Consider the following 50,304-nt stretch of genomic DNA (forward strand, 5'->3'; position numbering starts at 1 on the left):
AGAACGTGGTGAAGCCGGTGACGCTGGTGGAGACGCCGTCGGCCGCGGTGATGTCCGGCTTCGCGCGGACCTCACCACCGGTCGCGGACACGTTTCCCGGGGTGATCGGCGTGCCGTCGACCTGGTAGAACATCCGCCGCGGACCGTCCGAAGTGAACCGTTCGACCTTCGTGGCCGCGCCGAACGCGCCGGGGAACGGGCCCGCCGGGTTGGCCGGGTCGCCCGGTTCGAGGGCGCGGGGGAACGCCTTGGCCGCCGGTGCCGCCGCGACGCTGAACGCGTCCCGCGCGGCCGAGTGGCCGACGGTCACGCCGGGGCTGGTGTAGGCCTTGAGGCCGTCGGCCGAGTCGGAGAACCGGCCGCGCAGCGCGGACAGCGAAAGGTAGCGGCCTTCACCGGAGAACTTGACGATGGCCAGCCGGAGACCGGTCCCGCCGGCGGCGGGCGTGTCCACCCGCTCGTAGGCGTCCTGCGTGCCGGTCTGGTTGTCCTGGCTGAAGTCCACGACGTTGCCCGCCGCGTTCAGCAGGTACAGGTCGTAGTCGTTGTTCGAGGCGCCCAGCGGGTCCGACCAGAACAGCGTGACCGGGATCCGCGCCGAGGAGGCGTCCGAAATCGGCTCGAAGATCTGGTTGCCCGCGGCACCGGCGAAGTTGTGCGCGGTACCGGCGAATTTGCCGACGCCCTTGCCGGAGTCGACGAAGTCGCCTTCCCAGTGGCCGGAAGTGCCGTCGGTGACGTTGCCCTCGTTACCGGCCGAGGAGAAGTACAGCGCGCCGTCTGCGGTCACGTCGTTCACGGCCTGGGCGATGATCCAGTCCTGGAACGGCGATTCCTTGAAGTACAGGACGTCGTCGACGATGACGTCGCAGCCCGCGTCGAACCGCAGTTTGCGGATGTTGTCGGCGAAACTGGCGTCGGAGTTGAACGCGCTGGCGAAACCGAGCGACGCGTTCGGCGCGAGATCGTGGATGATCTCGAGCATCGCGGTGCCCTCGTCGCCGTCGCCCTCCTGGCCGGGGATCACGTCGACGCCCGCCGGGAGTTCGCCGCGTGCCTGCGAGGTCGCGAGCGAGTTGATACCGTCGGACAGCGCGCAGATCTTCGTGCCCACGCCGGTGACGCCGAACTGCTGGCGCGCGGTGTCGGCGTTGTGCGCGCGGTCGCCCTCACTGTTGACCGGTCCGGCGGCGATACCCGGCTGTCCCTTGGCGTCGACGGCCTTCTTCAGCTCGTCCGCGATCCGGGCGGCCTTCTCTTCCTTGCTTTCGCGCTTGCCCGCGGCGGCGGGTTCGGCGAGCTGGCGGGCGGTGAACGCCTCGTTGGCGGTCTCGACCTTCTTGACGTCGGCGCGGGCCGCGATCGCCGGGACCGCGTTCAGCGGAACTTCGGCGCGCACGCTGCCGTACCGTTCGGACACCGCGCGAATCCCCGCACCGGATCCACGCAGTCCCTTGAGGAGTTCTTCCGAAACCTGGCCCCGGATGTCCACGAGTACGGTGCCGGCCGCGGAGACATTCGCCCCAGACCCCAGTGCGGGAACCGCGGAAGCCGACATCCGCTGCGCGCGGAGTTTCTGTTCGACCAGCAGTCGGCTGTCCACTTTGGACTCGCCGGCGTTCTGGCTCTTCTTGATCGACTGCAACGCCTCGATCTGCCGGACGGTGTTCGCCGAGAACGCGTCCGGGGATCCGCTTTCCGCCGCCGCACCGGGCGGGCTCACCAGGCCGAGCGCGGTGACGAGGGCAGCGGTGCCCGTGGTCAGGATCGTTCTTCTTCTCCTGCTAGAACGGGTTGGACGCACGTGCGCCTCCGATTCCTAGGCGCGTGCCCCGACTCACGCTGACCGACGCCGGCGATCACCGGCTCGATCAAGCTAAGTACCGGGCGTGCACCGGCGGCAGGCGCCGTTCGGGTGACGTCTGATGGGTATTTTCCGGATTCGGCCGCAGGCCGTGGGCCGTTCAGGGTAATCGCGCGGCTACAGGACGAAGGAGTCCGACCAAGGCTGCGATGCACGGCCGGACAAGCCGTCCATAAGGGTCACCGCCTGCTTGTCCGTCAGGGACGCCACGAAGTCGACGACCGCCCGCCCGCGCGCCAGACCGCGGACGGCGTCGGCACCGGTGACCGGCTCCCCGGTCGCTCCGATGAGCAGTTCCGGCGACGTCCGCGCCAGTGCGGAGAATTCGGACTGGGCCAATTCCACCAGATCGTGCAACCGGCGCGGGAGCCGGTAGAACTCGTCGCGATCGAGCAGCCACGCGTCGAGCGCGTCGACCAGTGTGGTCACCAGGCTCGCCTGTCCTCGTTGGTGCAGCGCGAGTTCCGGGCGCAGCAGCACGAACCGCCGGTGCACGAATTTCAGCACCTGCACCTCGTGCCACTGGGCGGGACGCAGCGTCAGATGCCCCGTCCGGGTCGACGGCGAAGCCACCACCTGGACACCGTCGACGAGCCGCGCGGTCCATTTCGCGGAGAAGGCGGCGGTGGCCTGTTCGGCCTCGATGGACCCGTCGAACCCGGTGGCGAGCAGGCCGTCGACGAGTTCGGCGCGGACACGGGCGACGGCGCTGGTGAAGGCGTCGTCGTCGACGATCCAGCCGTCCTTGGCGTGCATCCGGCGGCGCAGCCGTTCCAGCGAACGGCCGGGCAGCCGCCGCTCCGCGGTCAACGTCGCGTCGTCCAGCGCGGCCAGTTCCAGCGCGTGGTCGACCCAGCCGGAGAACTCGGCGGCGACCGGCGCGTGCTGCAGGACCCCGATCCGGTGGAAGTCCTGGAGATCGTGGATGGCGTAGGCGATGTCGTCGGCGGTGTCCATCACGGACGCTTCGACGGTCTGCTGCCAGGGTTCGATCCGGCCGTCGAACGGGGCCCGCGCCTGGGTGAAGTCGTCGAGTTCGGTGCTGTAGGCGGAGAACTTGCTCGCGCCGGTGCCCGGGGCGTCGGCGGGCTCGGCCGCGCCGCGCGGCTGGACGGGCATCGACGTCGGATGCGGGTCGGGCACGTGCAGCCGCGCCCACGGGTACTTCAGCACCGCGGCGCGCACCGCCGTGGTGAGGTCGAGCCCGGAGGCGGACGGGCCGCGCACGTCGGTGGTGGTGATGATCCGGAACGACTGCGCGTTGCCTTCGAAGCCGTCGGCGAGGCCGAAGCGGTGGCGGGCGATCCGGTCCAGGGTCTGCTCGCCGAGGTGCCCGAACGGCGGATGCCCCAGATCGTGCGCGAGCGACGCGGCCTCGGCGACGTCCGGATCGCAGCCGCCCAGTTTCGCGGCGAGCTCGGCGGAATCGCTGCTCGCGTTGATCCGCTCGGCGATGGCGCGCGCGACCTGCGCGACCTTGAGGCTGTGCGTGAGCCGGTTGTGCAGCAGGCCGGAACCCCCGGCGCTGACCACCTGCGTCACCCCGCCGAGCCGGGCGAAGAACGGCGACGCGGCGATCCGGTCCCGGTCGATCCGGAACGGGCTCGTGGCGAGGTCGGTGAACCCGGCGCTCTCGCTCTCCGGATCGCGCCGCCACGTCCTCGGGTCCGTCTGTTCCATGCGTGACACCGTATCCGTCGCGGCGGCGTGGTGAGATACGCAGGTGACGGACGTGGTGATCGCGGGCGGCGGCCCGGCGGGGCGGGCGCTCGCGCGTGCCTGCGCCCGGCGTGGCCTGGAGACGGTCCTCGTCGACCCGGCGCCGGGCCGCCGCTGGCGGGCGACCTACGGGTTGTTCGCCGACGAACTGCCCGCGCTGCCCGGGAGCGCCGTCGCGTGCGCGCCCTCGACCACGCTCGCCTTCGGGACCAGGCGGCATGTCCTGGAGCGGCGCTACCTGGTGCTGGACAACGACGGCCTGCGCCGGTGGCTCGACGGTGGCTACGACGTCGTCGCCGGGACGGTGTCCGGCGTGGACCACGGCAAGCAGGGTTCGTCGGTGCGTCTCGAGGACGGACGAACCCTCGCGACCGGCCTGTACGTCGACGCGTCCGGTGTCCGGCCGCGAGGCGTCCGGTACGAACAGACGGCGTTCGGCGCCGTCCTCCCGGCCGAGGACACGCTGCGCCTGGTCGACGGCCCCGACACCGCCGTGTTCATGGATTGGCGGGAGACCGAGTCCGGATTCCTGTACGTCCTGCCGCTCGGCGACGGCACCGTCCTGGTCGAGGAGACCTCGCTGGCCCGCAGGCCGGGCCTGCCGCTCGACGTCCTGGCGGCGCGGCTGCGCGCCCGCCTCGGGGCCGTCGGGCTGTCGTCGCGGGGACGCGAGGAGCGCGTGCGGATCGTGCTCGACGTGCCGGTGCCGAGGCGCGGCCGGACCGTGCCGTTCGGGGCCGCCGGCGCGCTGGTGCATCCGGCGACCGGGTACAGCGTCGCGACGTCGATCCGGCTCGCGGATCCGGTGGCCGACGCCGTGGCCCTGGCTTGGGATCGAGGCCCCGCCGCGGCGGCGTCGGCCGCGCACCGCGCGCTGTGGTCGCCTCCGGCGCGCGCCGTGCACGGATTGCGACGGCATGGCCTGCGCGCGTTGTGCGGGATGCCGCCCGAACTGGTTCCGGTGTTCTTCGATCGGTTCTTCACGTTGCCCATCGCGCTCCAGCGAGCATTCACCAGCGGCCGCGAAGATGTTTCGGGTACCGCCGAAGCGATGTCGGCGCTTTTCCGGTTGTCACCATGGCCAGTAAGAAAACACCTGATCGGGTGGCGTGCGTTACGCCGTTCTAGGTAACCCAGGTGCCTTCACGATGAACATCAGTTGACACGTATTTCGTTTCGTGCCGCCACCCGCGAACATTCGCTTGTGACGTTGCAGATCGCTGTCCGCTTCGCTTACCAGCCGTTGTACAGCCTGCACACCGGTGGCGTCGTCGCGTTCGAAGCATTGGCCCGGCCAGGCCGCAGCACCGCCCACGAACTGCTCGCCGACGCCCGGCGCAGCGGCAGGCTGGCCGAGGTCGACGTCGGCCTCGCCGCCGAGGCCGTCCGGCAGCTGCGCGAACCGCAGGCCACCCTCCCCCTGCACCTGAACCTGTCCGCGCGGACGGTGGCGGCGCCGCCCTCGCAGTTCGACCCGCTGACCGACGCGCTCAGCCTGGTGGGCCGCCGGACCAGGGACGTCGTGCTGGAGATCGGGCCGCCGTTCACGCAGATCCCCGCCGACCTGCTGCTCACCGGGATGCGACGGCTCACCGAAGTCGGGTTCCGGCTCGCGCTCGACGGCCTCGGCCGCGGCGACCTCCCGCTCACGCTGCTCGCTTCGGCGCCCGTCGACCTGGTGAAACTGGACCGCAGCGTGCTGCGCGGCCTGCCGCACGACCCGGCCGCCGTCGCGGTGGTCGAGGCGGTACTCCACTTCGCGTCACGCACCGACAACCGCCTGGTCGCCACCGGCCTCGAAACCACCGAGCAACTGGAGTCCGCCCGGCGGCTCGGCGTGCGGATCGCGCAGGGCAACCTGCTCGCCCCGCCGGACGGCGACCACGCGCCGCTGCCCGCGCCGGACGCGCCAGGGCCGTTCATCCCCGGCACCGCCCGCGCCCGCCGCGTCGGCGACTTCCTCCGGCCCGCGACCACGCTGCCGGAAGACGCGACCTGCGACGACGTACGCGAGGTGCTGGCCGCCGCCGACGGGCCGAGCGGCATCGTCGGCATCGACGACCGGCACCGTCCACAGTGGTCGATCGACCGGACGCGGTTCCTGGTCGCGGTCACCGGGTTGTACGGCCACGCCCTGCACGCCAAACGGCCGGCGTCGCGGCTCGCCGACCGGCCGCACACGATCCACGCCGACGCGAGCGCGCTCGAATTCCTCGAACTGGTCACCGACGCGGACTGGGGCCGGACCGGCGACGACGTCGTGGTGGTCGACGACCGCGGCCGGTGTGTCGGCGTGGTGCTGGTGAACGAGGTCGTCCGCGGGGTCGCGGAGGCGAAGGTCGAGGAGGCGGTCTCGCTGAGCCCGCTGACCCGCCTGCCCGGCAGCGACGCCGTCGCCAGGGACGTCGACCGCCGGATCAACGCGCGGGAGCCGTTCGTCGCGGCCTGGCTGGACGTCGACTCGTTCAAGACGGTGAACGACACCGCCGGGTTCGCCGCGGGCGACGACCTGATCCGCGCGCTCGGCCGGACCCTCACCGATCTGGAGGCCCGGCTGCGGCGGATGCGCGTCAGCCACGTCGGCGGGGACGATTTCCTGATCGCCTGCGACGTCGACGAGATCGGCACGGTCGCCGCCGCGCTGCTGGACACGGCGTGGTCGGCCGACGGGCTGCCGGTGACGGTTTCGCTGGCGACCCTGGTGTGCGGGCACGGCGCGATCCGGTCCTACAAGGACGCGTCGCGGCTCTTGGCACCGCTGAAGAAACGCGCCAAGGAGGTCCCCGGGTCGAGCTGGGTGCTCGGGCGGCCGGGTTCGGACCGGGTCGAGGTCCTGCGCGGGATCACGACGCGCGGCCTCCCCTCGCAACGCGCCGCCGCCGGCTTCTGACCTCCCGCATTTCGTCCTCTGGATGCGGTAGTTGCGCGTGCAAGGACCGCATCCAGAGGACGAAATGCGGGAGTTTCAGAGCGCGTAGGCGGCGCGGTAGGCCGAGAAGCGTTCGTCGACCTCGCCGGCGGTGAGCCCGAAGTCCGCGAGGTCGTACCGGTGCACGGGTTTCCGTTCCCCGGACCGGCTTTCGGCGTGCACCACGGTCATCGCGTCCCGGGCGGCGTCGCTCAGCGGCAGCCCGAAATGCCGGTAGACGCCTTCGACCGTGCCGATCGGGTCGGCGACGAAATCTTCGTACCGGACATCGCAGAACTGCGCCGGATCGTGACGTTTCCTTGCCTCCAAAGACTTTTCCGCACCGCGCGCCCAGAGGTCCAGCTGGCTGCGGCCGATCACCTCGCCGCGGAAGACGTCGGACCAGCCCTCCGAAGCCTGCTCGTTCAGGCTGCACACCGACGCGACGATCGTGCTCGGCGCGCGATGGGTCTGGACGATCAGCGCGTCCGGATAGACCTCCAGCAGCGCGTCGAGCGCGAAGAGATGGCTCGGGTTCTTCAGCACCCAGCGGCGTCCGGCGTCCGGCAGGCCGATGAGCTGCAGGTTGCGCCGGTGCCGGTGATAGGCGTCGGTCCAGCTCTGGCCGTCCAGCCAGCGCGAGTACGAAGGCACGTGCGCGAGGCATTCGTAGGACATCGATTTCAGCGACTGCCGCAGGAGCTGCCAGCATTCCTCGACCTGGTCCGCGGACATGTGGTGCAGGCCCATGAACTCGGGATGCTCGACGTGGTGTTTCTCGTAACCCGCCTGGATCCCTTGGAAGACCGGGTTCTCCGCCCAGGTCTCGCGCGGCGGGCGCGGCTGCGGCACTTCGGTCAGCCAGACTTCCAGCCCCTGATGCGCCGGGTCCTCGGTGAGCAGCCGGTGCAGTGCCGTGGTCCCCGTGCGCGGCAGGCCGGTGACGAAGATCGGCCGCTCGATGGGAACTTCGGCGTATTCCGGATTCTGCTTCCACGAGGCCTCGCTCAACGACCTCGCCACCAGGGCGCCGCGCAGGAACGCGCGATGGATCTTGTTGCCGTACGGGGTCAAACCCGCCTCGCCGGCGTACGAATCCAGCAGCACGCGGAGGCCTTCGAGATGGTCCTCGCCGCCGAAGTCGTCCAGCCCGGTGAGTTTCGCCGCCGACGCGTGCAGATCCTCCACGGTGCCGACGTTTTCCCGACCTGGCAGCATGTTCTCCCTCTCAGTGGTGGTATTCGCCGGCGTTGACGTCGAGGCACTGACCGGTGACGCACCGGGCGAGCGACGAGGCCAGGAACACGACGGTGTCGGCGATCTCGTCCGGTTCCGGCAGGCGGCGCAGGTCGATCGTCTCCGCCGTCTCGGCGTACACCTGCTCCGGCGGCACCCCGCGTTCCTTGGCCAGATAAGCGAAGTACCACTTCAGCGAATCCGCCCAGATGTAACCCGGCGCCACGGAGTTGACCCGGATCCCGCGCGGCCCGAGCTCCGAGGCGAGGCTCTGGGCGAGCGCGAGCAGGCTCGCCTTCGCCATCTTGTACGCGCCGAACGTCCGCCGGGAATGCCGCAGCACGGCCGAATTGATCATCACCACCGAACCGCCGCTCTCGGCGAGCGCGGGCGTGAACAGACGGGTGAGCCGAAGCGCGGCGAGCACGTTGGTCTCGAAGCCCGTCCGCACGTCGGCGAGGTCGACGTCGGCGAGGTCCATGATCGGCGGGATGGCGAAAGCGTTGTTCACCAAGGCGTCCACCCGGCCGAACGCCGCCAGCGCGGCCTCGGTGAGGTTCGCGGCCGAAGCGTCGTCGGTGATGTCGGTGGGCACGGCGACCGCGCGGCGGCCGAGCGCGTCGACCTCCTTGGCGACCTCGGCGAGCCGGGATTCGGTGCGGGCGGCGAGGACGACGTCCGCCCCCGCCGCGGCACAGCGGACGGCGATCGACCGGCCGAGCCCCGGCCCGACTCCGGAGACCACGATCACCTTGTCCCGCAAGAGATCCGTCATCCCAGCATCCTCGCCGCGACAGCCTGCTGACGGGCCGAGATCCGGTCTGTCCACTCTTGCGGGGTCACGCGCGCCTCGTCGTAGAACGGCAACCGGTCGGCGAGTTCGCCGAACTTCACCACCTCGACCTCGGGACCGTCGGCCTTCTCCAGCGCGCGCGACAGGCGCTGCCACCGGATCTGGACGTACCCGCGGTCGTGCCCGGTGCGTTCGAGCCAGTTCGCCAGGCCGGGATCACGTTCGCTGATCACGAAGCGGATCTTGCCGTCCGGGTCGACCCGCGCCTGGTCGGCGGTGAGGCTCGTCTGGTGGTTGATGTAGTCCAGCGACAGATACCAGACGCTGCCGAGCTGGATGCCCTGATACGGCGCGTCCGATCGCGGCACCGTCACGATCATGACCTCTTCGTCGCCGAGCTCGTAATGCCCGGCCGACGAGTACTGCGTGGTCAGGCCGCCCGGCGTTGGCCGCGGCTCGGTCATCGTGTTCACCGGCAGGTTCAGGTAGAACCACTTCGGGAAGGCGAGGAAGGTGCGGAGCCTGCTCAGCAGGATCTTGCCGGTCACGCCGTAGCGTTTGGCCAGCCCGTCGCGGGTGAGCGGCGCGGGCGCGCCACCCGCGGTGTCGGCGCACTGGATCTGGATCGTGCCGCGGCGTTCGGTGGCCCAGTCGCTGTAGACCTCGCGCACCACGAGCATCGACGATCCCGGGCCGAGCACGAAATAGTTGGGGCCGGGGTCGGGTTTCGCCGGTCCGAAGCGGAGTTCGAAGGAGCCGTCCTCGGCGATCTCGATCTCGCGGTCGTCGAAGGCGGCGAGGCTGTCCGGCACCTCGACGGGCGAGTAGTCGCCGTTGAGGATCTGGAAACTGACGTCGGCCGTGCTCCCCCGCGTCCCGGTGACGACGTATTCGCGGTCCTCCCGGATGTTCGCGTTGAAGTACAGCGTGTCCGGGTTGTCCAGGCCCATCTTCGTGTACGGGCCGGTGGACTGGGTGAAGAACGGATAGTCCCGTTCGTAGGCCCATGCCATCTGCAGGGACGCACGGATGCTGCCGGCGAGGTAGTCGTACCCCTCGACCAGATCCTGTTCGGTCCGGATATGCGGCGCCTCCGCGATGACCTTCTCGGCTTCGACGATCGCGTCCGCGAACGGTTGAGTGAGCACCGGCGACTCCCCATACTGGTACAAATACGTACCGACTTGGTACGTTCTTCGTTCCATCAGACTAGAACGCGTTCTAAGGATGGGTCAATGACCCGACGCTCACCGCCCACCGAGCGAGTCGTGCGGCTGCTCGACTTCTTCGCCGCGCACCCAGGCCGTCGCTTCGGCCTCTCGGAACTCGCCCGCGAGCTGGACCTGGCCAAGCCGACCTGTCTCGGCATCGTCACCGAACTGGCGGCGGGCGGCTACCTGGTCCGGGACCCTCAGCCGGTCACGTACCGGCTCGGCCCGGCGATGGTCGCCGCCGGCCGTGTCGCGAGCGAAGGATTCGGCGCGAGCGAGGTCGCGCGCCGTCATCTGGAGGAGCTGAGCAGGCGATACGGCGCCACGTGCACGGCGTCGGCCGTGGTCGGCGACCGGATCCTGATGCTGCAGAGCGCCGGTCCCGGCCGGATCAAACTGGGCGAGACCTACCCGTTCGCGCCGCCGGTCGGCCTGATGTACGTGCTGTGGGATTCCGACGCGGCGTTCGACGCGTGGCTCGCCAAACCACCGGCGGTTCCGGTGCGGCTGGACGAAGCACACCTTCGCCGCGTCGTCGCTGAATGCCGGGAGCACGGTTACCTGGTCGAGAGCCTGACTTCCGCGGGCCGTCGGCTCTACGCGCTCATGGCGGGCGTCGGCGCGGAGGAACTCCCGCCGGAAGTGCGGGGCCTGGTCGGAGAACTCGTGTCGAGCCTCGGCGAGCGCGTCTACCTCGGCGCCGACCTGGAACCGCGCCGCAAGCACGCGGTGAGCCTGCTCGCCGCGCCGACGTTCGACGCTTCGGGACGGCAAGAGCTCGTGCTCACGCTTTCGGTCGGCGAACCGATCACCGGCGCGGAGATCGCGCGGCGGGGCGCGGCTCTGGTCGCCACCGCCGACGCCGTCACCGCCGAATCCGGCGGCCGCCACCCCCGCGTTTAGTCGTCTGAATGCGGAGATCGCGTGTTCAGGCACGAGACACGCGTGATCAGAGGCGTAACACGCGTGCTTGGAGGCGTAACACACCCGAGCCGGGATCGGCACTGTCTTCCGGCCCCAGACACGCGAGTTACGGCTTGAATCACGCGAGTTACGGCTTCAAGCACGCATGTTCCGGGTTTTGTGGGTCAGGAAGCCCACCGGTTCGCGGTGAGCTTCAGGCTCGGCACGTCGTCCATCGACATCATCGTCTCGTACAGCCGGTCGTATTGGGTCGAGGCGGTCAGCCACACACCGTCCACCCGCCGGTAGGTGTCCTCGTAGTACGCCGCACCCTCGATCACCACCCGGTGCTCGGGCACGATCACCTTGTCCCGCATCAGCCAGGTGCCCGTCGCGGTGTCGCCGTCGACGTCGATCTCCGGCTGCCCGGCGAAGTGCACCGTCGTGATGCCGGGGCCGACCGCGTTCCGGAAGAACTCGACGATCGCTTCGCGGCTTTCGAAGGTCAGTGGTTTGCCGTACGACGGCGTGCCGTAGCGCGCGTGCGCGTCGGCGGTCAGGGTCTCGGCCATCTCGTCCCACAGCTTGAGGTCGAGGCAGCGGAGGTAGCGGGCTTTGAGGCGACGGATCTCTTCGAGCGCGACCAGGTCCATGCCGACAGCGTCCCCCAGCCCTTGACCAAGCACAAGAACTTGTTCTACTTTTCTGGTCTCGAACCACGGAGGTCCCGATGGCGTCCCCGGCATACGAGCTCACCCATCTCGAAGCACTGGAAGCCGAAGCCGTGCACATCTTCCGCGAGGTCGCGGCGACCTTCGAACGGCCGGTGCTGCTGTTCTCCGGCGGCAAGGACTCGATGGTGATGCTCCACGTGGCGGCCAAGGCGTTCTGGCCGTCGCCGCCGCCGTTCCCGGTGATGCACGTCGACACCGGGCACAACTTCGACGAGGTCATCGAGTTCCGCGACCGCACCGTCGACGCGTACGGGCTCAGGCTCGTCGTCTCCAGCGTGCAGGACGACATCGACGCGGGCCGGGTCGTCGAAGACCCGAAGGCCGGCCGCAACCGTCTCCAGACCGCCGCCCTGCTCCGCGGGATCCGCGAGCATTCCTTCGACGCCGTGTTCGGCGGAGCGCGGCGCGACGAGGAGAAGGCCCGCGCGAAGGAACGCGTGTTCAGCTTCCGCGACGAGTTCGGCCAATGGGACCCGCGCAATCAGCGGCCGGAGCTCTGGGACCTCTACAACGGCAGGCACCGCAAGGGCGAGCACATTCGCGTCTTCCCGCTGTCGAACTGGACCGAACTCGACATCTGGCAGTACATCGAAGCCGAGAACGTCGACCTGCCGTCGATCTACTACTCGCACCGGCGCCCGGTCGTCCAGCGGGACGGCATGCTGCTCGCGCACACCCGGTTCCTCACTCTGAACGAAGGCGAAAGTCCTTACGAGGCAACGGTTCGCTTCCGGACCGTCGGCGACGCGACCTGCACCGGCTGCGTCGAGTCGACGGCGACGTCGCCGGGTGAGGTGGTCGCCGAGGTGGCGGTCAGCAGGCTCACCGAACGCGGCGCCACCCGCGCCGACGACCGGATCTCCGAGGCGGGCATGGAAGACCGGAAGAAGGAAGGCTACTTCTGATGAGCGCTTCGCTGGTCCGCCTCGCGACCGCGGGCAGTGTCGACGACGGGAAGTCGACCCTGATCGGCCGCCTGCTGTTCGATTCGAAGACGGTGTTCACCGACCAGCTCGAAGCCATCGAACGCACCAGCCGCGACCGCGGCGAGGCGTACCCGAACCTCGCGCTGCTGACCGACGGTCTCCGCGCGGAACGCGAACAAGGCATCACCATCGACGTCGCCCACCGCTACTTCGCCACGCCACGGCGGAAGTTCATCATCGCCGACACACCGGGGCACGTGCAGTACACCCGGAACATGGTCACCGGGGCGTCCACCGCTGATCTCGCGCTGATCCTGATCGACGCCCGCAAGGGCGTGCTCGAACAGTCGCGCCGGCACGCGTTCCTGGCCAGCCTGCTGGGCATCCCGCATCTGGTGTTGTGCGTCAACAAGATGGACCTGGTCGGCTGGTCGCGGGAGTGCTTCGAGGAGATCCGCGAGGAGTTCCGCCGTTTCGCCATGAAACTCCAGGTGCACGACCTCACCTTCGTGCCGATGTCGGCGCTGCACGGCGACAACGTGGTGCACCGGGGCGCCAGTATGCCTTGGTACGAAGGGACTTCCCTGCTGCATCACCTCGAACAGGTGCACGTGGCCTCGGATCGCAACCTCATCGACGCGCGATTCCCCGTGCAGTACGTGATCCGGGAGCACAGCCGCGACTTCCGCGGCTACGCGGGCACTGTCTCGGGAGGGGTGTTCAAACCCGGCGACGAGGTCGCCGTGCTGCCGTCCGGCTTCACCACGACGGTACGCGCGATCTGGGGCCCGGGTGGCACCACGGTCACCGAAGCCTTCGCCTCGCAGGCCGTCACCATCGAACTCGAAGACGACCTCGACCTCGGCCGTGGTGACCTGATCTGCCGCCCCGGCAACCGGCCCCACTCCAGCCGTGACGTCGACGCGATGGTGTGCTGGTTCTCCGAACAAGGGGCTTTGAAAGCAGGGAACAACTTCCTCGTGCGGCACACCACCAGGGAGACCAAGGCCGAGATCCGCGAGCTGGACTACCGGCTCGACGTCTCCACCCTGCACCGCGACGAGACCGCGAAGTCTTTGTCCCTCAACGAAATCGGCCGGATCCGGCTGCGCGCGCGGCAACCGCTGCTGTTCGATTCCTACTGCCGCAACCGCTCCACCGGCGGCTTCCTCCTCATCGACGAGCACACCGGGGCGACGGTCGCGGCGGGCATGATCACCGGCCCGAGTGTGACCGCGTCGAACGTCGTCTGGCACACCGCCGCGGTCAGCAGGGCGGAACGGGCGACACGCGGGCTCACCGTCTGGCTCACCGGGCTTTCCGCGTCCGGCAAGTCGAGCGTGGCCGTGGAACTGGAGCGGCGGCTGGTCGCGTCCGGCAGGCCCGCGTACCTGCTGGACGGCGACAACCTCCGGCACGGGCTGAACGGGAACCTCGGCTTCAGCCCCGCCGATCGCGCCGAGAACGTCCGCCGCGTCGCCGAGGTCGCGAAGCTGTTCGCCGACGCCGGGGTGGTGTCGGTGGTCTCCCTGATCAGCCCGTACCGGGCCGACCGCGAACTCGCCCGCGCCGCACACGAGGCGGCCGGGCTGCCGTTCCTCGAAGTCTTCGTCGACACCCCGCTCGAAGTCTGCGAAGACCGCGACCCCAAGGGGATGTACGCGAAGGCGAGGGCGGGCGAGATCAGCGAGTTCACCGGGGTCGACGCTCCCTACGAGCAGCCGGAGAGCCCGGATCTGGTGCTGCGCCCGGAAAACGGGGATCCGGCCGCGATGGCCTCACTGATCCTCGCCGCCCTGGAGTAAGCCTGAGCCCTCCCTCGACACTGGGCGCTGTATTGGCCTACCGAGGGACAAGGCGCGTTGCGAAAGTGGCTTTCGCACCGTCGGCCGACAGTGAGGTCGGCACCTCCGTTTCCCCATCAGCCCGCCGGCGTGACGAATCCGGTGTCGTAGGCCTTGATCACCGCTTGCGTCCGGTCCCTCGCGCCGAGCTTCGCGAGCACGTTCCCGACGTGCGTCTTGACCGTCTGCACACCGAGGTACAGCTCGCCCGCGATCTCCACATTGGACAGTCCGCCCGCCATCAGCCGCAGCACCTCGCTTTCGCGTTCGGTGAGCCCGGCGCCGGCCAGAGCGTCCTGCGGGCCCCGGTTCGCCTGCTGCGCGGCCAGCCGCCGGATCGCGGCCGGGAACAGCAGCGACTCCCCCGCCGCCACCGTCCGGATCGCCGCGACGATCTCCTCGGGCCGGGCGCGCTTCAGCAGGAAGCCGCTCGCTCCGGCGAGCAGGGCGTCGTACACGTAGTCGTCGTTCTCGAAGGTGGTCACCACGATCACCTTCGGCGGATCGTCCATGGTCGACATCAGATGCGTGGTCGCGCGGATCCCGTCGACCGAGGGCATCCGGACGTCCATCAGCACGACGTCGGGCCGGAACCGCGAGACCAGCCCCGGCACCTCGGCGCCGTCGGACGCTTCGCCCACGACCTCCAGGTCGGGTTCGGAGGCGACGATCGCCCGCAGCCCCGCCCGGATGAGCTGTTCGTCGTCGACCAGCAGCACCCCGATGCTCATCGCCGATTCCCCCATGGCACCGCCACCTCGACCTTCCAGAATCCGTCCGCGCGGCCCGCGGTGATCGTGCCTCCGAGCACTTCCACCCGTTCCGTCATTCCCCGCAGCCCCCGGCCGCCCCCATCGCGCGACGGCTCCGCGGCGCCGAGCGGGTTGGACACCCGCAAGCGCAAGAGCTCCGTTCCTGCGTCGACGAGGACCGTCACCGGAACCTTACCGGCGTGCCGCAACGCGTTCGTCAGGCATTCCTGCAGGATCCGGTATGCCTCACGGGAGACGACCGGCGGCACCGAGGACGGTTCGCCCCGCACCTCCGCCGCCACCTCGGCGCCCGCCAGTCGCGTCGCTTCGACCAGGGCGGGTAGCTCCGCCAGCCCTGACTGCGGCGTCCGCGACGACGCCTCGTCACGCAGCAGGCCGAGCACGTGGTCGAGGTCGTCCAGCGCGGCGCGGGCGGAGTCCTCGATGGCGGTGAGCGCCTGCTCGGTGAAATCGGGATCCGACCGCAGCGTCCGGCGCGCGGCCCCCGCCTGGATGGTCACGACGCTGAGCGCGTGCCCGACCGAGTCGTGCAGTTCGCGCGCGAGCCGGTTGCGTTCGGCGAGTTGTTCGGTGCGCTTCTCCAGCTGGGCGATCCGCTCCGCGGCCGAGACCCCCAGCAGGCTTTTGGCGCAGCGGGTCAGCACCGCGCCCGCCGCCCACACGACGTAGGCCAGAACGACGACGCCGAGCAGGAACGCCACCGGGATCCACGCGCTCGCCCAGCCCTTCGGCACCTCGATCGGGTCCTCGGTGGACAGTGCGATCCGGCCGGTGAACGGGGCCGCGATCGTGAATCCGAACGCGACCGGGACGACCAGGCTCGCCAGGCTGATGACACAGCCGGCGCTCACGTGCAGCAAGAACATCGCGGTCGACCGCAGGCGGACGGGCCAGTTCGCCGCGCGCCCGAACGTCACCCCGGGGACGGGATCGTCCAGGAGTTCCCGTACGGCCGCGCCCTCCAGCACCCGGACGGCGGGGATGAACGACGACGCGACGATCACCAGGACGGCGGTGATCATCGCGATGACGAGCCCACGCTCCACCGTCACCACGAGGGGGAGCAACGACGGCACCACGATGGCGGCGAAGAGGATGTACGGCACGCTCAGCGCGCCGCCGAGGATGAAATACACCCATCGGCGGTAAGTCGCCCGGTCGACGAGCGGGCCGAAAAGTCGCATGCGCTCTTTCTAGCGCGTGGCGGCTTCGTGCGTATCCCTCACGAGTATCTCCGCGATCTCCCTCGCGAGCGTGACGCGGTGCGCGTCCCCGTCGATACCAGTGTGCGCGACAGCGCCTTCGAGCAGGAGGAAGAGCTGCTCCGCGAGCCGTTCCGGATCGGCCGCGCCGGGGGCGTCCTCGCGGAGAAGTTCGGCGAACTTGGCCCGTACCGCCGCCTTGTGCCGCCGGATCACGTCGAGGCCGGGATGCCCCGCGGTCAGTTCGGCGGCCGCGTTGAGGAACGCGCAACCCCGGTCGCTCCCGAGCCGGGGGTGCTCGATGTAGGCGTCGAAGACCACGAGTGCCCGAGGACGATCGGCTTCGGCCAGCCGCTCTTCGAGGTATGCCCACCAGACGTCGTGACGACGCCGCAAGTACGCGACGGTGAGCTCCGTCTTCGACCCGAAGCACGCGTACAGGGTCTTCTTCGTGACGCCGGCGGCTTCGGCCACCGCCGCGACACCCACCGCGTTCAGGCCCTCTCGGTAGAAGAGCTCACTCGCGGCGCTCAGGACACGCTCGCCGGCTGGGGTCAGCATGGTTCCGAGTATACCGATCGGTTGACCTGGGCGCGAAATGCGGGAACACTCGTGAACTATACCGATCGGTATATACCTGGAGGAGAGCTGATGGTTTCTTCGTACAAACGCGAGCTGACCCTCACCGCGGCCGGTTTGTCGCTGATCGCGGTCTCCTACGGACTCGCGAGGTACGCGTACGGCCTCTTCGCGCCGACCCTCCGCACGGAGTTCGACCTCGACGGCAGCGCTCTCGGCGCCATCGCGGCGGGAAGCTACGTCGCGTACTGCTTAGCCGTCGTCGCCTCGACCGCCATCACGACCCGCTGGGGCGCGCGGGCGGGCGCACTCGCCGCCGGGACGACGGCCACCGCGGGAACCGCCTTGATCGCGTCCGCGCCGAACGCCGGCGTGCTCGCCCTCGGTGTCGTCCTCGCCGGCGCCAGCACCGGCTTGGCCTCCCCTTCCCTCGCCGACGCGGTGTCCCGCGTCGTCCGGGCCACCCGCCGTGACCGCGCACAGTCCGTGGTGAACGCCGGGACCGGGCTCGGCGTGCTGGTCTCCGGCCCGGTCTCCCTGCTCGCCATCGGTGACTGGCGGATGGCCTGGTGGGCCTTCGCCGCGGCCTCGGCGCTGGTGACCTTGTGGATCGCCCGGGTCGTGCCGCCGGTGAAGGAGGACCGCGCACGCGGGCTGCCGGTGCCCCTTTTCCCGCCCGCCACCAGGCGGCTGCTGCCCGCCGCCGCGACACTCGGCCTGGCCAGCGCCGCGATCTGGACGTTCGGCCGGGACATCGCCGTGAGCGCCGGCGGGCTCGACGAGACCGCCTCGACGGTGGTGTGGATCGTGCTCGGCGCGGTCGGCCTGGCGGGCGCGTTCACCGCCGAACTGACCTCGCGGGCGGGACTGCGGCGTGCCTGGTCCGCGGGGATGCTCCTGTTCGCGGCCGCCACGGCACTCTTCGCCCTCGCCACCCGTTCACTCCCCGCGCTCGTCATCGCGGCCGCGGTCTTCGGAGCCGTCTACATCGGACTGACCGGCGTCCTGATCCTCTGGGGTACCAGGGCCTACCCGACGGCGCCCGCGTTCGGGGTCGGCGTGGCCTTCCTGGCGCTGGCACTCGGCCAGGCCGCGGGAGCGCCGCTCATCGGTCTCCTCGGCGATCTGCTCGACCTTCGCGCCGGTTTCCTCGCCGCGGCGGCGATCGCCGTACTCGGCGTCCTGTTCGCGCCGCGGGAGGCGACCACCACCTACAACTTCGGGGTCCGCTCCCTCGCAAGGGTGAACACCGTCCCGCCGGAGCGGGAATCCAGCGCGGACCGCGCGTGATGTGCTCTTCGGCATGAACCTGCTGCTCGGCCTGCTCACCCTGCCCGTCTACGCGCTGATGCTGTGGCCGCTCGTGGTCGCGGCCCGCCGCGTGCTGGGTGTGCGGATCGGCGTGATCCGCGCGTTCTGCGCGGCGGGCTTCGGCTGGCTCGTCGCGGGCGGCATCCTCAGCGCGTTCCCACAGGCGATGTACGCGGGTGGCGCGTTCGCCGGGCTGATCATCCCGGTGGCGGGCGGCGCTTTCCTGGCGACGCTGATCTTCCTGTTCATCGCGGAACTCGCGCTGCCGTCCGGTTCGGGGCTCGGCCTGATCGGCAGGATCCGCTCGGTGCGGCGCCGCGTGGCCCGGACGCGGCGCTACTCGCAGATCACCCGCATCGCGATCAAGCACGGTCTCGGCCGGTACCTCACCGGCCGTCGCGAACCCGGGCTCGCCCAGGTCCGGCACGCCAAACTGGCGCGATCGCTGCGCCGCGCACTGGAGGAGGGCGGCGTCACGTTCGTGAAACTCGGCCAGCTGCTCTCGACGCGGTCCGACCTGCTCCCGCCGGTGTTCGTCGACGAGCTCAGCAAACTCCAGGATCAGGTCGCCTTCGCGGACGCCGACGAGGTCGCGACGGTGCTACGCGAGGAACTGGGCGGGAACCCGGACGAGATCTTCGCCGAATTCGACCCGGAACCGATCGCTGCCGCGTCGATCGCGCAGGTCTACCGGGCGAAGCTCCGTGACGGGCGGGAAGTGGTCGTCAAGGTGCAGCGCCCCGGCGTGCAGGCACTGGTCGACCGGGACCTCGACATCGTCCGCCGCGTGGCGGCCGCGCTGGACCAGCGCGCGGAATGGGCCCGGTCGCTCGGCGTCGTCGACCTCGCCGAGGGATTCGCCGACGCACTCGTCGAGGAGCTCGATTTCCGCACCGAGGCAAGGAACATCGAAGCGGTCGCCGCGGCCTACTCCGGCACCGAGGTCGCCCTGCCGACCGTCCACAAAGAACTGTCCACCGAGCGTGTCCTGGTGATGCGGCGCCTCGACGGCAAACCGCTCGCCGCCGCGCGGGAGCAGGTCCCGGCCGCGGAACGGGCAGGCCTCGCGCGGTCCATGCTGCGGTGCGTGCTCGGCCAGGTGATGGGCAGCGGCGTCTTCCACGCCGACCCGCATCCCGGCAACGTCCTGCTGCTCACCGACGGCAGGCTCGGCCTGCTCGACTTCGGCTCCGTCGGACGGCTCGACTCCGGCCTGCGCGGCGGGCTGCAGAACCTCATCCTCGCCCTCGACCGCGGCGACCCGGCCGCGCTGCGCGACGGCCTGCTGGAGATCGTCGACCAGCCGGACGAGATCGACGAGCGTCGCCTGGAACGGGCACTGGGTTCCTTGGTGGCCAAGCATTTCAACCACGGGCAGGCGCCCGACCTCGACATGTTCACCGACCTGTTCCGGGTGATCGCCGACTTCCGGCTCAGCGTGCCCCCGCCCATCGCCGCCGTGTTCCGCGCACTGGCCACTTTGGAGGGAACGCTGGCCGCGCTGGCGCCGGGGTTCAACATCGTCGTCGAATCCCGCGCCTACGCCGCCGAGCAGGTGGGTGCCGGGTTGCGGCCGGAGTCGCTGCGATCCACGGCCACCAACGAGCTGATGGCGCTCCTGCCGGTGCTGCGACGGCTGCCGCGCCGCGTCGACCGGATCGGCAACGCGCTGGAACAGGGCAGGCTTTCGGTCAACGTCCGGCTGTTCTCCGACGAGCGCGACCGCGACGTGGTCACCGGCCTGGTGCACGAGATCCTGCTGGCGTTCGTCGGGGTGGCCACCGGGCTGATGGCCGTGCTGCTGCTGGGCGGCGCGACCGGCCCGGAGGTGCTGGACGGGGTCACGCTGCACCAGATGTTCGGCTACAACCTGCTGGTGGTCAGTGCGCTGGTGGGATTGCGGCTGCTCTTCGTCGTTTTCCGGCGGAGCGGACAACGGTCACGATCGCCCCGATGACACCGATCGCAACGAGGCTGATCCCGGTGAGCATGAAGTAGCGCGCGGCGAGAAATCCGGTGTCGGACACCGGTTCCCCTGGCAGACCGGCGTCGGCGAAAACCCTTGTCTGCGGAAAGGGTTCCGCGTTGATGCTCCTGCCGATGCCGACGATGACCCCGTGCACCTTGTCCAGCGGAACGGCGCCGTCACCCGGTGTCCCCGCGTAAATCTGCGAGTCGCGGGAATTGTTCCGCTGGTCGCCCGCGAGGAACACGGTGCCCAGTGGGACTTTGACGTCGAAGCGCCTCCCGCTGGTGCCCTCGTAATCGACGTAGGTCTCCTTGACGGCTTTCCCGTTGACAGTGATCAGGCCGTCGTTCGTGCAGCAGATGACCTGATCGCCACCGATGGCGATCACCCGCTGGATGGCAAGGCCCTCGCTGGGACTCGCGTCCGGATACGCGCTGAGATCCATGAGAACCACAGCGCCACGCGGAATGTCGCCGACATCGGACCACCGGTAGGTCACGATGGTGCCGGGTTTGAGCGTGGGACTCATCGCCGGGCTGGCGACGGTCTTCATCGCGTAGCCCGACAAGCTCCAGAAGCCGTAGCCGCCGGTGCCCACGCCGACGACCGCCAGCAGGATCGTCACGAACAGGAGCGGCGAGAATCTTCGCTTCGGCCCGGGTCTGTCGTCGGGCGGAGCGGGGAAATCCGTTTCAGTCACAGCGCAGACTAGCGCCGTTCGCTCAACCTCGGGGCGCGTACATGATTACTCCGACCCCCGCCAGGCAGATCAGCGCGCCGATGACGTCGTAGCGGTCCGGCCGGTAGCCGTCGGCGACCATGCCCCACGCCAGCGATCCCGCGACGAACACTCCCCCGTACGCGGCGAGGATACGGCCGAAGTTCGCGTCGGGCTGCAGGGTCGCGACGAAGCCGTAGAGGCCCAGCGCGACGACTCCCGCGCCGATCCAGAGGTAGCCGCGGTGCTCCCGGACGCCCTGCCAGATCAGCCAGGCGCCGCCGATCTCCAGCAGCGCGGCGAGCGCGAACAGCGCGATGGACCGGATGATCATTCCCGCAGCCTAGTGAGGGGTCCACGGTGCCCGGCCGCCATGTCTCGAAGGTGCCCTTGAGGACCTTCACCGTCTCGAAGGGCACCTTCAGGACATGCGATCCCAGGGCCCATTGGGGCAGTGGGTCACTCCCCCAAATACAGGAACGGTCCTTGCTTGCGAAATTCGCAAGCAAGGACCGTTCCTGGCGTCCGGAAGAGGGCGCCTCAGACGGTGAAGCCGAGCGCCCGCAGCTGTTCGCGGCCGTCGTCGGTGATCTTCTCCGGGCCCCACGGCGGCATCCAGACCCAGTTGATCCGGAAGTCCTTGACCAGTCCGGTTCCCCCGCCGACGAGCGCGGCACCGGTCTGGTCCTCGATGACGTCGGTCAGCGGGCAGGCCGCCGAGGTCAGGGTCATGTCGATGGTGGCGGTGTTGTCCGCCTCGACGCGGATGTCGTAGACCAGCCCGAGGTCGACGACGTTGATGCCGAGTTCCGGGTCGACGACGTCGCGCATCGCCTCTTCGACGTCCTCGACCTTCGCCACGTCGGCGGCGTCCGGGGCGGCGGCGGTCTCGGCGTCGAGGTCGGCGGCCGTGCGCCCCTCGCGGGTTTCGGTCTGCTGTTCGGTCATGCCGTCTCAACTCCGTTGGTCGTGCGGGCGACGGCGTCCTTGAACGCCATCCACCCGAGCAGGGCGCATTTCACGCGGGCCGGGTACTTGGCCACGCCGGCGAAGGCGATGCCGTCCTCCAGCACGTCCTCGTCGGGTTCGATCTGCCCCTTGCCCTGCATCAGCTCGACGAAGGCGTCCATGGTGGTGAACGCCTCCTCCACGGTGTGCCCGACGACGAGATCCGTCAAGACCGACGTGGAAGCCTGGCTGATCGAGCAGCCCTGTCCCTCGTAGGAGACGTCGGCGACCTTCCCGTCGTCGACCTTCACCCGCAGCGTCACCTCGTCGCCGCAGGTCGGGTTGACCTGGAACGACTCGGCGTCGAACGGCTCGCGCAGGCCGCGGCCGTGCGGGTTCTTGTAGTGGTCCAGGATGATCTCCTGGTACATGCTTTCGAGGTTCATCACGCCACCCCGAAGAACTTCTGCGCCTCACGCACCCCGTTCACCAGCGCGTCCACTTCGGACAGGGTGTTGTAGACGTAGAACGACGCGCGCACGGTCGCGGGCACCGAGCAGGCCCGGTGCAGCGGCCACGCGCAGTGGTGCCCGACGCGGACGGCGACACCGAGGCTGTCCAGCACCTGACCGGAGTCGTGCGGGTGGACGCCGTCGATGACGAACGACACCAGTCCGCCGCGGTCGGTCATGTCGGTGGGGCCGATGATCCGCACGCCCGGGATCTCGCCGAGCCCGGCGAGCGCCGCCTCGGTGAGGAGGTGTTCGTGCGCGGCGACCCGGTCCATGCCGATCGCCGACAGGTAGTCGGCGGCCGCGCCGAGGCCGACGGCCTGCGACGTCATCGGGGTGCCGGCCTCGAACCGCTGCGGCGGCGCGGCGAAGGTGGTCTGCTCCATGCGGACCAGCTCGATCATCGAGCCACCGGTCAGGAACGGCGGCATCGCTTCGAGCAGCTCGCGGCGGCCGTAAAGGACACCGATGCCGTACGGGCCGACCATCTTGTGCCCGGCGAAAGCGGCGAAGTCGACGTCCAGCGCGTGCAGGTCCACCGGGAAATGCGGCACCGACTGGCAGGCGTCCAGCACGACCAGCGCGCCGACCTTGCGGGCCTTCTTCACCAGGAACTCGACCGGGTTGATCGTGCCGAGCACGTTGGACTGGTGCGTGAACGCGAGCACCTTGGTCCGCTCGGTGATCAGCTCGTCCACATTGGACAGGTCGAGACGGCCGTCCGCGGTGACGGAGAACCACTTCAGCGTCGCGCCGGTGCGCTGGCTGAGCTGCTGCCACGGAACGAGGTTCGCGTGGTGCTCCATCTCCGTGATGACGATCTCGTCGCCGGGACCGAGCTTGAACCGCTCGGCCTCGGGACCGGCCGTGGCGGCGTTGCTCATCGCGTAGGCGACGAGGTTGATGCCCTCGGTGGCGTTCTTGGTGAACACCAGCTCGTGCGGGGAGGCGCCGACGAACTCCGCGATCCGCACGCGGGCGGACTCGTAGGCGTCGGTCGCCTCCTCGGCGAGCTGGTGCGCGCCGCGGTGCACCGCGGCGTTCGAGGTCTCCAGGAACCGGCGCTCGGCTTCGAGCACCTGCACCGGCTTCTGGGACGTCGCACCGGAATCCAGATACACCAAGGGTTTCCCGTCCCGCACCGTGCGGGTCAGGATCGGGAAGTCGGCCCTGATGGCCGCTACGTCCAGCGGTACAGAGTTAGCCGTGGTGGTGGTCATCGGGCCAACTCCTCTCGGTGTAGTCGTGAAGTTCAGTGATCAGACGGCGGCGGTCTCGGCGGAGCCGGTGTACTTGACGTACCCGTTCTCCTCGAGCTCGTCCGCGAGTTCACGGCCGCCGGACTCGACGATCTTGCCGCCGGCGAAGACGTGCACGAAGTCGGGCGTGATGTGCCGCAGGATCCGCGTGTAGTGCGTGATCAGCATGACGCCCGCGTCGTTGTTGGCCTTGAACTCGTTGACGCCCTCGGACACGACGCGCAGCGCGTCGACGTCGAGGCCGGAGTCGGTCTCGTCGAGGATGGCGATCTTCGGCTTGAGCAGCGCCAGCTGCAGGATCTCGTGGCGCTTCTTCTCGCCGCCGGAGAAGCCCTCGTTCACCGAACGCTCGGCGAACTCGGACGAGATCTCCAGCTTGCCCATCTCCTCCTTGACCTCCTTGACCCAGTGGCGCAGCTTGGGGGCCTCGCCACGGACCGCGGTGGCCGCGGTGCGGAGGAAGTTGGACATGGACACGCCCGGCACCTCGACCGGGTACTGCATGGCGAGGAACAGGCCCGCGCGGGCGCGCTCGTCGACGCTCATCTCCAGCACGTCCTCACCGTCGAGCAGGACCTGCCCGGAGGTGACTTCGTACTTGGGGTGACCGGCGATGGCGTAGGACAGCGTGGACTTGCCCGAACCGTTGGGGCCCATGATCGCGTGGGTCTCGCCCGACTTGATGGTCAGGTTGACGCCCTTGAGGATCTCCTTGGGGCCCTCCTCGGTCGTGACCGAGGCGTGCAGATCCTTGATTTCCAGCGTAGGCATTTCTTTCCTAAAAGTCTGATGTGGACGGACGAGGGCTCAGGCGCCCACGGCTTCGAGTTCGGCTTCGATCGCGGCCTCGAGACGCTCGCGCACCTCGGGAACGCCGATCTTGACCAGGATCTCGTGGAAGAACCCGCGTACGACCAGGCGGCGCGCGGCGTCTTCGCCGATTCCGCGCGACTGGAGGTAGAACAACTGCTCGTCGTCGAACCTTCCCGTCGCGCTCGCGTGGCCGGCGCCTTCGATCTCGCCGGTCTCGATCTCCAGGTTCGGGATCGAGTCCGCCCGCGCGCCCGGCGTCAGCACCAGGTTGCGGTTGAGCTCGTAGGTGTCGGTGGCCTCGGCGGCGGCGCGGATCAGCACGTCGCCGACCCACACGGTGTGCGCGTCGTCGCCCTGCAGCGCGCCCTTGTACATCACCCGCGACTTGCAGTTCGGCACCGCGTGGTCGACGAAGAGACGGTGCTCCTGGTGCTGGCCCGAGTCCGCGAAGTACAGGCCGAGCATCTCGACGTCGCCGCCCTTGTCGGCGAACGTCGCCGTCGGCGAGACGCGGACGAGGTCACCGCCCAGGGTGATGACGATGTGCTTGAGCGTGGCGTCGCGGCCGAGCTTGAGGTGCTGCTCGGAGACGTGCACCGCGTCGTCGGCCCAGTCCTGGACGCTGACCACGGTCACGTTCGCCGAATCGCCGATGACGAACTCGACGTTGTCGGCGTAGGTGCCGGAGCCGGCGTGGTCGAGGACGATGACCGCCTCGGAGAACTGCTCGGCGCGCACCTGCACGTGCCCGTAGGCGACCTTGCCCTCGCCGGGTCCGGTGATCTTCACCGTGGACGGCTTCGAGGTCTTCGTCTCCTTGGGCACCGTGATGACGGTGGCCTCGGTGAACGAGGAGTACGCCTGCGCGGCGATCCGGTCGCTCGGGACACCGGCGGCGCCGAGGCGCTCGTCGTCCCGGCCGACCTGCTCGATCTTCAGTTCGGGCGCGGCGTCGGCGTCCACAGTGGCCGAACCCGAAGCGGCGGCGGACCCGTCGTGCAGGCCGCGCAGCCGCTTCATCGGAGTGAAACGCCAGTTCTCCTCACGACCGCCGGGCACCTCGAAGGCCTCGACGTCGTAGGAGGTGAAGCGCTCCGCGCGGGACGTGGCCGGGATGACCACGCCCTCGCGCATCGCTTCGGAAACGTTGTTCTCGGTAACCGACATGACTAGCCGACGGACCCTTCCATCTGAAGCTCGATCAGGCGGTTCAGCTCGAGCGCGTACTCCATCGGCAGCTCACGCGCGATGGGCTCGACGAACCCGCGCACGATCATCGCCATGGCCTCGGCCTCGTCGAGACCGCGCGACATGAGGTAGAACATCTGGTCTTCGCTGACCTTCGAGACGGTCGCCTCGTGGCCCATGGAGACCTCGTCGTTGCGGATGTCGACGTACGGGTACGTGTCCGACCGCGAGATCGTGTCCACCAGCAGCGCGTCACAGACGACGCTGGACCGCGAGTGGTGCGCCCGCTTCGCGACCTTGACCAGGCCGCGGTACGAGGTGCGGCCACCGCCGCGCGCCACCGACTTCGACACGATGGTCGAGGAGGTGTGCGGCGCCAGGTGCTCCATCTTCGCGCCGGCGTCCTGGTGCTGGCCCTCGCCCGCGAACGCGACCGAGAGGACCTCACCCTTGGCGTGCTCGCCCATGAGGAACACGGACGGGTACTTCATCGTGACCTTGGAGCCGATGTTGCCGTCGATCCACTCCATGGTCGCGCCCTCTTCGCACTTGGCGCGCTTGGTGACCAGGTTGTAGACGTTGTTCGACCAGTTCTGGATGGTCGTGTAGCGGCAGCGGGCGCCCTTCTTCACGATGATCTCCACGACCGCCGAGTGCAGCGAGTCGGACTGGTAGATCGGCGCGGTGCAACCCTCGACGTAGTGCACGTAGGCGTCTTCGTCGACGATGATCAGGGTCCGCTCGAACTGACCCATGTTCTCGGTGTTGATGCGGAAGTAGGCCTGCAGCGGGATGTCCACCTTGACGCCCTTGGGCACGTAGATGAACGAACCGCCGGACCACACCGCGGTGTTCAGCGCGGAGAACTTGTTGTCCCCGGCCGGGATCACGGAGCCGAAGTACTCCTTGAAGATCTCCGGGTGCTCCTTGAGCGCGGTGTCGGTGTCCAGGAACAGGACGCCCTGCGCCTCCAGGTCCTCGCGGATCTGGTGGTAGACGACCTCGGACTCGTACTGCGCGGCGACACCGGCGACGAGGCGCTGCTTCTCCGCCTCGGGGATGCCGAGCCGGTCGTACGTGTTCTTGATGTCCTCGGGCAGGTCTTCCCAGGAAGTGGCCTGCTTCTCCGTGGACCGCACGAAGTACTTGATGTTGTCGAAGTCGATCCCGGAGAGGTCCGCACCCCAGTTGGGCATCGGCTTCAAGTCGAAGAGCTTGAGCGCCTTGAGTCGCGCTTCGCGCATCCACTCCGGCTCGGACTTCTTCGAGGAGATGTCGGTGACGACGTCCTCGTTCAGTCCGCGACGGGCCGTTGAGCCCGCCTCGTCGGAGTCCGCCCAGCCGAACGCGTACTTGCCAAGGGACTCGATGGTCTCTTCCTGGCTCATGGGCGCGGTGGTGGGAGTGCGCTGCTCGGCAGCGGCAGTCATGCGGGTTTCCCTCCATTCGGGATCCGTGCTGTGCGCCCAGGGGAGGGCGCCGTGCTTCCCGGCCCGGGTGTGGCCGGGTGACCCGCCGAGACGACGGGTACGTGTGTGGTGCACGCGTTGTCACCGCGTGCGATGGTCGCCAGCCGCTGGACGTGAGTACCCAGAAGTGCCGCGAAAGCCTCTGTCTCGGCTTCGCACAACTGAGGGAACTCGGCGGCGACGTGGGCGACCGGGCAATGGTGCTGGCAGAGCTGTTCGCCGACACCGACCTGACGGGTCGACGCAGCGTAACCCTCCCTGGTCAGCGCCGCAGCGAGGGCCTCGGCGCGCGAGGCCGGGTCCGTGTGCTTGGTGATCGCGTCCTGATGCGGGCCGACCAGCGAAGCGACACGAGCCTCCGCGAACGCCTTCACCGCGCCCTCACCGGCGTGCTCAGCGAGGAAACGGATGGCCGAGGACGCGAGGTCGTCGTAGGCGTGCCCGAACCGGGCGCGACCGGCTTCGGTGAGCAGGAAGTTCTTGGCGGGACGGCCTCGTCCGCGGGGGCCGCGGCGGGGCGCGTCCCGGGTTTCGGCCTCGCCGTCGGCGAGCAGGGCGTCGAGATGACGGCGGACGGCGGCGGCGCTGATCCCCAGCTGCTCGGCCACCACGACGGCGGTCATCGGACCCTGTTCCAGCAGCAAGCGGGCCACTTCGTGCCTGGTCCGGCCCTCGGGGCCGATCTGGACGGGGACAGGCTGGACCTCGGCGCGGGGCATGTCGCCACCGGCCTCGTCCTGCGTCCCCGTCTTTTTCACAACACAAGTGTGACGTATTTCCGGGGAGACGGCAAAGAGGGGTGCCTCACGGAGTGGCGTGGGTCACGTCGGCCGCTGATCTTCCAGGGGTAACCACGTACCCGCCCGGTCTGTTCCCGGCATCGCTACCCTTCGTGCGTGGCAGTGGGCGATCACCCGGCACAGCGGGACACGGACGGGGCGGAGCCGGAAGACCAGGCTGTGCGGTCGGCAGGGTCGGTGGCGACGCTGGTCCCCGGGCGCCCGCACGACCCGGAACCGCTGGACGACAAGGAACTGCGCGGGCTGAACGTGGTCCGCCGGTTCGGCGCGGTCGGCTCCCTGTTCCTCGCCCTCGGCTCGCTCGGCGCGGGAGCCGCACCGGTGATCAACCCGGTGCAGGAGATCCCGGTCCTGCGGCTGTTCACCCGCATCCCGATGGTCTCGCTCGCGATGGGCCTCGCGGGTATGGCGATCATCGTGCTCAGCTGGTTGCTGCTCGGCCGGTTCGCGCAGCCCGCGCGCCGCCGCCTCGCCACCCAGGGCCAGCTCGCCCGCACCATCGCGCTCTGGTGCGCGCCGCTGCTGTTCATCCCGCCGCTGTTCTCCCGCGACGTCTACAGCTATCTCGCGCAGAGCGAGATCGTCGCCCGCGGGATGGACCCGTACTCCCTCGGCCCGGCCGAGGCACTCGGTGTCTCCGACCCGCTGACCTCCGGTGTCTCCAACATGTGGCGCGAGACCCCGGCGCCCTACGGCCCGCTGCTGCTGCGCCTCGGCGGCTGGCTCGCCCCGCTGAGCAGCGGCAACATCGTCACCGGCGTGCTGCTGCAGCGCGGGCTCGCGCTGATCGGCGTCATCCTGATCATCTGGGCGCTGCCCCGCCTGGCCCGGCGGTTCGGCGTGCAGCCCGCCACCGCCCTGTGGCTCGGCGCGGCGAACCCGCTGCTGATCTTCCACTTCGTCGCGGGCGCCCACAACGACGCGCTCGCGATCGGGCTCATGGTGGCCGGTCTGGAGGTCGGTCTCCAGCGGATGCCGGTGCGGTTCAAGGACGACGCCGTCCCCCCGCTGGCCAAGGGCGAACTGCTCTACATCGGGCTCGGGGTGGCGCTCATCACCCTCGGCGTCGCGGTGAAGATCAACGCGATCCTGGCGCTGCCGTTCTTCACGGTGATGGTGGCCAGACGCTGGCACGGCCGGATCAAGGACCTGGTCACCGCCGCGGTGCCGATGGCGCTGCTGTTCGGCGTGGTGCTGGTGGCGGTCTGTTACGGCACCGGCCTCGGGTTCGGCTGGGTCGGCGCGCTCGGGACGCCGGGACTGGTCCGCTCGTGGATCTCGCCGACGTCGGAACTCGCCGCGCTCGGCGGCGTCCTCGGCATCGCGCTCGGCCTCGGCAACCACACCAACGCGATGGTGCCGATCCTCGGCACGCTGGGCTATCTCGTCGCGGGCGCGGTGACGGTCAAGTTCCTCTGGGACAGCTTCAAATGGCGCTACCGGCCGATCATCGGCCTCGGGGTCTCGCTGGGCGCGGTGATGGTGCTGCACGTCGCGCTGCAGCCCTGGTACCTGCTGTGGGCGATCATCCCGCTCGCCGCGGCGGCGGGGACCTCGCGGTTCCGTATCGCCGCGACGATCGTCACCGCCGTCCTGCCGTTCCTCCTGCCGACGACCGGGAGCACCTTCGAGGGCCGCGGTTTCGTCCTGCCGTTCGCGTGGGCCGCCGCCGGGGTCGTCACGCTTCTGGGGCTGTTCATCGTCCACCGCCTCTCACCACTGCTGCTGTCCAGACCGTCCCCGGAGCATTCGGTCCCGGCGTGAGGCCGTATCGTGACCTGTCGTGAACGCCCCCGCCGTCGAGATCACCGGGCTGGTGAAACGCTACGGATCCACCACCGCCGTCGATGGACTCGACCTGCGGATGGAACGTGGCACACTGCTCGCTCTGCTCGGCCCGAACGGGGCCGGCAAGACCACCACCGTCGAGATCTGCGAAGGCTTCCTGCGGCCTGACGCCGGCGAAGTCCGGGTGCTGGGGCTGGACCCGGCCCGCGACGGCGCGGCCCTGCGCCCCCGGATCGGCGTGATGCCCCAGGGCGGCGGCGCGTATCCCGGTGTCCGCGCCGACGAGATGCTCGGACTGGTCGCCGCGTGCGCGGCGAACCCGCTCGACCCCGCCTGGCTGCTGGACGTCCTCGGCCTTTCCGGAGCGCGGAAGACACCGTTCAAACGGCTTTCCGGCGGTCAGCAGCAGCGCCTCTCGCTCGCCTGCGCGCTCGTCGGACGGCCCGAACTGCTCTTCCTCGACGAGCCGACGGCGGGCATGGACCCGCAGGCCCGCCGCCTGGTCTGGGATCTGCTCGGGGCGCTGCGCGCCGACGGGGTCAGCGTGCTGCTCACCACGCATCTGATGGAGGAGGCCGAAACGCTGGCCGACACCGTGGTGATCGTCGACCACGGCAAGGTCGTCGTCGAAGGTTCCCCGCAGTCGCTGACCGTCGAGGCCGGTGAGACCGCGCAGCTGCGGTTCAAGGCCCGCACGCGGCTCGACACCGCGCTGCTGACCGCGGCGCTGCCCGAGGGGCACCTCGTCCACGAGTCGGCGCCGGGGACGTATCTCGTCGAGGGCGCGATCGACCCGCAGGTGGTGTCGACGGTGACGGCTTGGTGCGCGCAGCAGGGCGTCATGCCCGAGGAACTGCAGGTCGGCAGGCGCACGCTGGAAGAGGTCTTCCTGGAGCTGACCGGACGGGAACTGCGCGCATGACCACCACGCCCACGCCACGGTTCACCGCGGGCACGTTCACCCCGGCTCCCGGCCGCGGTTCGCTCGGCAAGATGCTGCGCACGCACGCGAAGGTCGAAGCGAGCCTGACTCTGCGCCACGGCGAGCAGATCCTGCTGACCCTGCTGATCCCGCTCGCGCTGCTGATCGGCCTGTCGCTGCTGGACATCCTGCCGTCGTCACAACTCGGCGATTCGTCCAAAGTGGACTGGATCACGCCGAGGATCCTGGCGCTGGCGGTGATGTCTTCGGCGTTCACCGGACAGGCCATCGCGCTGGGCTTCGACCGCCGCTACGGCGTCCTCAAACGGCTTTCCGCCACCGCGCTCCCCCGCTGGCTGCTCATCGCCGGCCGGGTCGCCGCCGCGCTGGTCGTGGTCGCGCTGCAGGCGGTGATCCTCGGTGGCGTCGCCGCGCTGCTGGGCTGGTCGCCGTCACTCGGCGGGCTTCTCGGCGCTATCCCGTTCCTGATCGTCGGCACGCTCGCGTTCGGCGCGCTGGGCCTCTTGCTCGGCGGGGCGCTGCGCGCGGAGGCCGTGCTGGCGCTGGCGAACATCGTCTGGTTCGTGCTGCTGCTCGCGGGCGGCATCCTGCTGGCGCCGTCGACCATGCCGTCCGGTGTCGCGTGGATCGTCGAACTGCTGCCCTCGGGCGCGCTCGCCGAAGGCCTGCGGTCGGTGCTGCTGGACGGCTCGTTCGGCTGGGGGCCGTTCGCGGTGCTCGTCGGCTGGGGTGTCGTCGCGGGCGCACTGGCGAGCAAGACCACCAAGCTCACCTGAGGCGGCCGACACAGCGGGTCCGGCCGGTGGAACGCTCTCAGGAAGGGCGTTCTAGCATCGGACGGTGCCGTTCCAGAGCCTTGTAGCGCGTCTGCCTTATCCCTCGTTCGCGGTCCAGCGAGCGGTCGCGATAGCGGCGGTGATCGCGCAGGCCGGAATCGGCGTCACCGGCTCGGTCGTCCGGGTGACGGGTTCGGGCCTCGGCTGCCCGACCTGGCCGCAGTGCGTCGAAGGCAGCATCGTGCCCGTCGCGCACCCCGAGCTGGACATGCTCACCCAGTGGATCGAGTTCAGCAACCGGTTGCTGACCGGGGTGGTCATCCTGGTCGCCGCGCTGTGCGTGATCACCGCGTGGCGCGTGCAGATCGAGCACCCCAGCCGCCGCCGTCTGGTGAAGCTGGCCTGGACGATGCCCGCGGGAGTGATGCTGCAGGCCGTCGTCGGCGGCATCACCGTGCTCGCGAAACTCGAATGGTGGACCGTCGCGCTCCACTTCCTGGCCTCCACTCCCCTGGTCTGGCTCGCGGTCCTGCTGCTGCGCGCGTTCAAGGAGGGTGACGAGCCCGCCCGCTGGCTGATCCCGGACGCCGGCCGCAAGACGCTGATCGTGCTCGCCGCGTCCATGTGGGCCGTCCTCGCGGCGGGGACCACCGTGACCGGGGCGGGCCCGCACGGCGGCGACCCCGGCACCCACCGGCTCCAGGCCCCGATCGAAACGCTCACCCAGATCCACGGCGGGCTGCTGGTGGTCTACCTGATCGTGCTGGCCGTCTTCGGGCTCCAGCTGATGCGTGGCGAGACGCCGAAGCAGCTGTGGAAGCGGTACACCATCGTGTGGGTCGTCGCGGTCCTCCAGGGCGTCGTGGGTTCGGTGCAGTACGCCCTCGGTGTGCCGGAGGCGCTGGTCTCGTTCCACGTCCTCGGCTCCGCGCTGGTGATCATCTCGACGGCAGCACTGTGGTGCGGATCACGCGATCGTGGGTCCGCGCCGGTTTCGCCCGCCGCTGACCGGGAACTCGCCACTTCGAACTGACCCCCTGGCAAACCGGACGTAACCCCCGGGCGGCGTGCTCGCCAGACACTGCCCTTACGCTGCGCTCGGTGCCCCGCACGGGGTCGCCACCGAGTCGAGGCACGAGGTGTCGTATGACCGCCAGCACCGAGCCGGACGCACCGGCCAGTCCGTCCAAACCCCTGATCTCCCACCGGCGAGGCTCCGGGGAGATGCTGATCCTCAAGACCTTCCTGCTGGTCCCGTTCGTCGCGCTGATCGCCGCCGTGCCGATCGTGTGGGGCTGGGGCATGACCTGGGTCGATCTGGCGCTGGCGGCCGTGTTCTACACCCTCGGGACGCTCGGGGTGACGGTCGGATACCACCGCTACTTCACCCACGGCGCCTTCAAGGCCAAGCGCCCGCTGCGCGTGGCGCTCGCCATCGCCGGCAGCTTCGCGGTGCAGGGTTCGGTCATCTTCTGGGTGGCCAGCCACCGTCGCCACCACGCCTTCGCGGATCGCGAAGGCGACCCCCACTCCCCCTGGCTGTTCGGGACGTCACCCTCGGCGCTCCTGCGCGGTTTCTGGCACGCGCATATGGGCTGGATGTTCAGCCGTGAGGTGACCAACTACGACCGTTTCGCGCCGGACCTGGTCGCGGACAAGGACCTTCGCGTGGTGAACCGCTACTTCTGGCTGTGGATCACGCTGAGCCTCGCGCTGCCCGCGGTGCTCGGCGGGCTGCTCAGCTGGTCGTGGTGGGGTGTGGTGACCGGGTTCTTCTGGGCCGGGCTGGTGCGGATCGCGTTCCTGCACCACGTCACCTGGTCGGTGAACTCGATCTGTCACCTGGTCGGCGAGCGCCCGTTCGCCAGCCGGGACAAGGCGGCGAACTTCTGGCCGCTGGCGATCCTGTCCATGGGCGAGTCGTGGCACAACTCCCACCACGCCGACCCGACCTGCGCGCGGCACGGTGTCCTGCGCGGCCAGGTCGACGTGTCGGCGCGGGTGATCTGGCTGTTCGAGAAGTTCGGCTGGGCGCGGGACGTGCGGTGGCCGAAGCCGGAGCGCTTGGCCGCGAAACTCGCGAAACCCGCCTGACCCCTGTCGCATTTAGTCCTCTGGATGCAGTACTTGCACACGCAAGGATCGCATCCAGAGGACTAAATGCGGGGTTTCAGGCGAGTTGCTGGCGGACGGCGGAGGCGAAACGCCAGGCCGCGGCGGCGTCGGTCTGCCGGAACCCGAGCGAAGGCTCGACGAGCTCCAGTTCCAGCAGCAGCGGCCTGCCGTCCGGCCCGGCGACGAGGTCGACGCGGGCGTATAGCAGTTCCGCGCGCAGGATGCCGAGCAGCGCCGCGGTCGCGTCCAAAGCGTCTTCGGCCAGCGCGCGGAATCCCGCGGCGGGCTGCACGGGCGCGAGCTTCTCCGTCACGTACAGCCCGGATTCGTCGAGTTCCCGGCCAAGCATCGCGGCCTTCGAGAACGCGTGCGAGTACACGCCGCCGAAGTACACCAGCGCGATCTCGCCTTCACTGTCCACACTGGACTGATACGGCTGCAGCAGTACGGTGTTCCCGTCCGCCTGCAACCCGGCCAGATGCGCGGCGGCCGCGTCGCCCGCGGTGAACCGGCCCGCTCCCCGCGAGCCGGCGCCGATGGCGGGCTTCAGCACGAACTCGCCCTTGGGCCAGCGCGGGGCCTTGTCGTCCGGCGCGATCAGGGTCGTCGGCACGACCGCGACCCCGGCGTCGCCGAGTTCGGCCAGATAGGACTTGTCGGTGTTCCAGCGCACGACGTCGGCCGAATTGGCCAGCGCCGGCACGGACTCGGTCCAGGACAGGAACTCGTCGCGGCGCTCGGCGTAGTCCCAGGTGGCACGCAGCACGACGATGTCCGCTGCGCCGAAGTCGACGGTCGTGTCGTCCCAGGCGGCCCAGCGGGTCTTGAAGCCGAGGTCGGCCAGCACCTCGGGAACGGCGTGCTCGTCGCCGTCGCCTTCCGGCAGCGCGGAGCAGGCGACGAAGATCGCGGAGCCGCTCACTTCCCCGCCATCCGGCGGCGGTGCTCGGCGCCGATCTTGGTGGCCTTCACGGTCTCGCTGTCCCACTCGGCGGGCTCGAGGTCTTCGACGGCCTCGACCAGCGCCTCGCCCGCCTCCACGGAGGTGACGACGACGTCGCCCAGCGCGCCGTCGGCGCCCACGAGCACGACCCGCGCGCCGACCCGGCCGATGTTCTCCACCACCGCGCGCGACGGCTTCCCGTGCCGCTTCACGAAGTCGCGGGCGGCCGCGACCTGGCGCGACGTGGGGGCGGCGGTCTCGGTCTTCTCTTCGGTCTCAGCCACCCGCCGAGCTTAACCGCGAAAGGCCCGGGACGCGGAATAACCGTGGCGTCGGCCATAGTTGTGCCGGTCGGAACGACCTTGAACGAGGAGGATGTATGCCCGCGGCAGTGCAGATCCGGCGAACCGGTGGCCCCGAAGTCCTTGAGCTGTCGGAAGTCGAGGTCGGCGAACCCGGTTCCGGCGAACTGCTCGTGGACGTCGCCGCGGCGGGCGTCAACTACATCGACACCTATCATCGCGAGGGCATCTACCCGGTCGACACGCCGTTCATCCTGGGCATGGAAGGCGCCGGCACGGTGGCCGCGGTCGGCGCGGACGTGACCGGTTTCGCCGTGGGCGACCGGGTCGCCTGGCAGGGTTCGCTGGGCAGCTACGCCCAGCGTCGTCTGGTGCCCGCCACGATCGCGGTGAAGATCCCGGACGGCGTGTCCGAGGAGACCGCCGCCGCCACGATGCTCCAGGGGATCACCGCGCACGCGCTGATCGCCTCGACCTACGAGGTCAAGGCCGGTGACGACGTGCTGATCCACGCCGCGGCGGGCGGTATGGGCCTGCTGCTGGTCCAGCTGGCCAAGGCCCGCGGCGCCCGGGTCATCGGCACCGTCTCCACCGACGAGAAGGCCGGACTCGCCAAGCAGGCGGGCGCGGACGACGTCATCCGCTACGACCAGGTCGACTTCGCCAAAGCGACCCGCGACCTCACCGGCGGCAAGGGCGTCGAGGTCGTCTACGACGGGGTCGGGAAGTCCACTGTGGACGGCAGCCTGGCGAGCCTGAAGATCCGCGGCCTGCTCGCCCTCTACGGCGCGGCCAGCGGCCCGGTCCCGCCCATCGACCCGCAGCTGCTCAACCGCAGCGGCTCGGTGTACCTCACCCGCCCGACCTCCGCGCACTACGTGCTCACCCGCGAGGAGCTGGAGTGGCGCGTGAACGAGCTGTTCGCCGCCGTCCAGGACGGCTCGCTGAACATCCGGATCGGCGGCCGCTACCCGCTGGCCGACGCGCGCCGGGCGCACGAAGACCTCCAGGGGCGCCGCACCACCGGCAAGCTCCTGCTGATCCCGTGACGGCGCTCTGGCCGGAGGAGGGCCGGCTCACCGGCGAGGGACTCGTCCTGCGGGAGTGGGCCGAGGACGACATCGCGTTCATGCCGGGGCTGTTCGACAATCCCGCCGTCGCCCGGTTCACGCCGCTGCCGTCGCCGTTCGACGAGGTGGCGGCGAAGGCCCACTACGCGAAGTCCGTCGCCCGCCGCGCGGAAGGCAACGGACTACGGCTCGCCATCACGGCCGACGGCGGCGAACCGCTCGGCGAGGTGGTGCTGTTCCGGAAAGAGGATTCGGCCGAACTCGGGTACGCCGTCGGTCCCGTCCACCGCGGACAGGACCTGGCGGCGCGGTCGCTGCGGGTCCTCACCGCGCACGCGCTGGACCTCGGGCTCGGACCGCTGCAGCTGAAGATCGACGCCGAGAACGCGGCCAGCCAGGCCGTCGCCCGGCGCGTCGGCTACGCCCTGACCGACGCTCCGCCCGAGACGAAGGTCGAGAAGGGACTGGAGATCACGCTGCTCACCTGGGAGTACCAGGGCTGACGAGAGGTCCGTGAAGGCCTCCTTCCCTACCTTCAGAGTAGGGAAGGAGGCCTTCACGGACGTCGGCCGATCGTACGGACCCAGAGCGCCCCGCAGCCGGAACTCGTCCTGGTCCGCGTGCTCGACGGTCAGCTCGACCTCGTCGAGCTTCCGGANTCCGTGAAGGCCTCCTTCCCTACCTTCAGAGTAGGGAAGGAGGCCTTCACGGACGTCGGCCGATCGTACGGACCCAGAGCGCCCCGCAGCCGGAACTCGTCCTGGTCCGCGTGCTCGACGGTCAGCTCGACCTCGTCGAGCTTCCGGAATCCCCCTGGCCCGAAGCCCTCCAGCATCGCGTAGTGGACCTAGATCGGGTCGGCGAAATCGGCCGACTCGACCACTCCCGACCGCCGTCGGAAGTCCCCATCAGCCCTTGTCGGTCGGGACGCTCACCGCGTCGGTCACGAACACCAGGGTCTCGTTCGGCGCGATACCGTTGCCGCCCTGGCCGTAGCCGAGGTCCGGCGGGATGATCAGCAGCCGCCGCGCGCCCTGCTTGATCCCTTCGAGGCCCTTGTCCCAGCCCTGGATGACCATGCCGGCGCCGAGCGTCAGCTCGAACGGTTCACCGCGGTCGAACGAGCTGTCGAGCTTCTGCTTGTTGGACCAGGTGACCAGCGAATAGTTCATCTTCAGGTTCGCGCCGGCCTTGGCGCCCTCGCCGGTGCCGGGTTCGAGGTCCTTGGTGATGAGCTTCTTCGGCGGGTCGCAGTCGTCCGGGATGGTGATGGTCGGCGCCTCGCCGAACTTCCCGGTGGTCTTCACGTCCTCGGCCGTGCATTCCTTGCCCTTCGGGGCGGCCGGAGCCGACGACGACGCCGACGCGGGGGCCGCGCCGGAGGTCTGGGCCGAACCTGCGGTGTTCTGTTTCTCGCCACAGGCCGCCAGGGCGAGGACGCCCGCGCCGATGACCACGATCTTGCCGAATGTGCGCATGCGGCCGACCTTAGCCAAGACCCTCCAGCGCGGGAACAAGGTCACCGGTCTGCACTACGCCCATCCGACGGGTCGCCCTGGTCAGGGCCACATAGAGATCGTTGAGCCCGCGCGGCGACCCGGCGACGACCTCGTCGGGCGACACCAGCAGCACCGAGTCGAACTCCAGGCCCTTCGCCCGCTCGACCGGCATCACCGACACCCGGTCCCCCGCCTCGCCGAGCGTCTCCGAGAGCGAAGCGACCAACGGCGACGGGCACAGCACGGCGACCGTCCCACCGTCCACAGCGGACAGTTCGGCGTCGACGAGGCCGGGCAGTTCCGCGGTGAGATCAGCCGGGTCCACGGACCGCAGCCAGGGCTCGAAACCCGTCTCCCGCACGGAAACCGGCGCCTCCAGTTCCGGGTTGACCTCGGCGAGCACCCGGGACGCGACGGCCATGATCTCCGCCGGGGTCCGGTAGTTCACGGTCAGTTCTTCGAGCCGCCAGCGGTCGGCGACGTACGGCGAAAGCGCCTCGCCCCACGTCCGCGCCCCACCGGCCGCGCCGGTCTGGGCGACGTCGCCGACCAGTGTCATCGACCGGTTCGGCGACCGGCGCATCAGCAGCCGCCAGTCCATCGCGGTCAGTTCCTGCGCCTCGTCGACGATCACGTGCCCGAAGGTCCACGTCCGGTCCTGGGCGGCCCGCTGCGCCGCGGTCATCTCGCTGCGGCGCTGCTGACGTTCGGCGAACAGCTCCGCGTCGAGGACGTCGCCCACCCGCAGCAGCTCCTCGTCGACGATCTCTTCGTCCTGTTCGAGGATGTCGAGCACGCCTTCCGCGTAAGCACGGTCTTCCCGCTCGCGGCGAGCGGCCTCGGCGCGGGCTTCGGTGTCGTCCTCGCCGAGCAGTTCGGCGAGTTCGTCGAGCAGCGGGACGTCCGACGGGCTCCACTTCGCGTCGGTCGGGCTGTAGAGATGCTCACGATCGGTGTCCGACAAGGCTTTCCCGGCCGCGCTGCGCAACCGTTCGCGGTCGGCGAACAACTCGTCCAGCACGATCTCGGGGGTGAGTTTCGGCCACAGCCCGTTGATCGCGGCCGCCACGTTCTTGTCCGCGGCGACCTCGGCCCGGATGTCCTGGACGTCCCGCGCGTCGAGCAGGTCCTCCCCCAGTTTGCGGGCGGCCTGCCGGGTCAGCGCGTCGAGGAGGTCCGAGACGAAGATCCGCCGGGCGAGGTTGTGCGGGCGGCGCGACCGGCGGGCCCTGGTCCGCGCCTCGGTGCAGGTCTTGCGGTCGAGCATGAGGATCTCGCGCTCGAACTCGATCTCCAGCACCGGTTCCGGCACACGCTGCCGGTCGCGGACCGCGTTGGCGAGCACGTCGGCCATCACCGGGCGGCCCTTGATCTCGGCGGCCTCACGGGTGACCGGGCCGTCGGCGTCCAGCCCCGGGTACAGCTGCCCGATCGTGGCCAGCAGCACCCCGGTCTCGCCCAGCGACGGCAGGACCTGCCCGATGTAGCGGAGGAACGTGCTGTTCGGCCCGACCACCAGCACGCCGCGCGTGGTCAGCTGCTGGCGATGCGTGTAGAGCAGGTACGCCGCGCGGTGCAGCGCGACGGCGGTCTTGCCGGTTCCCGGGCCACCCTGGACCACCAGGACACCGTTCGGCGACGCGCGGATGACGCGGTCCTGTTCGGCCTGGATGGTGGCGACGATGTCGCTCATCTCACCGGTGCGACGGCGTTCGAGCGCGGCCAGCAGCGCCGCCTCGCCCGCGAGCCCGAGGTCCTGGCCCTGGTCGGCGGCGGAGAGGTCCAGGATCTCGTCGTCGACGCCGACGACCTTCCGGCTCAGCGACCGGATGTGACGGCGGCGCCGCACACCCTCGGGCGAAGCGGCGGTGGCGAGGTAGAAGGGCCGCGCGACCGGCGCGCGCCAGTCGACGAGCAGCGGGCGGTAGTCGTCGTCCTCGTCGAACAGCCCGAGCCGCCCGATGTAGGTGGTCTCCTCCGCGTGGTCCGGCAGGAAATCGAGGCGGCCGAAGCACAGGCCCTGCTCGACGGAGCTCAGCTGGGCCAGCCTGTCGGTGTACAGCGTCGTGGCGACGTCGCGTTCGGTGCGCGCCTGCGGGGTGCCGCCGGTCTGGCGCAGCGTCTCGTCGAGCCTGCGCTGCGCGTCGGCGCGTTCGGCGTCGAGCTTGCGGTAGAGGGTGGTGACGTACTGCTGCTCGAGCGCGACGTCCTGCTCGAGCGCGTCGAGTTCCCGGTCCGGGGACACGGACAAAAGCAGCCTGCTTTCGAGAGGTGGGACAGGGGCCGAATGAACTACAACGGCGCCCGCCATCATCTCATTCCCGCGCTCTCACCCGGACCAGGAGGAAGGCGGCGAGGGACAGGACGGTGGCCACACTCGCCCACACGACGTTCTCGTGGAGCAGCGCGGCGAAGGTGGCCGCGACACCGGCGATGGACTGAGCGACGAATCCGCACAGCGCGACGGCGTACGCGCCGTGCGCGGGCACTTCGCTCACCGCGACGGCCATGCTGCTCGGGAAAAGCGCGGCCTGGCCGAAGGTGATCCCGCAGTACAGCGCGACGAACGTCACGAACGCGGCCGTGAGCGGGATCGCGGGCACGAGCCACAAGACGACCGTCAGCAGGCCGGCGGCGGTCATGACCAACGCGCCAGCCCGCATCAGCCACGGCGAGCCTTTGCGCCCGGCCAGCCGGTTCACCAGCAGCGCGCCGGCGAAGTAGGCCAGGCCGAAGAGCAGGCCGAGGCCGCCGTATTGGTCGACGCTCAACCCGAAGTGCTGCTGGAAGACGAACGGCGAGACCTCCTGGAGGAGCACGATCGTCGCGAAACCGAGCCCCGCCGCGATCGTCGGCCGCAGGAACGCCGGAACGGTGAGGATCCGGAGATAGATCCGGACCATGCCCGTCTTCTCGCCGCTGCCCCTGCGGAGCGGAATCGTCAGCGTGCCCAGGACGCACAGCGCACCCGCCGCCGTCAGCACCGCGAAACCGCCCTGCCACCCGCCGATCAGTCCGCCGGCGAACTGCCCGCCGCCGAGTGCGGTGACGAACGCGATGGACAACACGGAAAGCCGTTTGGCGAGCGCGTCGCCGCCACCGAGGTCCCGCACGGCGATACGGGCGATGATCGCCGCGCCTCCAGCACCGATCCCTTGCAGAGCACGGAGAACGAGGAGCCACGTTGGCGACGTGTTGACGATGAGCACCGCGCTCGACACGGCGAAGAGCCCCAGCGACGCCAGCAACGCGGGCCGGCGCCCGAGCCGGTCGGCCGCGCGGCCCCACATCACCACCGGCGCCGCCGCGCCGATGACGAACAGCGACACCGAGAGCGCCGCGACGCTGCGCGACACCCCGAAGTCGCGTTCGACCATCGGGAGGGAAGGGAGGTAGATCGTCGTCGCCATCTGCGCGGTGAAGACGATCAGGCAGGCGACCGCCATGGTCGCGCGCCCGGCCCGGACGGTGGCCGGGCGTTCGGTCGTACTCGTCACTCCGCCGGACGGTACTGACGGGTAGCCGGTCCGGGTAGCGCGCTCCAGCAGGTGGGAACGGCCTGGTCCGAACGTCCCGAAGGGCACCTTCAGGACGTTCATCGTCTCAAAGGTGACCTTCAGGACGCACAGCGCAGGCGGATCCGCGCGTTCCCGACATGCGTGAAGGCCCCCTTTCCTCGGCTGAGCCGAGGGAAGGGGGCCTTCACGCGCTACAAGATCAGAAGGGCAGCCCGATGACCGGCAGCCCGATCGCCGAGTCCACCGCCAGCGCGACGAACACGATCATCAGGTACGTGTTCGACCGGTGGAACAGCGACATCGGCTTGGTCTCCTCGCCGCGCCGCACCGCCGCGTTCAGGCTGTGCGCGTAGAAGAGGAACCAGCCGCCCGCCAGGAGCGCGAACGTCGTGTAGATCCAGCTCGTCACCGGGACCAGCAGCAGCGTCCAGGCGACCATCACCCACGAGTAGATGACGATCTGCCGCGCCACGTGCTGCGGGGTGGCGACCACCGGCAGCATCGGCACACCGGCGCGCTCGTAGTCGTCGCGGTACTTCATGCCCAGCGCCCACGTGTGCGGCGGGGTCCAGAAGAAGATGACGCCGAACATCACGAACGCGGGCCACTCGACGGTGCCGGTGACGGCGGCCCAGCCGATGACGACCGGCATGCAGCCCGCCGCGCCGCCCCAGACCACGTTCTGTGACGTACGCCGCTTCAACACCAGCGTGTAGACGAAGATGTAGAAGAGGATCGTCACGATCGCGAGGATCGCCGAGAGCAGGTTCACCGTGAAATAGAGCACGACGAACGACAGGACGCCGAGCACGAGACCGAAGATCAGCGCGCCGCGCCGGGGCACCGATTCCTTCACCAGCGGGCGGCGCTTCGTGCGGTTCATCACCTTGTCGATGTCCGCGTCGATGACGCAGTTCAAGGCGTTGGCACTGCCGGCGGCCATGGTGCCGCCCACGAGCGTCGCGAGCACCAGCCACGGCGACGGGATTTCCCGGCCTGCCAGGAACATGGCGGGAATCGTGGTGACCAGGAGGAGCTCGATCACCCTGGGCTTCGCGAGGGCGGCGTACGCGCCGACGACCTGGCGGATCGTTCGCCGGCCACCGTGCGGTCGTTCACCGGTCGGATGTACGGCGCTGGTGCTGTCACTGCGTCCGTGCGCAGCGTTCACCAACGACATTTCACTCCCTGCGTCAGTTTTCGGGGCGGGGTCCACCAGGCTTCCGGGTGATGTGGCGGCCCCGGATCCGGCGTGTTCTGAACCCTTCCCCGATGTTAGACGTGCTGTTTCCAGAGGGTGATCGCGGGTCCTCGACCGGCCGAACCATTAGGCTGGCCGCGGTAGCTCGCGGCGTACCTCTGCGAACGGCCCGGACCAGGAATATCGTCCCTTCCGGATCGATTGAGATTAGTAGCGGTACACGTGGGTTACCCACGAGGGAAGAGAAGCCACAACCTGATGACGGGGAGTTCGAGTTCAGTGTCCGAAACCGCCTCTACCAGCGAGAAGAACCCACTCCTCCGGCGCAACGTGCCCGCCGACTGGACCGACCTCGACACGCGGGCCGTCGACACCGTTCGGGTGCTCGCCGCGGACGCGGTCGAGAACTGCGGCAGCGGTCACCCCGGCACCGCGATGAGCCTGGCGCCGCTCGCGTACACGCTCTTCCAGCGGACGCTGCGTCATGACCCGGCGGACCCCGAGTGGCCCGCTCGTGACCGCTTCGTCCTCTCCGCCGGTCACTCGAGCCTCACCCTCTACATCCAGCTGTACCTCGCCGGGTTCGGCCTGGAGCTGGAAGACCTGAAGCAGTTGCGGAAGTGGGACTCGAAGACCCCGGGCCACCCGGAGTACCGCCACACCAAGGGCGTCGAGACCACCACCGGCCCGCTCGGCCAGGGCCTGGCCAACGCGGTCGGCATGGCGATGGCGGCCCGCCGCGAGCGCGGCCTGCTGGACCCGGACGCCCCGCAGGGCGAGAGCATCTTCGACCACTACGTCTACGTCGTCGCCTCCGATGGTGACATCGAAGAGGGCGTCACCGCCGAGGCCTCCTCGATCGCCGGACGCCAGGAGCTGGGCAACCTCATCGTCTTCTGGGACGACAACGAGATCTCGATCGAGGACGACACCAAGATCGCGCTGTCCGAGGACGTCGTGAAGCGCTACGAGGCGTACGGGTGGCACACCCAGGTCGTCGAGGGTGGCGAAGACGTCGTCGCGATCGAAGAGGCCATCAAGGCCGCGAAGGCCGAGACCGAGCGCCCGTCGTTCATCGCGCTGAAGACCGTCATCGGGTACCCGGCGCCGAAGAAGATGGGCACCGGCAAGGCCCACGGCGCCGCGCTCGGTGCCGAAGAGGTCGCCGCGGTCAAGGAGATCCTGGGCTTCGACCCGGAGCAGAGCTTCCAGGTCGACGACGAGGTCATCGCGCACACCCGCCAGGCCGTCGACCGCGGCAAGACCGCCCGCGCCGAATGGCAGGAGAAGTTCGAGGCGTGGGGCGCCGCCAACCCGGAGCGCAAGAAGATCGCGGACCGGATGTCGACCCGCACGCTGCCCGAGGGCTTCGCGGACAACCTGCCGACGTGGGAGCCGGACGCCAAGGGCATCGCGACCCGCAAGGCCTCCGGTGAGGTGCTCAACGCGCTCGCCGAGCCGCTCCCCGAGCTGTGGGGCGGTTCCGCGGACCTCGCGGAGAGCAACAACACCACCATGAAGGGGGCCGACTCGTTCGGCCCGGAGAAGGCTTCCACCGACATGTGGAAGACCAGCCCGTACGGCCGGACGCTGCACTTCGGCATCCGCGAGCACGCGATGGGCTCGATCCTCAACGGCATCGCGCTGCACGGCGGCACCCGCCCCTACGGCGCGACGTTCCTGATCTTCTCCGACTACATGCGCCCGCCCGTGCGGCTGGCCGCGCTGATGAAGGCGCCGGTCACCTACGTGTGGACGCACGACTCGATCGGCCTGGGCGAGGACGGCCCCACCCACCAGCCGATCGAGCAGCTCTCCGCCCTGCGCGCCATCCCGGGCCTCAACGTCGTCCGCCCTGCGGACGCCAACGAGACCGCGTACGCGTGGAAGGCCGTCCTGGAGGACGTCCACCACCCGTCGGGCCTCGCGCTGACCCGGCAGAACGTGCCGGTCTTGGAGGGCACCAGCGCCGAAGGCGTCAAGCGGGGCGGTTACGTCCTCGCCGAGGCGTCCAACGGCAGCCCCGAGGTCGTGCTGATCGCGACCGGCTCCGAGGTCCAGCTGGCCGTCGAGGCCCGCAAGACCCTCGAAGCCGACGGCATCCCGGCGAGCGTCGTCTCGATGCCGTGTGTCGAATGGTTCGACGCGCAGGACCAGTCCTACAAGGACTCGGTCATCCCGCCGTCGGTCAAGGCACGCGTCTCCGTGGAAGCCGGTATCGCCCAGTCGTGGCACCGCTTCACCGGTGACGCCGGGGTGAACGTTTCGATCGAGCACTTCGGTGCGTCGGCCGACGCCGCCACACTGTTCCGTGAGTTCGGTTTCACCGCGGAGGCAGTCGTCGAGGCCGCCCGTCGCTCGATCGCCAACACCAAGAACTGAGAGGACTCCAATGAGCAACGACAAGCTCGCGCAGCTGTCCGAGGCCGGGGTGTCGATCTGGCTGGACGACCTGTCTCGTGAGCGCCTGAACACCGGCAACCTCGCCGACCTCATCCGCGACAAGCACGTCGTGGGCGTGACGACCAACCCGACGATCTTCGCCAACGCGATGTCGAAGGGCGAGGCGTACGACGAGCAGACCCGCGAGCTCGCCGCCCGCGGCGCGGACGTCGAGGCCACCATCCGCGAGCTGACCACCACCGACGTGCGCAACGCCGCGGACCTGTTCCGCGACGTCTACACCGCCACGAACGGGGTCGACGGCCGGGTGTCCATCGAGGTGGACCCGCGCCTGGCCAAGGACTCCGACAAGACGGTGGCCGAGGCGCAGGACCTGTGGAAGACCGTGGACCGGCCGAACGTGCTGATCAAGATCCCGGCCACCGAAGAGGGTCTCCCGGCGATCACCAAGACCCTGGCCGAGGGCATCAGCGTCAACGTCACACTGATCTTCTCGGTCGAGCGGTACCGGGCGGTCATCGAGGCCTACTTCGCCGGGCTGGAGCAGGCGAAGGCCAACGGCCACGACCTCAAGGGCATCCACTCGGTCGCGTCGTTCTTCGTGTCCCGTGTGGACACCGAGATCGACAAGCGGCTCGACGCGATCGGCACCGACGCGGCCACCGCGCTGCGCGGTGAGGCCGCCATCGCCAACGCGCGGCTCGCGTACGCGGCATTCGAGGAGCTGTTCGCTTCGGACCGCTGGAAGGCGCTCGCCGAGGCCGGCGCGAACCCGCAGCGTCCGCTGTGGGCCTCCACCGGCGTGAAGGACCCGCAGTACTCCGACACCCGCTACGTGGACCAGCTCGTCGTCAAGGACACGGTCAACACGATGCCGGAGAAGACCCTCGACGCCGCGGCGGACCACGCCGACGTCACTGGCGACACGGTGACCGGCAAGGCCGCCGACGCGCAGGCCGTCTTCGACAAGCTGAGCGCGATCGGCATCGACATCACCGACGTGTTCCTGACCCTTGAGAACGAGGGCGTCGAGAAGTTCGAGAAGTCGTGGACCGAACTTCTCGAGACCGTCACCGGGCAGCTGGAAAAGGCAAAGGACTGATCACCGACCATGGCAGGGGAAACGACCGGCGTCGAAATCGTCGACGCCGCCCTGGCCGGCGAAGCCGCTCCGTTCGCGGAGCGGCTCGTCGCCGACCAGGTCGCATCGAAACTGGCGTCCCAGGACGCCACACTGTGGGGTCCCGAAGCCGAGTCCGAAGCGTCGATCCGTCTCTCGTGGACGACGCTGCACAAGTCCTCGCGGCCGTTGATCGGCGAGATCGAGGCACTGCGGACCGACCTGCGTTCCGAGGGCGTCGACCGCGTCGTCCTCGCGGGCATGGGCGGTTCGTCGCTGGCCCCCGAGGTCATCACCGCGACCGACGGCGTCCCGCTGACGGTCCTCGACACCACCGACCCGGGCCAGGTCGCCGACGCGCTCGCCGGTGACCTGGAGCGCACGGTCATCGTCGTGTCGTCGAAATCCGGCGGCACCGTCGAGACCGACAGCCACCGCCGGATCTTCGCGAAGGCCTTCGCCGACGCGGGCATCGACGCGGCCCGGCGGATCGTGGTCGTCACCGACCCCGGCTCGCCGTTCGCGGAACTGTCCGAAAAGGAGGGTTACCGCAAGGTCTTCCTCGCCGACCCGAACGTCGGCGGCCGTTACTCGGCGCTGACCGCGTTCGGGCTCGTCCCGGCCGGGCTCGCCGGCGCGGACGTCGCCCGCCTGCTCGACCAGGCCGCTTCGGTGGCCGACGAGCTGGCCACCGACTCCGTGGACAACCCGGCGATCAAGCTCGCGGCGGCGTGGGTCGCGGCGCACGAAAAGGGCGCCGAGAAGGTCGTCATCGGCGACACCGGCTCCGGGATCAAGGGCTTCGCCGACTGGGCGGAGCAGCTGATCGCCGAATCCACCGGCAAGCAGGGCACCGGTCTCCTGCCGGTCGCCGTCGAAGGCCCGGACTCCCCCGGTTTCGCCGACGCCAAGGGCGACGCCACCCCGGTGGCCGTCGGCGCGGCGGAAGGCGCGGCGAAGATCTCCGTGACCGGTTCGCTCGGCGCGCAGTTCCTGCTGTGGGAGTTCGCCACCGCGCTCGCCGGACGGCTGCTCGGGATCAACCCGTTCGACCAGCCCGACGTCGAGGCCGCCAAGAAGGCCGCGCGGTCGCTGCTCGACAACCCGGACAAGCTCAAGGGCGGCGAGAAGCCGTCCACTGTGGACGGCGCGGTCGAGGTGTTCGGCTCGGAAGGCGTTTCGACGGACGGAAAGCTCGCGGAAATCCTGCGGGCTTTCTTCGACTCCGCTCCGGAAACCGGCTACATCGCGGTGCAGGCGTACCTCGACCGGCTCGACGACGCGTCGACGGCGGTCCTGCGCGGCGAGATCGCCAAGCGGACCGGCCGCCAGACCACTTTCGGGTGGGGGCCGCGGTTCCTGCACTCGACCGGGCAGTACCACAAGGGCGGGCACCAGAACGGTGTCTTCCTGCAGATCACCGGCGCCGTCGAGGACGATCTCGACGTTCCGGACCGGCCGTACACGCTCGGCGTCCTGCAGCACGCGCAGGCACTGGGCGACGGCCAGGTGCTCGCCGAGCACGGCCGTCCGGTGCTGCGCCTGCACCTCACCGACCGGGCCGCCGGCCTGGCCGAACTGGTCCGCGCGGTACAGGAGGCCGGCGAGTGACACGAGCCTGGAACAACCCGCTGCGCGACCCGCGCGACAAGCGGCTGCCGCGGATCGCCGGGCCGTCCAGCCTGGTGATCTTCGGCGTCACCGGTGACCTCGCCCGCAAGAAGCTGATGCCGGCGATCTACGACCTCGCCCACCGCGGCCTGCTGCCCGCCGGGTTCTCGCTCGTCGGGTTCGCCCGGCGGGACTGGGAGCACCAGGACTTCGGCGAGCTCGTGCACGACTCGGTCAAGGAGCACGCGCGGACGCCGTTCAAGGAGTCGGTGTGGAACCGGCTCGCCGAAGGCATCCGCTTCGTCCAGGGCACCTTCGACGACGACGACGCCTTCGACAGGCTCGCTCAGACGGTCAAGGACCTGGACGCCGAGCGTGGCACCGGCGGCAACACCGCGTTCTACCTGTCGATCCCGCCGAGCGCGTTCCCGGTGGTGACCAAGCAGCTCGCCCGCTCCGGCCTCGCCGAGGCGAGCGAGGACACCTGGCGCCGCGTCGTCATCGAGAAGCCGTTCGGCCGCGACCTCAAGAGCGCCAAGGAGCTCAACGAGATCGTGAACGACGTCTTCCCCGAGGAGTCGGTGTTCCGCATCGACCACTACCTCGGCAAGGAGACGGTGCAGAACCTGCTGGCGCTGCGCTTCGCGAACCAGCTGTTCGAGCCGATCTGGAACGCCAACTACGTCGACCACGTGCAGATCACCATGGCCGAGGACATCGGTCTCGGCGGCCGCGCGGGGTACTACGACGGCATCGGCGCCGCACGCGACGTCATCCAGAATCACCTGCTGCAGCTTCTCGCGCTGACCGCGATGGAAGAGCCGGTCTCGTTCGCCCCGCGCGCGCTCCGCGCGGAGAAGGTCAAGGTGCTCTCGGCGACCAAGCCGCTGGCGCCGTTCGACGAGACCACCGCGCGCGGGCAGTACGCGGGCGGCTGGCAGGGCGGCATGAAGGTGCCGGGCCTGCTGCAGGAAGGCGGTTTCGCGAAGGACTCCACCACCGAGACCTATGCCGCGGTGACGCTGGAGGTGCAGAACCGCCGCTGGGCCGGGGTTCCGTTCTACCTGCGCACCGGCAAACGGCTGGGCCGCCGGGTCACCGAGATCGCCGTGGTGTTCAAGCGGGCGCCGCATCTGCCGTTCGACTCGACCTCGACCGAGGAGCTGGGCCAGAACGCGCTGGTGATCCGGGTGCAGCCCGACGAGGGCATCACGCTGCGGTTCGGGTCGAAGGTGCCGGGGACCACGATGGAGGTCCGCGACGTCACCATGGACTTCGGCTACGGGCACGCGTTCACCGAGTCGTCCCCGGAGGCCTACGAACGGCTCATCCTGGACGTGCTGCTCGGCGAACCGTCGCTGTTCCCGGTGAACGAAGAGGTCGAACTGTCCTGGGAGATCCTGGACCCGATCCTCGACCACTGGGCCAAGAAGGGCGCGCCCGAGGCGTACCCGCCCGGTTCGTGGGGACCGCCGTCCGCGGACGAAATGCTGGAGCGTACCGGCCGGAACTGGAGGCGTCCGTGATCATCGACCTGCCGTCGACCACGACGTCGCAGCTGAACAAGAAACTCGTCGAGATCCGTGAACAGGGTGGGCAGGTCGCGCTCGGCCGCGTGCTGACGCTGGTCATCGTGGCCGACGACGACGACAAGCTCGAAGAGGCGATCGAGGCCGCCAACGAGGCCAGCCGGGAACACCCCTCGCGGGTGATCGTGGTGGCCAAGGGCGCGCGGACCGCGGCGCCGCGGATCGACGGCCAGATCCGGGTCGGCGGCGACGCCGGCGCGAGCGAGGTCATCGTCCTGCGGCTCTACGGCCCGCTGGCCTCGCAAGGGCAGAGCGCGGTCGTGCCGCTGCTGCTGCCGGACGCGCCGATCGTCACCTGGTGGCCGGGCACCGGTCCGAAGGCTCCGGCCAAGGACCCGCTCGGTGAGCTGGCCCAGCGCCGGATCACCGACTCGGCGGCGGAAAAGGCGCCCATAAAGGCACTCACCACGCGGGCGAAGTCCTATGTGGAGGGTGACACCGACCTGGCGTGGACCCGGCTGACCCGGTGGCGCGCGCAGCTGGTGTCCGCTTTGGACCTTCCGCCGTACGAGAAGGTCACCGGCGCGACGGTGACCGGCGAGGCCGACTCCCCGTCGACCGAACTGCTCGCCGGCTGGCTGGCCGAGTACCTCAAGGTGCCGGTGAAGCGGGTCAAGAGCAGCGGTGCCGCGGGCATCATCTCGGTGACGCTGGACCGGCGGTCCGGTCCGGTGGAACTGCACCGGCCGGACGGACGGGTCGGCATGCTGACCCAGCCGGGCCAGCCGACGCGCCGGATCGCCCTGCAGCGGCGGGACAACAAGGACTGCCTGATCGAGGAGCTGCGGCGGCTCGACCCGGACGAGGTCTACGAGGCTTCGCTGAACGGGCTGGGCAAGATCTCGTCGGGCACCGCGAAGCCCGCTCCGGCGAAGAAGGCGGCTCCAGCGGCGAAGAAGGCTCCGGCCGCCAAGACCGCGAAGAGCGCCTCATGAGCAAGACCGAGGTCGTCGTCTACGAGAACCCGGACCTCCTGGCCGCCGCCGCGGCGGCCAGGCTGGTCACCCGGATCGTCGACGTCCAGGCCGCCAAGGGTTCCGCTTCGGTGGTGCTCACCGGCGGTGGCACTGGGATCGCGATCCTGCGCGAACTGCGCGACTCCAGTGCCCGCGACGCCATCGACTGGTCGCGTCTGGACCTCTACTGGGGCGACGAGCGCTTCGTCCCGGCGGACTCGGACGACCGCAACGAGAAGCAGGCCCGCGAGGCGCTGCTCGACCACGTCCCGCTCGACCCGAAGCGGGTGCACGCCATGGCACCCTCGGACGGCGAGTTCGGCGACGACGTCGACGCTGCGGCCGCGGCCTACGCCGAGGTCCTGGCGGCCAACGACGCGGCGTTCGACATCATGCTGCTGGGCCTCGGCGGGGAGGGGCACACCGCCTCGATCTTCCCCGACAGCCCGGCGGTGCACGAGAAGGAACGCTCGGTCGTCGCGGTGCGGGACTGCCCCAAGCCGCCGCCGACCCGGATCTCGCTGACCCTGCCCGCGATCCGTCGCGCGCAGGACATCTGGCTGGTCACCGGTGGCGACGCCAAGGCCGACGCCGTCGCGCAGGCGCTGGCCGGTGCGGGCGAGGTCGAGATCCCGGTGGCGGGAGCCCGCGGCTCGCGTCGCACGCTCTGGCTGCTGGACCGAGGCTCCGCCTCGAAACTCACGAAGGTCTACGAGACTCCATCCGCCTGACCTTTCGCGCGTGAAGGCCCCCTTCCCTCGGCTGAGCCGAGGGAAGGGGGCCTTCACGCG

44 protein-coding genes (1 of these 44 running past the window's edge) are annotated in these 50,304 nt (G+C 69.7%); 20 read left to right on the forward strand and 24 right to left on the reverse strand.

Translation table 11 applies throughout. From position 1 onward, the window contains the following. Positions 1 to 1,768, reverse strand: partial view of a S8 family serine peptidase gene (locus ACXIZN_RS18200; protein WP_457960546.1) — the 5' portion only. 1,109 nt of this gene lie to the left of the window's left edge; 1,768 of the gene's 2,877 nt are visible here — the first part of the coding sequence; the start codon lies at positions 1,766 to 1,768; the stop codon falls past the left edge of the window. Between the two features lie 213 nt (positions 1,769 to 1,981). Next, complete coding sequence (locus ACXIZN_RS18205) at positions 1,982 to 3,544, reverse strand: deoxyguanosinetriphosphate triphosphohydrolase family protein (RefSeq protein ID WP_192745192.1); 1,563 nt, start codon at positions 3,542 to 3,544, stop codon at positions 1,982 to 1,984. A gap of 43 nt (positions 3,545 to 3,587) precedes the next feature. Between ACXIZN_RS18205 and ACXIZN_RS18210 the strand changes: the two genes are divergently transcribed. Further along, positions 3,588 to 4,715, forward strand: coding sequence for a lycopene cyclase family protein (locus ACXIZN_RS18210; protein WP_457955838.1), 1,128 nt, complete (start codon positions 3,588 to 3,590; stop codon positions 4,713 to 4,715). Between the two features lie 72 nt (positions 4,716 to 4,787). Then, positions 4,788 to 6,473 carry an EAL domain-containing protein gene (locus tag ACXIZN_RS18215; protein WP_457955839.1) on the forward strand — a complete coding sequence of 562 codons (1,686 nt, stop codon included), beginning with the start codon at positions 4,788 to 4,790 and terminating at the stop codon, positions 6,471 to 6,473. 75 nt (positions 6,474 to 6,548) lie between these two features. On the opposite strand, the gene ACXIZN_RS18220 is transcribed toward ACXIZN_RS18215, so the two are convergent. From ACXIZN_RS18220 to ACXIZN_RS18230, 3 genes are read right to left on the reverse strand one after another with little or no spacing between them, the layout of a single operon-like run. Continuing rightward, positions 6,549 to 7,709: a sulfotransferase family protein gene (locus ACXIZN_RS18220; RefSeq protein ID WP_457955840.1), complete on the reverse strand. Its 1,161-nt coding sequence runs from the start codon at positions 7,707 to 7,709 to the stop codon at positions 6,549 to 6,551. A gap of 10 nt (positions 7,710 to 7,719) precedes the next feature. Next, positions 7,720 to 8,502 (reverse strand): SDR family oxidoreductase, encoded by a 783-nt coding sequence (locus ACXIZN_RS18225; protein WP_457955841.1) that lies wholly within the window; start codon positions 8,500 to 8,502, stop codon positions 7,720 to 7,722. Next, on the reverse strand, positions 8,499 to 9,668 hold the full coding sequence (locus ACXIZN_RS18230) for a hypothetical protein (RefSeq protein ID WP_457955842.1): 1,170 nt from the start codon (positions 9,666 to 9,668) through the stop codon (positions 8,499 to 8,501). Before ACXIZN_RS18230 ends, ACXIZN_RS18225 begins: the two co-directional genes overlap by 4 nt. A gap of 87 nt (positions 9,669 to 9,755) precedes the next feature. Between ACXIZN_RS18230 and ACXIZN_RS18235 the strand changes: the two genes are divergently transcribed. Then, positions 9,756 to 10,634: an IclR family transcriptional regulator gene (locus tag ACXIZN_RS18235; protein WP_126731822.1), complete on the forward strand. Its 879-nt coding sequence runs from the start codon at positions 9,756 to 9,758 to the stop codon at positions 10,632 to 10,634. Positions 10,635 to 10,819: 185 nt separating this feature from the next. Here the strand turns inward: ACXIZN_RS18235 and ACXIZN_RS18240 are convergent, their stop codons facing one another. Next, positions 10,820 to 11,287 carry a nuclear transport factor 2 family protein gene (locus tag ACXIZN_RS18240; protein ID WP_457955844.1) on the reverse strand — a complete coding sequence of 156 codons (468 nt, stop codon included), beginning with the start codon at positions 11,285 to 11,287 and terminating at the stop codon, positions 10,820 to 10,822. Positions 11,288 to 11,364: 77 nt separating this feature from the next. On the opposite strand from ACXIZN_RS18240, the gene cysD reads away from it, so the two are divergent. Both cysD and cysC read left to right on the forward strand, forming a co-directional pair. Then, positions 11,365 to 12,273, forward strand: coding sequence for a sulfate adenylyltransferase subunit CysD (gene cysD, locus ACXIZN_RS18245; protein ID WP_457955845.1), 909 nt, complete (start codon positions 11,365 to 11,367; stop codon positions 12,271 to 12,273). Beyond that, positions 12,273 to 14,099, forward strand: coding sequence for an adenylyl-sulfate kinase (gene cysC / locus ACXIZN_RS18250; RefSeq protein ID WP_457955846.1), 1,827 nt, complete (start codon positions 12,273 to 12,275; stop codon positions 14,097 to 14,099). The genes cysD and cysC overlap by 1 nt, the downstream gene beginning before the upstream one ends. A 116-nt stretch (positions 14,100 to 14,215) precedes the next feature. Here cysC and ACXIZN_RS18255 read toward each other — a convergent pair whose 3' ends face one another. Genes ACXIZN_RS18255 through ACXIZN_RS18265 form a run of 3 tightly spaced genes read right to left on the reverse strand, consistent with a single transcriptional unit; the run spans position 14,216 to position 16,674 of the window. Further along, positions 14,216 to 14,869 (reverse strand): response regulator, encoded by a 654-nt coding sequence (locus ACXIZN_RS18255; protein WP_457960547.1) that lies wholly within the window; start codon positions 14,867 to 14,869, stop codon positions 14,216 to 14,218. Continuing rightward, positions 14,866 to 16,095, reverse strand: a complete 1,230-nt coding sequence (locus ACXIZN_RS18260; RefSeq protein ID WP_457955847.1) for a sensor histidine kinase — start codon at positions 16,093 to 16,095, stop codon at positions 14,866 to 14,868. The genes ACXIZN_RS18255 and ACXIZN_RS18260 overlap by 4 nt, the downstream gene beginning before the upstream one ends. A gap of 9 nt (positions 16,096 to 16,104) precedes the next feature. Next, positions 16,105 to 16,674, reverse strand: a complete 570-nt coding sequence (locus ACXIZN_RS18265; protein WP_457955848.1) for a TetR/AcrR family transcriptional regulator — start codon at positions 16,672 to 16,674, stop codon at positions 16,105 to 16,107. 90 nt (positions 16,675 to 16,764) lie between these two features. On the opposite strand from ACXIZN_RS18265, the gene ACXIZN_RS18270 reads away from it, so the two are divergent. Both ACXIZN_RS18270 and ACXIZN_RS18275 read left to right on the forward strand, forming a co-directional pair. Next, entirely contained in the window at positions 16,765 to 17,982 is a 1,218-nt protein-coding gene (locus tag ACXIZN_RS18270) for an MFS transporter (RefSeq protein WP_457955850.1), read from the forward strand. Between the two features lie 13 nt (positions 17,983 to 17,995). Beyond that, positions 17,996 to 19,960 carry an ABC1 kinase family protein gene (locus tag ACXIZN_RS18275; protein WP_457955851.1) on the forward strand — a complete coding sequence of 655 codons (1,965 nt, stop codon included), beginning with the start codon at positions 17,996 to 17,998 and terminating at the stop codon, positions 19,958 to 19,960. Here the strand turns inward: ACXIZN_RS18275 and lepB are convergent. The 9 genes from lepB to ACXIZN_RS18320 form a co-directional block, all read right to left on the reverse strand. Then, complete coding sequence (gene lepB / locus ACXIZN_RS18280; protein WP_457955852.1) at positions 19,884 to 20,672, reverse strand: signal peptidase I; 789 nt, start codon at positions 20,670 to 20,672, stop codon at positions 19,884 to 19,886. The genes ACXIZN_RS18275 and lepB overlap by 77 nt on opposite strands. Positions 20,673 to 20,694: 22 nt before the next feature. Continuing rightward, the gene (locus ACXIZN_RS18285) at positions 20,695 to 21,024 is read right to left on the reverse strand and encodes a YnfA family protein (protein ID WP_072027814.1); all 330 of its coding nucleotides are present in this window, start codon (positions 21,022 to 21,024) and stop codon (positions 20,695 to 20,697) included. Positions 21,025 to 21,230: 206 nt separating this feature from the next. Then, on the reverse strand, positions 21,231 to 21,638 hold the full coding sequence (locus ACXIZN_RS18290; protein ID WP_034311811.1) for a metal-sulfur cluster assembly factor: 408 nt from the start codon (positions 21,636 to 21,638) through the stop codon (positions 21,231 to 21,233). Continuing rightward, positions 21,635 to 22,084, reverse strand: a complete 450-nt coding sequence (sufU, locus tag ACXIZN_RS18295; protein WP_007029705.1) for a Fe-S cluster assembly sulfur transfer protein SufU — start codon at positions 22,082 to 22,084, stop codon at positions 21,635 to 21,637. Before sufU ends, ACXIZN_RS18290 begins: the two co-directional genes overlap by 4 nt. Continuing rightward, positions 22,084 to 23,370: a cysteine desulfurase gene (locus ACXIZN_RS18300; RefSeq protein WP_457955854.1), complete on the reverse strand. Its 1,287-nt coding sequence runs from the start codon at positions 23,368 to 23,370 to the stop codon at positions 22,084 to 22,086. The genes sufU and ACXIZN_RS18300 overlap by 1 nt, the downstream gene beginning before the upstream one ends. Before the next feature lie 39 nt (positions 23,371 to 23,409). Continuing rightward, entirely contained in the window at positions 23,410 to 24,180 is a 771-nt protein-coding gene (gene sufC, locus ACXIZN_RS18305; protein WP_007029703.1) for a Fe-S cluster assembly ATPase SufC, read from the reverse strand. A gap of 36 nt (positions 24,181 to 24,216) precedes the next feature. Next, the gene (gene sufD, locus ACXIZN_RS18310) at positions 24,217 to 25,389 is read right to left on the reverse strand and encodes a Fe-S cluster assembly protein SufD (RefSeq protein ID WP_457955856.1); all 1,173 of its coding nucleotides are present in this window, start codon (positions 25,387 to 25,389) and stop codon (positions 24,217 to 24,219) included. A gap of 2 nt (positions 25,390 to 25,391) precedes the next feature. Further along, complete coding sequence (gene sufB / locus ACXIZN_RS18315) at positions 25,392 to 26,840, reverse strand: Fe-S cluster assembly protein SufB (protein ID WP_034311804.1); 1,449 nt, start codon at positions 26,838 to 26,840, stop codon at positions 25,392 to 25,394. Further along, positions 26,837 to 27,637 carry a helix-turn-helix transcriptional regulator gene (locus tag ACXIZN_RS18320; protein WP_457955857.1) on the reverse strand — a complete coding sequence of 267 codons (801 nt, stop codon included), beginning with the start codon at positions 27,635 to 27,637 and terminating at the stop codon, positions 26,837 to 26,839. The genes sufB and ACXIZN_RS18320 overlap by 4 nt, the downstream gene beginning before the upstream one ends. A 219-nt stretch (positions 27,638 to 27,856) precedes the next feature. On the opposite strand from ACXIZN_RS18320, the gene mptB reads away from it, so the two are divergent. The 5 genes from mptB to ACXIZN_RS18345 all read left to right on the forward strand — a co-directional run bounded on the left by mptB (position 27,857) and on the right by ACXIZN_RS18345 (position 33,280). Continuing rightward, complete coding sequence (gene mptB, locus ACXIZN_RS18325; protein WP_192746822.1) at positions 27,857 to 29,443, forward strand: polyprenol phosphomannose-dependent alpha 1,6 mannosyltransferase MptB; 1,587 nt, start codon at positions 27,857 to 27,859, stop codon at positions 29,441 to 29,443. Positions 29,444 to 29,462: 19 nt separating this feature from the next. Continuing rightward, complete coding sequence (locus ACXIZN_RS18330) at positions 29,463 to 30,389, forward strand: ABC transporter ATP-binding protein (protein ID WP_457955858.1); 927 nt, start codon at positions 29,463 to 29,465, stop codon at positions 30,387 to 30,389. Further along, complete coding sequence (locus tag ACXIZN_RS18335) at positions 30,386 to 31,186, forward strand: ABC transporter permease (RefSeq protein ID WP_457955859.1); 801 nt, start codon at positions 30,386 to 30,388, stop codon at positions 31,184 to 31,186. The genes ACXIZN_RS18330 and ACXIZN_RS18335 overlap by 4 nt, the downstream gene beginning before the upstream one ends. Before the next feature lie 64 nt (positions 31,187 to 31,250). Then, entirely contained in the window at positions 31,251 to 32,219 is a 969-nt protein-coding gene (locus tag ACXIZN_RS18340; protein ID WP_192745215.1) for a COX15/CtaA family protein, read from the forward strand. A gap of 113 nt (positions 32,220 to 32,332) precedes the next feature. Beyond that, entirely contained in the window at positions 32,333 to 33,280 is a 948-nt protein-coding gene (locus ACXIZN_RS18345) for an acyl-CoA desaturase (RefSeq protein ID WP_457955860.1), read from the forward strand. Positions 33,281 to 33,356: 76 nt separating this feature from the next. Here the strand turns inward: ACXIZN_RS18345 and ACXIZN_RS18350 are convergent, their stop codons facing one another. Beyond that, entirely contained in the window at positions 33,357 to 34,223 is an 867-nt protein-coding gene (locus ACXIZN_RS18350; protein WP_457955861.1) for an ATP-grasp domain-containing protein, read from the reverse strand. After that, on the reverse strand, positions 34,220 to 34,528 hold the full coding sequence (locus ACXIZN_RS18355) for a hypothetical protein (protein WP_034311792.1): 309 nt from the start codon (positions 34,526 to 34,528) through the stop codon (positions 34,220 to 34,222). The genes ACXIZN_RS18350 and ACXIZN_RS18355 overlap by 4 nt, the downstream gene beginning before the upstream one ends. A gap of 95 nt (positions 34,529 to 34,623) precedes the next feature. On the opposite strand from ACXIZN_RS18355, the gene ACXIZN_RS18360 reads away from it, so the two are divergent. Further along, positions 34,624 to 35,595 carry a quinone oxidoreductase family protein gene (locus ACXIZN_RS18360; protein ID WP_457955862.1) on the forward strand — a complete coding sequence of 324 codons (972 nt, stop codon included), beginning with the start codon at positions 34,624 to 34,626 and terminating at the stop codon, positions 35,593 to 35,595. Then, a complete protein-coding gene (locus ACXIZN_RS18365) occupies positions 35,592 to 36,119 on the forward strand; it encodes a GNAT family N-acetyltransferase (RefSeq protein WP_457955863.1) in 528 nt (175 codons plus the stop codon). Before ACXIZN_RS18360 ends, ACXIZN_RS18365 begins: the two co-directional genes overlap by 4 nt. A gap of 405 nt (positions 36,120 to 36,524) precedes the next feature. Here the strand turns inward: ACXIZN_RS18365 and ACXIZN_RS18370 are convergent, their stop codons facing one another. The 4 genes from ACXIZN_RS18370 to ACXIZN_RS18385 all read right to left on the reverse strand — a co-directional run bounded on the left by ACXIZN_RS18370 (position 36,525) and on the right by ACXIZN_RS18385 (position 41,813). Then, positions 36,525 to 37,094, reverse strand: coding sequence for an FKBP-type peptidyl-prolyl cis-trans isomerase (locus ACXIZN_RS18370; protein WP_219153041.1), 570 nt, complete (start codon positions 37,092 to 37,094; stop codon positions 36,525 to 36,527). 10 nt (positions 37,095 to 37,104) lie between these two features. Continuing rightward, on the reverse strand, positions 37,105 to 39,360 hold the full coding sequence (locus ACXIZN_RS18375) for a HelD family protein (protein ID WP_457960548.1): 2,256 nt from the start codon (positions 39,358 to 39,360) through the stop codon (positions 37,105 to 37,107). A 70-nt stretch (positions 39,361 to 39,430) separates the two neighbouring features. Continuing rightward, positions 39,431 to 40,612, reverse strand: a complete 1,182-nt coding sequence (locus ACXIZN_RS18380) for an MFS transporter (RefSeq protein ID WP_457955864.1) — start codon at positions 40,610 to 40,612, stop codon at positions 39,431 to 39,433. Positions 40,613 to 40,832: 220 nt separating this feature from the next. After that, positions 40,833 to 41,813, reverse strand: a complete 981-nt coding sequence (locus ACXIZN_RS18385; RefSeq protein ID WP_457955866.1) for a heme o synthase — start codon at positions 41,811 to 41,813, stop codon at positions 40,833 to 40,835. 300 nt (positions 41,814 to 42,113) lie between these two features. On the opposite strand from ACXIZN_RS18385, the gene tkt reads away from it, so the two are divergent. The 6 genes from tkt to pgl are packed head-to-tail and all read left to right on the forward strand — an operon-like array spanning position 42,114 to position 50,244. Beyond that, positions 42,114 to 44,216 (forward strand): transketolase, encoded by a 2,103-nt coding sequence (gene tkt / locus ACXIZN_RS18390; protein WP_457955867.1) that lies wholly within the window; start codon positions 42,114 to 42,116, stop codon positions 44,214 to 44,216. A 10-nt stretch (positions 44,217 to 44,226) separates the two neighbouring features. Then, the gene (gene tal / locus ACXIZN_RS18395) at positions 44,227 to 45,339 is read left to right on the forward strand and encodes a transaldolase (protein ID WP_457955868.1); all 1,113 of its coding nucleotides are present in this window, start codon (positions 44,227 to 44,229) and stop codon (positions 45,337 to 45,339) included. 9 nt (positions 45,340 to 45,348) lie between these two features. Continuing rightward, positions 45,349 to 46,968, forward strand: coding sequence for a glucose-6-phosphate isomerase (locus ACXIZN_RS18400; protein WP_457955869.1), 1,620 nt, complete (start codon positions 45,349 to 45,351; stop codon positions 46,966 to 46,968). Beyond that, positions 46,965 to 48,494: a glucose-6-phosphate dehydrogenase gene (gene zwf, locus ACXIZN_RS18405; RefSeq protein WP_063270998.1), complete on the forward strand. Its 1,530-nt coding sequence runs from the start codon at positions 46,965 to 46,967 to the stop codon at positions 48,492 to 48,494. The genes ACXIZN_RS18400 and zwf overlap by 4 nt, the downstream gene beginning before the upstream one ends. Continuing rightward, complete coding sequence (gene opcA / locus ACXIZN_RS18410) at positions 48,491 to 49,492, forward strand: glucose-6-phosphate dehydrogenase assembly protein OpcA (RefSeq protein WP_457955871.1); 1,002 nt, start codon at positions 48,491 to 48,493, stop codon at positions 49,490 to 49,492. Before zwf ends, opcA begins: the two co-directional genes overlap by 4 nt. Further along, complete coding sequence (pgl, locus tag ACXIZN_RS18415) at positions 49,489 to 50,244, forward strand: 6-phosphogluconolactonase (protein ID WP_457955872.1); 756 nt, start codon at positions 49,489 to 49,491, stop codon at positions 50,242 to 50,244. The genes opcA and pgl overlap by 4 nt, the downstream gene beginning before the upstream one ends. The last annotated feature ends 60 nt before the right edge of the window (positions 50,245 to 50,304 follow it).

It is taken from the genome of Amycolatopsis sp. TRM77291 (genome assembly GCF_054166285.1).

Bases quoted from the DNA above. Each gene is read 5' to 3' on its own strand.
- ACXIZN_RS18260 (WP_457955847.1), bottom strand. From the start codon at position 16,095: ATGCGACTTTTCGGCCCGCTCGTCGACCGGGCGACTTACCGCCGATGG.
- ACXIZN_RS18300 (WP_457955854.1), bottom strand. From the start codon at position 23,370: ATGACCACCACCACGGCTAACTCTGTACCGCTGGACGTAGCGGCCATC.
- ACXIZN_RS18290 (WP_034311811.1), bottom strand. From the start codon at position 21,638: ATGACCGAACAGCAGACCGAAACCCGCGAGGGGCGCACGGCCGCCGAC.
- ACXIZN_RS18370 (WP_219153041.1), bottom strand. From the start codon at position 37,094: ATGCGCACATTCGGCAAGATCGTGGTCATCGGCGCGGGCGTCCTCGCC.
- cysD (WP_457955845.1), top strand. From the start codon at position 11,365: ATGGCGTCCCCGGCATACGAGCTCACCCATCTCGAAGCACTGGAAGCC.
- ACXIZN_RS18270 (WP_457955850.1), top strand. From the start codon at position 16,765: ATGGTTTCTTCGTACAAACGCGAGCTGACCCTCACCGCGGCCGGTTTG.
- ACXIZN_RS18285 (WP_072027814.1), bottom strand. From the start codon at position 21,024: ATGATCATCCGGTCCATCGCGCTGTTCGCGCTCGCCGCGCTGCTGGAG.
- sufU (WP_007029705.1), bottom strand. From the start codon at position 22,084: ATGAACCTCGAAAGCATGTACCAGGAGATCATCCTGGACCACTACAAG.
- ACXIZN_RS18235 (WP_126731822.1), top strand. From the start codon at position 9,756: ATGACCCGACGCTCACCGCCCACCGAGCGAGTCGTGCGGCTGCTCGAC.
- ACXIZN_RS18265 (WP_457955848.1), bottom strand. From the start codon at position 16,674: ATGCTGACCCCAGCCGGCGAGCGTGTCCTGAGCGCCGCGAGTGAGCTC.
- ACXIZN_RS18345 (WP_457955860.1), top strand. From the start codon at position 32,333: ATGACCGCCAGCACCGAGCCGGACGCACCGGCCAGTCCGTCCAAACCC.
- ACXIZN_RS18400 (WP_457955869.1), top strand. From the start codon at position 45,349: ATGGCAGGGGAAACGACCGGCGTCGAAATCGTCGACGCCGCCCTGGCC.
- sufD (WP_457955856.1), bottom strand. From the start codon at position 25,389: ATGTCGGTTACCGAGAACAACGTTTCCGAAGCGATGCGCGAGGGCGTG.
- ACXIZN_RS18255 (WP_457960547.1), bottom strand. From the start codon at position 14,869: ATGAGCATCGGGGTGCTGCTGGTCGACGACGAACAGCTCATCCGGGCG.
- pgl (WP_457955872.1), top strand. From the start codon at position 49,489: ATGAGCAAGACCGAGGTCGTCGTCTACGAGAACCCGGACCTCCTGGCC.
- ACXIZN_RS18220 (WP_457955840.1), bottom strand. From the start codon at position 7,709: ATGCTGCCAGGTCGGGAAAACGTCGGCACCGTGGAGGATCTGCACGCG.
- ACXIZN_RS18385 (WP_457955866.1), bottom strand. From the start codon at position 41,813: ATGTCGTTGGTGAACGCTGCGCACGGACGCAGTGACAGCACCAGCGCC.
- tal (WP_457955868.1), top strand. From the start codon at position 44,227: ATGAGCAACGACAAGCTCGCGCAGCTGTCCGAGGCCGGGGTGTCGATC.
- ACXIZN_RS18240 (WP_457955844.1), bottom strand. From the start codon at position 11,287: ATGGACCTGGTCGCGCTCGAAGAGATCCGTCGCCTCAAAGCCCGCTAC.
- ACXIZN_RS18225 (WP_457955841.1), bottom strand. From the start codon at position 8,502: ATGACGGATCTCTTGCGGGACAAGGTGATCGTGGTCTCCGGAGTCGGG.
- ACXIZN_RS18205 (WP_192745192.1), bottom strand. From the start codon at position 3,544: ATGGAACAGACGGACCCGAGGACGTGGCGGCGCGATCCGGAGAGCGAG.
- ACXIZN_RS18335 (WP_457955859.1), top strand. From the start codon at position 30,386: ATGACCACCACGCCCACGCCACGGTTCACCGCGGGCACGTTCACCCCG.
- cysC (WP_457955846.1), top strand. From the start codon at position 12,273: ATGAGCGCTTCGCTGGTCCGCCTCGCGACCGCGGGCAGTGTCGACGAC.
- ACXIZN_RS18360 (WP_457955862.1), top strand. From the start codon at position 34,624: ATGCCCGCGGCAGTGCAGATCCGGCGAACCGGTGGCCCCGAAGTCCTT.
- sufC (WP_007029703.1), bottom strand. From the start codon at position 24,180: ATGCCTACGCTGGAAATCAAGGATCTGCACGCCTCGGTCACGACCGAG.
- sufB (WP_034311804.1), bottom strand. From the start codon at position 26,840: ATGACTGCCGCTGCCGAGCAGCGCACTCCCACCACCGCGCCCATGAGC.
- ACXIZN_RS18275 (WP_457955851.1), top strand. From the start codon at position 17,996: ATGAACCTGCTGCTCGGCCTGCTCACCCTGCCCGTCTACGCGCTGATG.